The 57,671-nt window shown below is 45.3% G+C and carries 37 protein-coding genes and 2 pseudogenes (2 of these 39 cut by a window edge); 35 read left to right on the plus strand and 4 right to left on the minus strand.

All coding sequences use genetic code 11. The features are described 5' to 3' along the window. The 14 genes and pseudogenes from BM200_RS02780 to BM200_RS02845 all read left to right on the plus strand — a co-directional run. Window positions 1-339, plus strand: the 3' end of a protein-coding gene (locus tag BM200_RS02780) for a S8 family serine peptidase (RefSeq protein ID WP_091181087.1). It extends 3,357 nt beyond the left edge of the window; the window shows 339 of its 3,696 coding nt (coding positions 3,358-3,696); its start codon lies beyond the left edge, outside the window; its stop codon occupies window positions 337-339. A gap of 53 nt (window positions 340-392) precedes the next feature. Further along, window positions 393-5,594, plus strand: a complete 5,202-nt coding sequence (locus BM200_RS02785; protein WP_091181090.1) for a S8 family serine peptidase — start codon at window positions 393-395, stop codon at window positions 5,592-5,594. Between the two features lie 115 nt (window positions 5,595-5,709). Further along, window positions 5,710-9,438 (plus strand): S8 family serine peptidase, encoded by a 3,729-nt coding sequence (locus tag BM200_RS02790; RefSeq protein ID WP_139230743.1) that lies wholly within the window; start codon window positions 5,710-5,712, stop codon window positions 9,436-9,438. Window positions 9,439-9,633: 195 nt separating this feature from the next. Further along, window positions 9,634-9,759 (plus strand): annotated as a pseudogene (locus tag BM200_RS02795) (AAA family ATPase); the annotation flags it as partial. Window positions 9,760-9,916: 157 nt separating this feature from the next. Beyond that, window positions 9,917-10,411, plus strand: coding sequence for a hypothetical protein (locus tag BM200_RS02800; protein ID WP_091181095.1), 495 nt, complete (start codon window positions 9,917-9,919; stop codon window positions 10,409-10,411). 474 nt (window positions 10,412-10,885) lie between these two features. Beyond that, window positions 10,886-12,790 carry an Ig-like domain-containing protein gene (locus BM200_RS02805; RefSeq protein ID WP_091181097.1) on the plus strand — a complete coding sequence of 635 codons (1,905 nt, stop codon included), beginning with the start codon at window positions 10,886-10,888 and terminating at the stop codon, window positions 12,788-12,790. Window positions 12,791-13,268: 478 nt separating this feature from the next. Further along, window positions 13,269-13,778: a DinB family protein gene (locus BM200_RS02810; RefSeq protein ID WP_091181100.1), complete on the plus strand. Its 510-nt coding sequence runs from the start codon at window positions 13,269-13,271 to the stop codon at window positions 13,776-13,778. Between the two features lie 213 nt (window positions 13,779-13,991). Beyond that, window positions 13,992-14,279, plus strand: coding sequence for an immunity 8 family protein (locus BM200_RS02815; RefSeq protein ID WP_245772864.1), 288 nt, complete (start codon window positions 13,992-13,994; stop codon window positions 14,277-14,279). A gap of 95 nt (window positions 14,280-14,374) precedes the next feature. Beyond that, window positions 14,375-14,644 (plus strand): annotated as a pseudogene (locus BM200_RS02820) (IS110 family RNA-guided transposase); the annotation flags it as partial. A gap of 644 nt (window positions 14,645-15,288) precedes the next feature. Then, window positions 15,289-17,022 (plus strand): extracellular solute-binding protein, encoded by a 1,734-nt coding sequence (locus BM200_RS02825; protein ID WP_245772866.1) that lies wholly within the window; start codon window positions 15,289-15,291, stop codon window positions 17,020-17,022. A 109-nt stretch (window positions 17,023-17,131) separates the two neighbouring features. Continuing rightward, window positions 17,132-17,992, plus strand: a complete 861-nt coding sequence (locus tag BM200_RS02830) for an ABC transporter permease (protein ID WP_217649558.1) — start codon at window positions 17,132-17,134, stop codon at window positions 17,990-17,992. A 5-nt stretch (window positions 17,993-17,997) separates the two neighbouring features. Further along, window positions 17,998-18,882 (plus strand): carbohydrate ABC transporter permease, encoded by an 885-nt coding sequence (locus BM200_RS02835; RefSeq protein WP_091181105.1) that lies wholly within the window; start codon window positions 17,998-18,000, stop codon window positions 18,880-18,882. A 101-nt stretch (window positions 18,883-18,983) separates the two neighbouring features. Beyond that, window positions 18,984-20,693: a sensor histidine kinase gene (locus BM200_RS02840; protein WP_175532711.1), complete on the plus strand. Its 1,710-nt coding sequence runs from the start codon at window positions 18,984-18,986 to the stop codon at window positions 20,691-20,693. Window positions 20,694-20,695: 2 nt separating this feature from the next. Then, window positions 20,696-22,393, plus strand: coding sequence for a response regulator transcription factor (locus BM200_RS02845; RefSeq protein WP_091181109.1), 1,698 nt, complete (start codon window positions 20,696-20,698; stop codon window positions 22,391-22,393). A 98-nt stretch (window positions 22,394-22,491) separates the two neighbouring features. On the opposite strand, the gene BM200_RS02850 is transcribed toward BM200_RS02845, so the two are convergent. Further along, window positions 22,492-22,644: a hypothetical protein gene (locus BM200_RS02850; protein ID WP_175532712.1), complete on the minus strand. Its 153-nt coding sequence runs from the start codon at window positions 22,642-22,644 to the stop codon at window positions 22,492-22,494. A 501-nt stretch (window positions 22,645-23,145) separates the two neighbouring features. On the opposite strand from BM200_RS02850, the gene BM200_RS02855 reads away from it, so the two are divergent. Beyond that, entirely contained in the window at window positions 23,146-23,433 is a 288-nt protein-coding gene (locus tag BM200_RS02855; protein ID WP_091181111.1) for a hypothetical protein, read from the plus strand. Between the two features lie 752 nt (window positions 23,434-24,185). Then, the gene (locus BM200_RS02860; protein WP_091181114.1) at window positions 24,186-24,902 is read left to right on the plus strand and encodes a 3-ketoacyl-ACP reductase; all 717 of its coding nucleotides are present in this window, start codon (window positions 24,186-24,188) and stop codon (window positions 24,900-24,902) included. 322 nt (window positions 24,903-25,224) lie between these two features. Here BM200_RS02860 and BM200_RS02865 read toward each other — a convergent pair whose 3' ends face one another. Continuing rightward, the gene (locus tag BM200_RS02865; RefSeq protein WP_091181116.1) at window positions 25,225-25,782 is read right to left on the minus strand and encodes a TetR/AcrR family transcriptional regulator; all 558 of its coding nucleotides are present in this window, start codon (window positions 25,780-25,782) and stop codon (window positions 25,225-25,227) included. 174 nt (window positions 25,783-25,956) lie between these two features. On the opposite strand from BM200_RS02865, the gene BM200_RS02870 reads away from it, so the two are divergent. The 10 genes from BM200_RS02870 to BM200_RS02915 all read left to right on the plus strand — a co-directional run bounded on the left by BM200_RS02870 (window position 25,957) and on the right by BM200_RS02915 (window position 38,154). Next, a complete protein-coding gene (locus tag BM200_RS02870; RefSeq protein WP_217649551.1) occupies window positions 25,957-26,757 on the plus strand; it encodes an SDR family NAD(P)-dependent oxidoreductase in 801 nt (266 codons plus the stop codon). A 347-nt stretch (window positions 26,758-27,104) separates the two neighbouring features. Then, the gene (gene bioA / locus BM200_RS02875) at window positions 27,105-28,457 is read left to right on the plus strand and encodes an adenosylmethionine--8-amino-7-oxononanoate transaminase (protein ID WP_091181121.1); all 1,353 of its coding nucleotides are present in this window, start codon (window positions 27,105-27,107) and stop codon (window positions 28,455-28,457) included. Window positions 28,458-28,462: 5 nt separating this feature from the next. After that, on the plus strand, window positions 28,463-29,206 hold the full coding sequence (gene bioD / locus BM200_RS02880; protein ID WP_091181123.1) for a dethiobiotin synthase: 744 nt from the start codon (window positions 28,463-28,465) through the stop codon (window positions 29,204-29,206). Window positions 29,207-29,211: 5 nt separating this feature from the next. Continuing rightward, window positions 29,212-30,210, plus strand: coding sequence for a biotin synthase BioB (bioB, locus tag BM200_RS02885; protein WP_091181126.1), 999 nt, complete (start codon window positions 29,212-29,214; stop codon window positions 30,208-30,210). A 12-nt stretch (window positions 30,211-30,222) separates the two neighbouring features. Next, on the plus strand, window positions 30,223-31,398 hold the full coding sequence (gene bioF / locus BM200_RS02890) for an 8-amino-7-oxononanoate synthase (protein WP_091181128.1): 1,176 nt from the start codon (window positions 30,223-30,225) through the stop codon (window positions 31,396-31,398). Further along, entirely contained in the window at window positions 31,395-32,144 is a 750-nt protein-coding gene (locus BM200_RS02895; RefSeq protein ID WP_091181131.1) for an alpha/beta hydrolase, read from the plus strand. The genes bioF and BM200_RS02895 overlap by 4 nt, the downstream gene beginning before the upstream one ends. Then, window positions 32,107-32,937, plus strand: coding sequence for a malonyl-ACP O-methyltransferase BioC (gene bioC / locus BM200_RS02900; RefSeq protein ID WP_091181133.1), 831 nt, complete (start codon window positions 32,107-32,109; stop codon window positions 32,935-32,937). Before BM200_RS02895 ends, bioC begins: the two co-directional genes overlap by 38 nt. Window positions 32,938-33,227: 290 nt before the next feature. Beyond that, window positions 33,228-34,337, plus strand: coding sequence for a DUF4432 family protein (locus tag BM200_RS02905; RefSeq protein WP_139230744.1), 1,110 nt, complete (start codon window positions 33,228-33,230; stop codon window positions 34,335-34,337). Between the two features lie 72 nt (window positions 34,338-34,409). Then, entirely contained in the window at window positions 34,410-35,456 is a 1,047-nt protein-coding gene (locus tag BM200_RS02910; protein ID WP_091181138.1) for a LacI family DNA-binding transcriptional regulator, read from the plus strand. Between the two features lie 265 nt (window positions 35,457-35,721). Then, a complete protein-coding gene (locus BM200_RS02915) occupies window positions 35,722-38,154 on the plus strand; it encodes a hypothetical protein (RefSeq protein ID WP_091181141.1) in 2,433 nt (810 codons plus the stop codon). 59 nt (window positions 38,155-38,213) lie between these two features. Here BM200_RS02915 and BM200_RS02920 read toward each other — a convergent pair whose 3' ends face one another. Continuing rightward, window positions 38,214-39,113: a helix-turn-helix transcriptional regulator gene (locus BM200_RS02920; RefSeq protein ID WP_091181143.1), complete on the minus strand. Its 900-nt coding sequence runs from the start codon at window positions 39,111-39,113 to the stop codon at window positions 38,214-38,216. A gap of 449 nt (window positions 39,114-39,562) precedes the next feature. On the opposite strand from BM200_RS02920, the gene BM200_RS02925 reads away from it, so the two are divergent. The 7 genes from BM200_RS02925 to BM200_RS02955 all read left to right on the plus strand — a co-directional run bounded on the left by BM200_RS02925 (window position 39,563) and on the right by BM200_RS02955 (window position 54,550). Next, entirely contained in the window at window positions 39,563-45,376 is a 5,814-nt protein-coding gene (locus BM200_RS02925; protein WP_175532713.1) for a DUF5695 domain-containing protein, read from the plus strand. Between the two features lie 605 nt (window positions 45,377-45,981). Then, window positions 45,982-47,733, plus strand: coding sequence for a ribosomal protection-like ABC-F family protein (abc-f, locus tag BM200_RS02930; RefSeq protein WP_091181148.1), 1,752 nt, complete (start codon window positions 45,982-45,984; stop codon window positions 47,731-47,733). Window positions 47,734-48,234: 501 nt separating this feature from the next. After that, window positions 48,235-49,650, plus strand: coding sequence for an ABC transporter substrate-binding protein (locus BM200_RS02935; RefSeq protein ID WP_091181151.1), 1,416 nt, complete (start codon window positions 48,235-48,237; stop codon window positions 49,648-49,650). A gap of 72 nt (window positions 49,651-49,722) precedes the next feature. Then, window positions 49,723-50,646: a carbohydrate ABC transporter permease gene (locus tag BM200_RS02940; RefSeq protein WP_091181152.1), complete on the plus strand. Its 924-nt coding sequence runs from the start codon at window positions 49,723-49,725 to the stop codon at window positions 50,644-50,646. After that, entirely contained in the window at window positions 50,643-51,515 is an 873-nt protein-coding gene (locus tag BM200_RS02945) for a carbohydrate ABC transporter permease (protein WP_091181155.1), read from the plus strand. The genes BM200_RS02940 and BM200_RS02945 overlap by 4 nt, the downstream gene beginning before the upstream one ends. Window positions 51,516-51,905: 390 nt before the next feature. Then, on the plus strand, window positions 51,906-53,405 hold the full coding sequence (locus BM200_RS02950; protein WP_245772867.1) for a CehA/McbA family metallohydrolase domain-containing protein: 1,500 nt from the start codon (window positions 51,906-51,908) through the stop codon (window positions 53,403-53,405). An 86-nt stretch (window positions 53,406-53,491) separates the two neighbouring features. Then, window positions 53,492-54,550 (plus strand): HupE/UreJ family protein, encoded by a 1,059-nt coding sequence (locus tag BM200_RS02955; protein ID WP_245772868.1) that lies wholly within the window; start codon window positions 53,492-53,494, stop codon window positions 54,548-54,550. 64 nt (window positions 54,551-54,614) lie between these two features. Here the strand turns inward: BM200_RS02955 and rbsK are convergent, their stop codons facing one another. Next, window positions 54,615-55,577 (minus strand): ribokinase, encoded by a 963-nt coding sequence (gene rbsK, locus BM200_RS02960; RefSeq protein WP_091181164.1) that lies wholly within the window; start codon window positions 55,575-55,577, stop codon window positions 54,615-54,617. Window positions 55,578-55,759: 182 nt separating this feature from the next. On the opposite strand from rbsK, the gene BM200_RS02965 reads away from it, so the two are divergent. Further along, window positions 55,760-57,145 (plus strand): ADP-ribosylglycohydrolase family protein, encoded by a 1,386-nt coding sequence (locus BM200_RS02965; RefSeq protein ID WP_091181166.1) that lies wholly within the window; start codon window positions 55,760-55,762, stop codon window positions 57,143-57,145. A gap of 116 nt (window positions 57,146-57,261) precedes the next feature. Continuing rightward, window positions 57,262-57,671, plus strand: the 5' portion of a protein-coding gene (locus BM200_RS02970) for an AraC family transcriptional regulator (RefSeq protein WP_091181168.1). It continues 442 nt past the right edge of the window; only the first 410 of its 852 coding nucleotides appear in the window; it begins with the start codon at window positions 57,262-57,264; its stop codon lies beyond the right edge, outside the window.

Below are 57,671 nucleotides of genomic sequence, written 5' to 3' on the forward strand. Positions count from 1 at the left end.
ACGATGAATAGCCAATATTCGGATAGAAGTGCCGCCTATACCAACCTTGCAGGAAACTATGCGGAGCTTTATTTCGACGGAACGAAGGTGAAAGTGTTGGCGACTGCTGGGCCTAATAGAGGGAAAATTGATGTTTATATGGATGGGAATCTAGTAACGGGCGAGCCAATTGATCTGTATAGAGAAACCTATCAATTTCAAGTTCCTATCTTTGAATCTGCAGATTTGTCCGTCGGAAGTCATACCATCAAAGTCGTGAATGCAGGGGAGAAGAACGAGCAATCTTCCGGAAATTATGTATCTATTGATGCCTTCCTTGTAACTAGTGTTCTGAAATAAATGGTAGAGAGAATTGCGGACATCATTATCCTTTTGGAAATGGGGAATACAACTTGAAGAAATTATATGTGAAGAAGATCGTCTCATTCTCAGCGGCCTTGCTTCTGGCGTTTCAAGGTTCGGCTTACAGCTCAGCTGCGGTTACTGTCAGTACAATTCAACCCGATGCCATATTAAAGTCAATTCAGGAGAGGATCTCTGGAGCAACAAAAGGCACGGACTCCGAAGCAACAACAGACGTATATGTCTCTCCTGAGATCGATACCGATTCGTCTGACAAGGTAAGGGTAATCGTTCAGTTGAGCGGTTCTCCTGTATCGGTAGGGAAATACAACCTCCGCCTGCAAAAGAAATCTTTAACTGCACAAACGATCCAGTCGCTGGAAAAGGCTGTTAACACGGAGCAATCAGCCTTCTTAAGCAAAGCTAGCTCTGAGGGTGTAAGCCTGAAGGTGAATCGCAAGTATAACACGGTCATGAATGGCTTCGAAGTGACGGTTCCCGCTAATCAAATTGCGGAATTGGCGAAGATGCCTGGAGTGAAGGGTATCTATGAGAACAAGATGTATTATCCGCTTGAGACCGCTGTCGCTGATGCGCCGGAAACGACGGATAGTGGAGATGAACTCTTTGATATCAACCCGCTGGAACAGCTTGGTGTACCTGAGGCATGGGCGCAAGGCTTAACCGGCGAGGGGATGAAAGTCGGGGTTCTCGATACAGGGGTGGATTATCTCCACCCGGATTTAAAGGATGCTTATGCTGGAGGCTATGACGTCTTCCATGATGACGCAGACCCTTACGAAGATTTGCCCAGTGAGTCTGAACATTATGAAGGCTCCTACCACGGAACGCATGTATCGGGTACGATTGTCGGAAGAGCCGTGAACGATACTGAAATTCCAGTTCAGAAAGGGGTCGCTTACGAAGCAGAGTTGTATTCGTATAAGGTTTTGGGAAAAACACTGCAAGTTGACGGTTCATGGCAAGACAGCGGCAGCTCCGCAATAATCATTGCCGGTATTGAGCGAGCCGTTAAAGATGGAATGGATGTTATCAATATGTCACTGGGATCGGATATGGATAAAGATCCCTATACGGCTGAATCGATTGCGGTGAATAATGCGACACTTGCTGGAGTTGTTGTTGTTGTAGCTAATGGCAATGCGGGGGATTCCGGGCCGTATTATTATTCGATGGGGTCGCCTGCTAGTGCGCCTTTCTCCTTTTCTGTAGCGGCTTCAAACAGCAAGTACAGCAAATACGCAACTACCTTCACAAGCAGTTTTAAATCACAGACCATGGTCCCTGTGACTACAACAATCGAAGACAATGATCCGTCGATTGCGTGGGGGTCTAACTGGAGTCAGGTGGACGACCCCCAATACACTGACGGTCATGCCCATGTTGCTAGCAGCGGGGGACCGACAGTTACTTACTCATTTGAGGGAACAGGCGTGAAGTTGCTGGCTTCCAAAACGCCGAACAGCGGACAATTGATGGTTCTAGTGGATAATGGTGAGAGTTATGTCGCTCCTTCAATAGATTTATATAGCGAAACACAAGAGAATCAGGTAAATGTGTTGGAAGTGACCAACTTGACGAATGGTCCTCACACGCTTTCGATTATGAAAACAGGGCAAAACCCCGATTCGACGGGTACCGACTCAATCATTGACCAGATTCAGGTGACAAGCCTCGTGCCTGCGTCTTCAACCGAACCGGAAACCGAGCCAGAGACCAAGCCGGATCCGGAAATCGTGCCGGAAGCGACTACTACGATCGAAGATAATGATCCATCGATTGCGTGGGGGTTTAACTGGAGTCAGTTAGATGATCCCCAATACACCGCCGGTCATGCCCATGTTGCTAGCAGCGGGGGACCGACAGTTACTTACTCATTTGAGGGAACAGGCGTGAAGTTGCTGGCTTCCAAAACGCCGAGCAGCGGACAATTGATGATTCTAGTGGATAATGGTGAGAGTTATGTCGCTCCTTCAATAGATTTATATAGCGAAACGCAAGAGAATCAGGTAACGGTGTTGGAAGTGACTAACTTGAAGGATGGTCCACACACGCTTTCGATTATGAAAACAGGGCAAAACCCTGCTTCGACGGGCACTGACTCGATCATTGATCAGATTCAGGTGACAGGTCCCGTGGCAAATACGTTAGAACCAGTAGACACGACAGATACGGTACAATCGATAGACAAAGTAGACTCGGCAGAGGAATTTGACGAATATTCGATTGACTTGGTTTCTTGGAAGAATGGTGAAGCAAATTTCGAAGAGATGTTTGGTGCGGCTCCTGTCGAAGCTGTATACGTGGGGCTGGGCGATGAGTCTGATTATAATAATGTCGATGTTGAAGGTAAAATCGCCCTTGTTTCACGCGGATATATTGATTTAGTTAGTAAAATTGATAATGCCAAAGAGCATGGAGCGAAAGCCATCATTATGTTTAACGGCATCAATAAGGCCGTTGACGGTGTGGATGTCCCTGATCTATCTGAATCCATTGACGGGAGAGACGGTCCGATAGGCGATGTGCTTGCAGTAGGAGCAACTCCTAATGGCTTGCCGACATTCGATATGGCAGGTTTGGAAGGACGAGCTCTCGCAAGACAAATACTGGTTCATTCAGGGGAACATCTATACTTTACATTCAATGAGTCTTTTAATGAAGTGATTGACAACGGAGATCATATTGCTTCGTTTAGCTCCCGAGGACCTGTGTCGGATGAGAACTACACCATTAAGCCGGATATCAGCGCACCTGGTGTCAATATTTATTCGACTTGGCCTGTCTATGGGAATACTAATCCGGATGCCAATTACGATGAAGCCTACAATCGAATTAGCGGAACGAGTATGGCTGCTCCGCATATTGCCGGTCTTGCAGTGCTCTTGAAGCAATTGCATCCGGATTGGACGCCATTCGATATTCGCGCCGCATTGGCTAATACGTCAGATTTGTTGAGTGATAAGGAAGGCATGTTGTACGATGTCTATTCACAAGGCGCGGGACGTGCGGACTTGGCGAATGCCATCAAGACGCCGGCGTTGCTGAAGGCGATGGATGACACGACGATTTACGATGAGAAAATGAACCTGAAAACATTGGCAAGCCAAGCGGTCAGTCTCAGCTTCGGGACCTTGGAGGCAGGAGCGGATGCTATCTCCAAGCCATTACGATTGGAAAATAAATCGTCCGATTCTGTAACCTATACGGCCAAAGTGGAGATGCATTCGTTAGTAACGTCAGATCCGAACGATCCGATTATTACGCCTGATACGAGTAATGTTGAAGTTACGCTGGGGAATGTGGATGAGACGGGTCAAATTACCGCAGCCGCAAAAGGCGTGTACGACTTTACATTGTCTGCAAAGGCTATAGCAAACGCAACTCACGGCGTGTATGAGGGAGAGGTTATTCTAGAAAGCGAGGAGTTCCCGGCGCTGCATCTGCCATTTGTCATTCATATAGGCGATGATGTGGACGACAACGACTTTCCAATTAAGAATGTTCAATTGTCGGACCTAAAGCTTTCTCCTCTATACAATCCAGTCGATCTATCCTTCACATTAAATGTGGAAAATATTAATTACATCGTAGTATATGTAACGAATTCGGATGGATATATACTTGGAACGATTGGAACGATGTATGCGGAGGATTTAAGTTATCTTCCTGTTGGTAACATCTTGTTTGAACAGATCGATGGAACTTATCTCACATCCAGTAGTTTACCGGACCTTGATGGAAATCCGGATACAGAGATTTTGCAAGATGGGAAGTATTCTCTTCTTATTGCCGGTCTGCATCTGGATGAGAATGGGAGGGAAGTAGAAAAGGATACTCAGGTTGTTTTCGAAAACTTAGTAGTCGATCATTCCTACAACTCTGGCAAGCCGGTCGATCCGGTTGATCCGGTTGACCCTGTCGATCCAGTTGACCCTGGCAACCCAGGCGGAGGCGGAGGCGGCTCCGGCGAAGTAATAATTGATACACCTGCTACTGAAACAACCAACAATCTGGAAGTGCTGGAATCTGTTGTCAAGAAAGGACAGTCAGAGGTATCTGTAAAAGGTAAATCAGAAATAGTGGGAACAAAACTCGCGGTATCGGTGCAGGACGATGATTGGAAGAAAGCGCTGGATACGGCGAAGCAATCAAAATCTGCGCTCATCATCGGCGTGTCTTCCGAAACCAAGGAAGCTCAGTTGACGCTAACCAAAGAGCAATTGGCGGAGCTGAAGGGTATGCCGGACGACAGCTCAATTATTCTCTCGTGGAATAATGCGACCGTATCATTGCCGCTATCGGCATTGAAGCAAGTGCCGGCAGGAAGCGATCTTGTCGTGACGATCAACGAAGCAGTAGACAGCAAGCCGGCATTTACGGAGGAGCATGCAGATGCCGCTCTGCTGGGAACTCCATATGAAATCACAGTGGAAATCAAGGCAAACGGCCAATCAAAGCCGTTCGAGGTATCTCCTGATCAGGCTGTACAATTCGCATTCCTGCTCAATAACGGAGTAGATGCGAATTCGGTCGGCGTACTGTATACAGAAGGAGCTAAAGCGTATCCGGCTCCGGCGAAATTTACAGCGACCAAGGACGGCAATACGGTTGTTACGGTTACGCGTTCCGGATTCGGAACCTATGTTGCAGCGAATCGGGATGTTACGTTTAGCGACATTGACACTTCTTGGGCGAAAACCCAGATTCAATTACTTGCGAACAAATTCATCCTGAATGGAACGTCAGAGTCCACGTTCTCGCCGAAAAGCAACGTGACCCGCGCGCAATTTGCAACCATGTTGGTTAATGCATTGGGCTTGTCCAAGCAAGCTGCGGATGCCCCATTCGGCGATGTGAGCAAAGGCGATTGGTTTGCGGAAGATGTAGCAACAGCATATGCAGCAGGACTTATTACAGGATCGAATGGCGAGTTCAGACCTAATGACGAAATCAGCCGCCAAGAGCTGGCAGTGATGCTCGTTAGAGCACTTGAACTCCGTAATAATCTAGGAGCGGCAGACAACGCAGCTGGCAAGTTGTATGGGGATGCCGAACAATTCGGAGGCTTCGCCCAAGCAAGCATTGAAGCCGTAACGAAGGCGGGATTGATGAACGGTTCTGAAGTAAACGGCGAGTTCTATTTCCGCCCGAACGATTCAACGACTCGGGCAGAAGCAGCAAAGGTTCTGCTGGAATTGCTTGCCTCCGCCAATCTGATTAATAAGTAACATGTCTGATTGAGCAGCCGAAGGTCGGTATGGAGCTGAGACTACAAGCTCGAGTGGATACCGGCCTTAGGCGGCTTACAAGCATCCATTTTGGGTTACAGAAGGAGCGAAAAACTTGAATAGAAAACGAGGAAGAAATTCGTTGGTTGCGATTCTTTCTATATCATTACTGCTCAGTCTGTTTGCCGCTCAACTAACTGCTCACGCAGAGTCAAGAAAAAGTCAATGGCCGGCAGAACAACGAGCAGAGGATCAATCGCAATCGATCACTCCGGAGGATGGAAATGAGCCTACAGCAGAACAGAAACAATACGAGCAACCGTCAGAAACGGCATTCCGTAAAGAGGATAGTGAATCTGTTGCAGATAGCGAGCAACGGATTATCGTTAAATATATAAACGGGGCAAGCATAGAACAGATTCGATCGAAGCTTGCTGCAGCACAATCGTTGGAACAATCGTGGGAATTGACCAACTCCGGTCTGGGAGTGATGAAGATCTCTCCAACAGCGGATTTGGAAAAGGCAATTGCAGCTTTAAAGCAAGATCCAAACGTGCTTTATGCAGAGCCGGATTACAAGGTTCAAATCGCCTCTCTTCCGAACGATCCAAGATTTAGCGAACAATGGGGATTGCATAACGAAGGACAACCGGCTGTCATTGATGGAGATATAAAATTGTATGGAACCGTTGATACGGATATCAATGCGCCAGAGGCGTGGGAGATTACCCAGGGAAGCGATAACGTTCTCGTTGCCGTCCTTGATACCGGGATTGATATTTCCCACCCCGATTTGACAAGTAGTATTTGGCTGAACAAAGGGGAAACGCCAAATAATGGAATCGACGATGATCGCAATGGTTTTGTTGACGATGTGCACGGATGGGATTTTTACAATAAGGATAACTCGCTTTTTGATGCAGGGGACGGTGACATTCATGGCACACAAGTCGCGGGAATCCTTGCCGCATCCGCAAATAATGGTATTGGGATTGCAGGAACGGCGCCGAATGTAAAGGTTTTGCCGTTGAAAGTGATCGGACCCGATGGAACAGGATATATTTCGGATATCATTAAGGCGATTCAATATGCGGAGCAAGTGGGAGCACAAGTTGCCAATCTTAGCTGGGTTACCCCAATACCAAGCTTGGCGTTGGAAGAGGCCATTGAAGGATCTTCCCTGTTGTTTGTTGCGGCAGCCGGCAACGATTTACAAAATGGCACGTCCAACGAAGTTCGAGACTTAGATGTTAGTCCGGTATATCCGGCTGCTTATGACAGCGATAATATTCTTTCCATTGCAGCAATAAGTTTTGATAATGCGCTGGCTTGGTTTTCAAATTACGGAAAAAACACCGTAGACGTGGCTGCACCAGGTTCGAATATACTAAGTACGGTTCCTGCTCGGAATATTGGGTTAGGAGCGCAGATCAATAATGGCACGTATAAGGCTATTGTAAATAACATCGGTTTCGAATTTATTAACGATGATCTTAAAAGGCTTGAGTCATTCAAGAAAGCACTTCAGTATCTAAAGCCATCGAGCGGCTTAAGTCCTAAGATTCTTCTTGTGCAGGATGACGAGAGCGAAATGCCAGACAGAATCAATTCCTTGCTAACTTATCAAACATTGCTTGATTCTACCGGATCTACGTATGAAACTTTGACATTGCTTCCTGGAGAAGACGGCCCTTCACTTGATACGTTAAAATCGTATGATGTTGTGATCTGGTTTACTGGCAACGCAACGGGAGCCATTATTGAGGATGGGACTAAAATTTATCAATCAACAAATTTATCCGAAACCGATCAGCAAAATCTGACGGGCTATTTAAACGGTGGGGGCAATCTGCTTTTAAGCGGACCGATGGCGTTAGGCGGAATAATAAACTCTTCGTTTATGAATGATATGTTACATTTGGAATTCGTAAGGGCAGAAAATAGTGATGATGAATCTTGGATTGCAGCTAGTGGAGTGCCCGGGTCCTTATATGACGGGCAAGCGTACGATCTGATGGATACGGGTATATATGCGGATTTTGAATCCAATGACCCTTCGATCACAGTCATGAACCTGGAAATTCCTACGGTTGATTATGCTCACAGTGGGGGTACCTCTTTTGCTGCTCCATTCGCCTCTGGAGCTGCTGCCTTACTCTTCAGTCAAGATCCTGGGGAAAATGCTGAAGATGTGAAAGAAAGAATCATCCTTGGAGGTAAACCATTTAATGCTTTAGCAGATAAAACCGTTACCGGTAAAATGGTGGATGCTTATAAAGCGTTAAACACGAATGATATTCCGGGTAAACCTATCCATGGGGCAAGCGTTAAAGGTATCCTGGATTCGGCAAAAGATAAGCGGGATAATGTATACTACGTTTATCTGCGTGCAGGCGAAACATTGGATGTCTCGCTAACCGGAAATGCAGGAACGGATTTCGATTTATACCTTTATGATTCAACGGCTGCCTCGGTTTCGGCGGTTGCAGGAATGGTCACTTCTTCAGAGAAGATTAACAGCTCGACGGAAACCATTTCCTATGAGGCAACTGAAGCGGGCTACTATTATATTGATGTTTATGCTTTTGCAGGCGCAGGCAATTATACACTCATCAAAACCCAAAATTATCGGGACAAGGAAGCAGGTACTTACGAGGATTCGAACGCTGCACTTATCTATACCGGCGCTTGGTCAGTGGGATCTAAACCGGAGTATTCAGGCGGAACAGCGAAACAACTGAACGAGGCAGGTCACGTTGAATTTTCGTTCACAGGCAACCAGATTGAATGGATTGCCTTTAAGGACAGTGACCAGGGAATTGCCGATGTATATATCGACGGCAAGAAAGAAGCTTCGCCTTCTTTATACAACAGCACCTTCTTGCCCAAGCAATCCGTCTTCAAGCAAACGATGCCGTATGGCGTCCATACGATCCGAATTGAATGGACAGGCAATCGGGATGGGAAATCGTACGCCGCTTCCGTGAATGTAGATTCCTTCATTGTAACCGATGCTCCTGAGACGTTCACAGTAACCATGCAAGAAAACGATCTAGGAGCTATATACTACGGGGACTGGAGAACATATGAATCGGCCGGTTATTCCGGAGGACTCGCAGTGATGTCAGGCAGTAAGGGGGATTACGTCGACATCTCGTTTACAGGAACCCGATTGCAGCTGCTAGCTCAGTTGTCTCCATATACTGGCGGCGAAGCAACGATTACCATAGATCATCAGCCAGGGACAGCCCAAACAATCAGCTATAAGGGAGAGCAAAAGAATCAAGTTCCCGTCTATGATTCAGGCGAGCTGTCGAATGGTCTGCATGTGCTTCGGATTGTCAATACGAGTCCTGAACTTTATTCTTCGATCTCTGTCGATGCACTGATTGTGACCAAGGCAACGAAAGAAGAAGCGATGCTAGAACCGGTAACCATTATTCAGGAATATTATCCTGGCGTTGTTTTTGAAGGGGTATGGAATACTTCAATTAGCAGGAAATATTCCGGTGTGAGTGCCAAATATACAAACGTATCAGGCAACTATGTGGAATATACATTTGAGAACAACAAGATCAAGGTGTTAGGTGAAATGGGGCCGAATCGAGGCAAAGTAAATATTTATATCGACGGACAACTCGTAACAGACGCGCCAATCGATCTATATAGCAGCAAATATAAATACAGAACTGCCATTTTTGAATCGGACATTCTGGAGTTCGGCAAGCATACGATCAAAGTGGTGAACGCCGGGGAGAAGAATGGGCAATCTTCGGGTACCTACACTTCTATTGATGCGTTCCTTGTGGTAGGCGCTTCTGACGATGGATTTAGTACAGAATAACCGCCGGACGGTCGATAAAAGAATAAAAGCACAGCTGGTAGAAAAAACCGATCGTACGGCTCCTATCGTTTAGGGGCTGGTGATCGCCTCTAGCTTACAATCTTGGGACGCTGTTGCGTGATTCGCAGCAACGTCCTTTTTTCTTGACAATGAACTCCCAGTATTCAAGGCTGAAGCAGCTATGACAGCGGTTCCGAGCTGCAGGCGATCCTAGGGATGTATGTCGGACAAAGCGAACATAACCTGCATGATGTGTTCCAGAAAGCAAGGGAAAACAAACCATGCGTCATCTTTATTGATGAGCTGGATGCCATGGGCGGAACCTAACGGGGACGTTAGTTCCATAACAAACACCCGTGATCAGGCTGCCGATAATAAGGCAGCCCTTACTTATCAATCGGCAGAATGATTCAATGCCAGAAATGGAATTCTAATGTAAAACTCAAACACAAGTTAGTATTCCTTGGAAGGTGAGTAAATGATGAAGTCGAATAAGTATGGCAGATTCCTTTATTTTGTTTCGTTGTTAGCTCTTTTTACCGATCTTATTTCACCACTGGAGATTAATGCGAAGCAAATGCAACCACCTGATCAAATTGTTGAAAACGAGTATTTAGAAAAAAGAATAAATCCAATAGGCCAGATCTATAAGGCAAATTCCCATTTAGCTAAAACAAAGTTTAAAACAGAAAATAACATCATTAAGATGACAAGGATGGAAAAAGGCTCTAAAGTGCTGTCTACTACTTTAATGACATATGCACAATATTGTCGTAAGGAATTAAGAGGAGAGAACCCTGGCACTATTATTGAAAATGAACGTATGGTTTGGATGATAAAGGTTGATTTTCCTAAAGGTATTAAGACACGGGGTGGAAACTTCTCAAAGGCTGTGCAAGTTACTGTTTTTGATGCTGAAACGGGTAATCTTCTTACAGTGTCAACGATTGGGATTGAGGATACGAGGAATTAAATCTCATTGACGAGCTGCACAATGTTAATTTATGGGAGCCGTATATAGATTGGAACATTCAACTACCATGAAAGAACGAACTAACTTTAATGCTCTGTGATTAATCCATATCGACAGACAATTGTCGGACGACAAGAATATCTATACAACGGAAGTCGCATAAACTGCGGCTTTTTTATTTTCTGTATAGAAGGTCTTGTCATGAGCTCATGACAAGACCTTCTATACAAAGCCGTATTAGGACAAGAACTTGTATACAGACCTGTTCCTCGAATACACGATTTATCAAGCTCCAACGGGAGCTTTGTTTTTTGGTTAATTGGAACCAGAAGGAAATGTAGACTGAAAAAAAAGTGCATCGTATTCTCCACTTAATCAGGCGAATGTACTCATAGCTCTTTTTAAACCTCCTGTGATACATTATGGGCGTCATATAACGTTGCGGCGATCTTTCGCAAAGGAGGGGAAACTTTTATGAAATTATGGCGAAACAAGGCGTGGCTTTCCCTATGTCTCACGGCAAGTTTAATGCTTCCAGCGATGACTTACGCGGATGCGGGTGCTCCTCCAGCCAACCTGATTGAGGTCTACCAGACCGACGGGCAACTGCTCGATTTCAACGCGGAGAAGGCACTGGTCTACAAGGAGCAAAGTCAGAAGGTGCTGATTGAACAATTGGATGGGAGCGCATCATTAGAGATTGCAACAGGTATTACAACGAAGCCGGATAAGGCAGCGCTTACGGAGGAGGGGGCTATTTTTCACCTGTCGGGAGTGAATGGGGAATCGAAGGAATATCGAAACGGTACGCTTCAGAGCCTGCAAGCTTATTATTGGACTGTCAACGGTCCTTATGTAGCCTATTATGACAGCTCTGGAACAAACGGTTCACTTGATGAGCCAGGGACGAACGGACTGCGCTTACGCCACGGCAATACGGTGGAGACAATTGTTAACCCGATCAATCATTATTCTCCGCTTGGTGAGGCTGAGATTCTGGATGATGGTACTGTTCTATATTCCTATGTGGAGCAATTGTTCAGTTATAAGGATGGTATAAGCACCGCCTTGACGGAAGCGCCAGAATATCCAAGCGAGATGGAGATAGATAACAATAACATAGAGGCCGAAGGCCATTCAATTCTCTATCTTAACTACAATCCTGAACCTGTCATTTTATTAATAACCGATACGGAATCCATTCCGTTATCCGGCCCTTATTTAGATATCGTAAGTTCCTATGCGAATGTTCTTCACCAGCAGAATCTTGCTACCGTAGGGGGATGGGCAGCATTTCCGCGATTAGATGAAGAACAGCAAGTAACGCTGTGGCTGCGCTCGCCTGCAGGGGAAGAGGAGAAGATTGGTTCGGGCAGAGCTGGGTATAAACTTCAGGCGCTGTCCCCTTCGGGAGATGTGGTCTATAGTCTAACGGAGGCAGGTTCAACCCATTACTACCTTAACCGCGCTGATGCGGCGGGAGGAGCTAGGGCCGAAGTGGAAGTTCCATCAGGCGGGGCGAGATGGCTGAATAACAGCTGGTGGTTCTGGTCGGATTCTAGCGTGTCCAAGCTGTCCGAGGGAGAACCTTCAATAGTATCACTGACAGCCTCCCCTGCAGAGCTGAACCTGCTGGTTGGCGAGGAGCAGCAGCTTGATATAACTGCGGAAAATACCGGTGGTCAGACGAAGGCGGTAACGGAAGACAGCGGGTATGTATCATCAGATCCTGCGGTTGCAACGGTAATTCCGGGCGGACTCGTGAAGGGCATTGCAGCAGGGAGCGCCCAGATTACCGCGTCCTTTGGAGGGAAGCAAGTGACGGTAGCTGTAATAGTAGCGAATGCTGCTCCTACAGTAGAGCTCTTGTACTTCACCCCAAGTGAGCTTCATACCGAGATCGGCGTGAAGAAGACTTTCCAGCTGTATGCGGAATATAGTGACGGAACGGAGAAGAATGTCACTGCCGAAGCTATTCTAACCTCTTCCAACTCTTCTGTTGCAGCCCTGACTTCGGCATCGAATGAGGTTATAGGAATTTCAATGGGCTCGGCGGTTATCAACGCTTCCTTTGAGGGAGCAGCAGCTGCGCTGGCGGTGAACGTAGCGGTTCCCGGGGGTTACGTGAAGAAGCTATACACCTTCGGCAATAAATGGAAGCTATCGGTAGGGGATTCGCGAGACATGCTGGTATATGCGGAATACAGCGACGGAGACTGGGAAGATGTCTCGAATCGGGCTGACTATAGCTCCTCTAACCCTGCCGTTGCAAGCGTAGATACTGATGGGGAAGTACGGGCGTTGTCCCCAGGTGTTGCCTACGTAACGATTACGTTCAATGGTGTTCAGAAGCTCGTTAAGATTAAAGTGTTGGTCTAGTTAGATACTATTGGGATTTAGGCAAGTGGTAAAGCCATCATTCAAAAGAATGATGGCTTTTTATATAGTGTGTGTTATACACCATATATATAAAGAAGCGCATTATTATCTTCTTCTATTGTCGGACCACAACTACATCTATACAATCAAAGTCGCATAAACAGCGGCTTTTTTATTAATATAGAAGTTCTTGTCTTCAGCTCAAGACAAGAACTTCTATACAAAGCCGTATAAGGAAAAGAACTTCTATATAGCCCCGTGATCCCCGAAAAATACACGATTTATTAAGCTAACGGGTAGTTTAGCGTGGCGGCCATCCAACTAAGTGGTTGCCTTCTCTCAATTGTTGGAAGGAAAGTTCTATTCTTTCGCGAATTCATTTGACATGCCGAAGATACGAATTTCGCAAAAAAAATCACGGTAGAGCTTTGGAAAGAGCATTTTAGTTTTCTATATCTTCATAGAAAGGTGATTACGCATGAACCAAAGACCGTCTGAAGAAGAATACGCCGGGGGCGCCGGCGAGTATATCCGGTTGGTGCCGGAAGGCAACATCATCGACATTCTGCTCGCCCAGGAAAAGCAAATGACCGAGCTGCTGGCATCGTTGACCGAAAGCCAGAGCACCTATCGGTATGCGGAAGGAAAATGGACTCTGAAAGAAGTCGTGGGCCACATCGCAGACAGTGAACGCGTCATGACCTACCGCCTGCTCCGATTTGCAAGAGGGGATCAGACGCCTCTGCCCGGTTTTGACCAGGAATTGTTCATTCCTCCTTTCGAAAGCTGGACAACCGCGCAATTGGCCGAAGACTACCGGGCCGTACGGCAATCGACGATCACACTGTTGCGCGGGTTGCCGACGGAGGCGTGGTCCCGCAAGGGCACAGCCAACAGCGTAAGCATTACGGCGCGCGCCCTCGCTTACGGCATCGCAGGACACGAGCTTCATCACATGGGGGTCATCCGAAATCGTTACTTGAGTTAGTCATCCTTACTTTATGGCACCCTTCCCGCCCCGTTCATAGACTGATATGAAGAGAGGACAAGACGGATTGAAAAAAACAGCAGCGATTGGTTGCTGACTGGTGTTTTGTCTAAAAATGAATAGCAAATAATAATCTCAAATAAGAAAAAGTCATTGAACTGATCGGGAAACGATAGCACAACACTGCTACATATTTGTACGTCGGAGGATTTAATGAAATTATTGAATTGGAAATTTGATGATGACCCAAACGGTTCCTCAGAGGAGTGGAATTGGGTAGAGGTCACGATGACTTTTGAGGATGGAAGCGAACGATGGAGTATTTTATATACGCCAGAAAGGCTAAAAAACAACCTCTCCCGAAATGATTTAGATCCACCAGGCTTGTTTATCCAACATATGATAATTGTAAGAAGCTACGATGAAGTCGATATTGAAAGAACATTACGATATTTGGAAAACGAAAATGAATTGTTTTCTGCATCAAAGCCATTGAGCTAAACAATCCTGTAGAGCTTAAGAAATGAGCTTTGTAAAAAAAGGAGCTCCTCGGTATGATGGGTTTGTCGAGAACACATCAGGGAGGAGCTCTTACTATGAAGTTTAAGGAAATAGACGCACAAAATCAACGGGTTGAACAAACTACTACCTCGCATCTTGTAATAGGGATCGATATGGCGAAAGACATACACGTCGCACAAACGACGAAGAGAAATAAAGAAAACCGGGATAATAGCCCGTCAAAGAATGGCCCAAAAGATGCACCGACCATCGCAGATTCCGTCAGCCGAGGTTTCTACTACGAGTACACACATCAGTCACATGAGTTCCAGCGCTTGAAGACCTTGATGAGTGATCGAGAATTTTGAGTGACGAATAGTGTACGGCTGCAGTCTAGACTTACATCAAAGACTGCTGCTGAGTTTAAAATGACGAAGATGCCATTTACGTATATATTTTTGATTCGACAAAGGCTGTGAAAGAAGCGATAAAGAAACAAAATTATTCAATAAATGGAATAACAACGTTCAATAATTATGTGAAAAACAATGCCTTGGTTGTTTATTTTTCAACTATTACTTATTCTGCACGGGGTCTTATTGCATTTTTGGATAGTTGAACAAGCCTCGCAGAAGCGGGCTTAACCAAGGAATAAGACTCTGCAAGGCCTCACAGGGTCTTATTTGTTCTATTTACCTATGTATGCATGTGGAAACGCTAGACTACTAGCGCCTACCCCATCTTTCGAAACCAGGCATGGTAAGTGGAGGAACGTGGCAGGGATATGCATGAGATAGGGAGCGTATTATTCGCACACTTGAAACGGGCATGCGTGCGTTAGACGAAATGGTAAAAAAATGATAACGATCTAAAAAAGTGAAAGCATAGGTTAATGGCAAGGAGTAAAGAGATGATAATGAAGTAACAAATTGAAGATATACGATTAGTAAAAAATAAAATAGAATTTTAAATGTGTTTAGTATTCACACTATATGAGAGGGGTTTTAAGGTGAAGAATAATCAACCGTCTTCAAAAGCAATACTTCTTCTGATATCGCTGATGCTTACAACTGGCTTTATTTCAGCATGCAGTTCCAATTCACCCGAGAAACAAACGAATACTCCAACTCAAAGTCCTGCAAACAACAGTAGTACGGGCAACAATGAACCGAAGGAAGCGGTTTCCGGAGATGCTGATCCGTTCGGCAAGTATGAAACGCCGCTTACGATTCGCTTTACTCGTGATGTTGACAATGACACGCAAGATAATATCATACCTAAAACTCCTGGAGAAACGATTGAAAACAACAGATGGTTGAAAGCGTTTTCCGAGAAGCTGGGCATTAATGTTGTGTATGACTGGACAGTTAGCACCGGTGATGCTTATACCCAAAAAATGAACGTTACGCTTACGTCTGGCGACTTGCCAGATATGCTTCGTGTAACGCCTGCGCAAATGAAGCAGCTAGCCGAAGCGGATTTAATCGAGGATTTAACGCCATATTGGGAGCAGTATGCATCGGATGATCTAAAGGAGCTATATGCTGAACAAGGACCAGCGGTGCTTAATTCTGCCGAAGTTAATGGAAAGATTATGGGGATCGGCAAGGCAGACGTTTACGGTGACGGTGTTTACTTATGGATTCGTAAGGATTGGTTAGACAAATTAAACCTTCCTGAGCCAACTTCCTTGCAGGATGTATTGAAAATATCGGAAGCGTTTACAACCCAGGATCCGGACGGGAACAAGGTAAATGACACGTATGGCTTAGCCTTAACAAAGGATTTGTACGGCGGTGCCATGGGCTTGGAAGGATTTTTTGCGGGCTACCATGCGTATCCGAATATGTGGATTGATGACGGCTCGGGAAATTTAGTTTGGGGTAGTACGCTCCCTGAAGTTAAGGAATCCTTGAAAGCGCTGTCTGAGATGTATAAGGCTGGTCAGCTGGATAAAGAGTTCGGTGTTAAAGATGGTGGTAAAGTAGCTGAAAGTATTGCCGCTGGTAAAATTGGCATCGATTTTGGCGCACAATGGAATCCCATGTATCCGTTAATCAGCAATTATCAAAATGATCCAAATGCGAACTGGGTAGGTTATTCCCTTGTTTCGGTAGACGGTAAACCAGCCCTTTCTCCGCAAAGATTCCAAGCCGACAGCTATTGGGTAGTAAGAAAGGGATTCTCTAATCCCGAGGGGCTTATCAAAATGTTCAATTTGCATGTGGAGCTTAACTGGGGCAAAACAGGAGATTTTGACTACTATTACATGCCGGCAGCCAATGATAGTGTAGGGGTGTGGAAGTACTCCCCTGTACAGCCGGCGTCAGCATTTAAAAACATTCGAGCTTTCCAGGAAATCGAAGAGGCTAGAAAAAATAATAGTTTTGACAGCTTAACGGGTGAAGCATTAGCGATTTATCGCAATATTAAGGCATTCGAAGAAGGGGATGCTTCTCAATGGGGCTGGCCTAAGATCTACGGAGCAGAAGGGGTTTACAGGCATGGTGTCAATTATATGGATAATGAACGATTCATGTATGAGAAGTTTGCCGGTCCTCCGACAGAAACGATGGCTGAAAGAAAATCTACATTAGAGGCCTTGGAAAAAGAAACATTCGTCAAAATTATTATGGGTGCAGCGCCTTTGGATGATTTTGATAAATTCGTGGACAACTGGTATAAAGTTGGTGGAACAGACATCACGAAGGAAGTCAATGAGTGGTATGCCACAACCAAATAACACGTTATGGAAAGCAAGGAGCATCCTTGCTTTCCATTTTCTTAATCCATAGGAGAAGGTGATTGAACTGAATATCAAAAAGTTAAAGAGAGAATTGCCGTTAAATCTCATGATTTTACCGGGCTTTATATTCATCATCTTATTTAGTTATGTTCCTATGGCTGGCATTATTATAGCGTTTCAGCGCTTTATTCCAGCTAAAAGGCTCTTTGGCGACCAACAATGGGTTGGTTTTAAGAACTTTAAATATGTGATGAGCCTGCCTAATTTCGACAATATTTTGTGGAATACGTTTTATATTGCTTCTTTAAAGGTCATATTGGGCTTGGTTGTTCCCATCGTAATTGCTTTGCTGTTAAACGAAATGAAGCATGTCCTATTGAAACGCAGCATTCAAACCGCGATCTACTTGCCGCACTTCCTCTCATGGGTCGTATTAGGCGGCATCTTTATCGATATCCTGTCACCTACAAACGGACTTGTTAATACCCTTTTAAATAAGCTTGGCTTGAATTCTATCTTCTTTTTGGGTGACAATAAGTGGTTCCCGTATACGATGATCCTAACCGATACGTGGAAGGATTTTGGTTATGGAACGATTATTTATCTTGCGGCGCTAACCGGGATTAACCCGAATCTGTACGAGGCGGCTCAAATGGATGGAGCGAACCGTTGGAAGCAGACGATACACATTAGTTTACCCGGCATTCAGATGGTCATCGTATTATTGATGGTCTTGAGCTTAGGGAATCTTCTGAACGCGGGCTTTGATCAAATCTTTAATATGTACAGCCCGATGGTCTATGAGAGTGGAGATATACTGGATACGTTTGTCTATCGGATAGGACTATTAGATGCGCAGTTTGGTGTAGCTACGGCAGTTGGTCTGTTTAAATCCGTCATTGCGTTGATACTTGTTTCAACATCCTATTATTTTGCTTATAAATTTGCGGATTATCGAATCTTTTAGGAGGTATGGGAGTGCGAATCAAAAAAAGGCTGGATTGGTTTATAATGATGAACAATATTTTTCTCATTTTGGTTGCCGCGGTTTGCGTGCTTCCGATGATTCATATTTTAGCGATATCCTTATCATCAAGTGCGATTGCAGCTACCGGTACGGTAACCTTTTGGCCGAAAGAGTTTTCCTTAACCTCTTATGAATTTGTTGCGCAGCGCAAAGCATTCTGGGACTCCATGCTTATCTCCTTGCAGCGCATCGCTCTTGGCGGAGCAATTAATGTATTGTTAGCCACGACGATTGCCTACCCATTATCCAAGGAAAAGAAAGACTTTAGTCTGCGAGCCTTCTACGCATGGGCTTTTTTCATTACGATGATTTTTGGTGCCGGTTTAATCCCAACCTACATGCTGGTGAAGGAATTAGGGCTTATCGATTCGGTTTGGGCATTAATTTTACCTGGCGCTGTACCTGTATTTAGTGTCATCGTCCTTTTGAATTTCTTTAGACAAACGCCAAAGGAATTAAGTGAATCTGCATTTATGGATGGAGCTGGACATTGGAGAACATTATGGAGCATTTATATTCCGATATCCATGCCGGCTATTGCCACGATTTTATTGTTTTCATTGGTCGGTCATTGGAATAGCTGGTTTGATGGGCTGATTTATATGAATAACCCAAGTAATTATCCGCTGCAAAGCTATATGCAAACGGTTGTAGTGCAAAAATCATTTACGACATTAACGCCTGAAGAGGCGAAAGTAATGGCCAAAATTTCCGATAAAACATTAAAGTCCGCACAAATCTTTTTAGGTGCTCTGCCCATTATTTGCGCGTATCCTTTTTTACAGAAATATTTTGTAAAGGGTATGGTTCTAGGCAGTGTTAAGGGCTGATGGCGATCAGCCGTCCAAGAGGCCGCTAGCGATAAAACAAATAGTCATGTTTTGTGCTATGATTTTTTGTTAATATGTAGGAAAAGAAAAAAAAGGAGGGGGTGGCAATTAAATCTAGCATTTTTGTTAGATTAATGGCTACATTTTTAGCCGCAATCTTGGTCATTGTCGCTTTAGGTATTTATATGTACAACTGGAGCTTAAAGACGGTTAAAGATGAGATTTACAAATCAACGACGGCTCAGGTCACCTTTTATTTAGAGGGGCTGGAGGCAGAAATTGATCGAATAAAAATATTGCAATATGATGTTTTAAATGACGAGGATTTAAATAAGCTTGCGATACGATATACGATTATGGACGATTACGAAAAGATGGAGAGTATGAGAAAGCTGCATCATCGCCTGGTATCCATACAAAATAGTAATGCTTATATTTCAAATGTTAGCGCTCATATCTACCCTATACAAAAGACCATTTCCTCCAAGAAATCAGTGGGCGCTTTGAATAGGGACAAATTTGAAGCATTAAGAATTCCGGAAGGGATGAAGGGCGCCCAATTATTAATGTATAATGGGAACCTTCATCTCAGTACATTTCTATCGGGCAACATGGGGTTAAGCCCTTTGTTTATGATCGAAATCGAATTAAATACGGAAGTATTCCGGGAAGCATTAAAGCAGTTCGATACTTATCCCGACAGTCGGTCGATTTTGCTGGATCTAACAAACGGGTTAACGATATATAGCGACGAGGATCACATGTTCGACGATGTCGTTCATTCGTTCGCAAGAAATGAAAGCGAATTCAAAGTTGGCGAAGTGGTTAGTCATGGCGACACGTTCATTATCGCGGAGAAATCCGAATACTTAAATATGGTGCTGTTTCGATTCATACCTAAAGATGCTGTACTGGTTCCGACAAAAGGATTTTACGTGTGGCTATGGGTGTTTACAGGCGTAGTACTCATCCTTGTCACGTTTATCTATGCTTACACCTACCAGTTAATTCAACGTCCGATGAAGGAGCTTGTGAAATCGTTCCGCAGTGTTGAGAAGGGTAATTTCAATGTCAAAGTGGAAGTGAATCACAACAATGAATTTGATTACTTAAACAAGGGCTTTAATTCCATGGTTCAAAACGTCTCGAATCTCATTGATCAAGTGTATAAACACAAAATTCTTGAACAAAAAGCCGAGTTAAAGCATCTTCAATCTCAAATCAGCCCCCACTTCTTATACAATAGCTTTTTCTTAATGAACATGATGGCGAAAGTAAAGGATGAGAATTTGATTCCTTTCACCAAGCTATTAGGGGAGTATTTTCAGTTTATTACGAAAAATGATTCCGACTTTATTTCTTTGTATGAGGAAATTGAGCATGCACGAACCTATGCTGATATTCAGTTAATGCGTTATCCAAGCAAGCTGACGATTGAATTTGAAGACTGTCCGCCTTCCTTTAAGGAAATCAGCGTCCCTAGATTAATCGTGCAGCCAATTATCGAAAATGCTTTTAAATATGCGGTAGAGCATTCAAAAGGTCCCGTCACCATTCGGGTTTATTTTCAAACGATAGATGATAAGCTATCGATTTTTGTCGAGGATAATGGAAAGCAATTAACCGATGAAAAATTGCTAGATCTAGAAAAACAATTCATGGAAGCACACAGCAGCGAATCGTCTGGGCTGAACAATATTCATCGAAGATTGCAACTGATCTATGGAGAGGAGCATGGGCTGCAGGTAGCAAGAAGTGAACTGGGCGGATTATTAGTCAGATTGCAAATTAATGCTAAGCTGAGGGAGTAGCCATGTTAAGACTTTTGATTGTAGATAACGAGGAAATTATAGTTAATCATTTATTTGAGGTATTTAGAGGGATGGACCACTTATCGCTTGATGTGTATAAGGCATATAGCGGTGAAGAAGCGATAGAGTGGCTGCATCGCACCCGTATGGATATTGTGTTAACGGATATCGATATGCCTAATATTAACGGGCTGCAACTGATGGATGAAATATTTAAGCAGTGGCCGCAATGCAAAATCATCTTTTTAACGGGTCACAGCGAGTTTAGCTATATCTATAAAGCGATCCAGCATCCCGATGTAAGCTATATTCTGAAACTGGAAGATATTGAAAAGGTCATACAAGCTGTTGAGGAGACGGTGTTCAAAATCCGTAAGGAAATTAAAACCGGTGATCTCATCAGAGAAGCCAAAGAGAAAATTCACATAGCATTGGAACTGTTTCAGGAAGGTTATCTGCTTAACTTATTAAAGGGGAGCTCCATGGTAAAGGCAACGAAGGAGCAATTTGACCAGCTTTCTCTGCCCATTACGGATGAAGCCCCGGTTATCCTTGTTGTAGGTAAATTAGATGATCTATCACTCCAAGACAATAACTATTTAGAGAAAATACAGCAAATTTACTCTGTTCGACAAATGATAAAGCGATATCTTACCTCAAATTTGAAATGCGTTATCATTTTAGACGATCATTTCAGATTTACGATACTGATACAACCAAAGGAAAATGTAAGTCCGGCAACGGAGGATTATGTTCATACTTTGCACTATATAAAGGGAATGCTTGAGTCCGTCCAGCAAAGCTGTCAGGATAAGCTCAATCATTCTATCAGCTTTGCCGTTGGCAGTAAGCCGGCGACATGGAACGATATCTCGCAACAATATCATGCCTTGCATTCCCTTTTGAATTACCGAATTGGAACAGAGAATACGGTATTATTAGTAGATAATGAAGTGCCCTCTACTGTTGAAGCGGAGAATAAAGCGGAATGCTCTAGTGATGAGGAATTTGAAGCAGAGCAAAAATTACTGTCACTTACAACTACAAATTTGTTTACTTTCATAGAGCAATATTTAGAATCGGGGTTAAAGGATAAGTATTTTGAAGAGCTGGAGCAAGTTTTGCAGCCTTTAAGCTTGATAAAAAATAAAAATAATTTGGTTGCCCAGCAAGTGTATTGCTCTATTTCGATGTGCTTGCTGTCGTATATGAATCGTTGGGGATTGCGTGACAAGGTTATCAGCAAAATAGGTGAAATCCGGTTTGTTAATACGGTTAATTTTTGTAGTTGGGGCGATGCTGTTACTTATATAAGAAAGCTTTCCGTATGTGTTTTTGAACTTCAAAAGCTAGAGCAAAAAAGAAGGGCTGATAATGTAATCTCGTTTATTCAAAATTTTATAATTTCACATCTCGGTGAGGATTTGTCTCTTGTTAGATTATCTGAGCAAGTGTATTTAAACCCATCTTATTTATCAAGAATATTTAAGCAAGAAACGAAAAAAAACTTAACGGAATTCATTGATGCAGCCAGAATTCAAAGAGCCAAAGAATTGTTAGTGAATGAAAACATTAAAATACATGAGATTGCCAGACAAGTAGGTTATGAATCAGCTACCTCCTTTACAAGGTTCTTCAAAAGCTCAACAGGCTGCTCACCGCAAGAATATAGAGATTCATACGTGATGAGGGTTAAGTGAGCTAATCCGCCATATCTATGCTACAAGCAAAAAGGCTTCCTTCACCAATGCACAGGTGAAGAGAAGCCTTTATTGAAAGTATGTTCAGAATCGAGCGGTTATTTCCGCGTTCTGTGCTCGAATTCCTCGCGAATCCGTGCGAGAAGCGCCGGATCGGCAACCACGTCATAAGCGGTAGCCGCCAGCGTCTTGGCGACAAAAATCATCCGCTCGAGCACGCGCTCCGTCATTGCCGCGTCACGGAATTCCACGGTATGAAGCAGGAAACGCAGATATTGGAGGATTTTTAATGAAGAATATTCGAATCACACTTACAGTCATCTTGTCTCTCACAATCCTGACAGGTTGGAAGTCACCGCCAAAACAATTCTACAGGTCGAAGATGTTGTATCAATGCAGGTTGTTAGGAACTTCCCAGGATCACCGGATTCTCCAATGTGTGAAATGACTAATGAACAAGAGAGAAAAATTATTATTAATTTAATCGATAGAATAAACTCTTCAAAACCTGTCCATGGCTCAGCAGAATTAAATATCCGACAGTAATTAAAATTATTTTGAATGATGGAAAGACAATAAGAATTTCGCAAGCTTATAATTGGTTACATATAAAAAATGTCGATGGAAGTGGATTTTCGTCAAGTTCCGGTATTAAAGATGAAATAGCTATTAGGTCTACAATGGTTAGAAAAGGAAGGTAATGACGTTTGTAATTAATTAGACAAACAGGCAGTTTAGATCGGAGTGCAGTTATGAGAAGAACTGGAATAAGTATAGTGATAGCAATTTGTTTAACATTCTTAAATCCATTGCTACCTCAATTAAACGCTAAGATGTCTGTTATCTCTCCAGAAGATATGATTGGGAAATCTTTTTACATAGTGGTTGGTATTATTAAGAACCGGGATTATACCGAACAACACAGAGAGGTTACAATCTTAATTGATACTGTTTTAAAAGGAGAAATAGATCAGAACCAAATTGTCCCGAGATTTGTCCATATGCATATGCTTATGTTTTTTGGAGGCAATCTATTTTAAAGAAATCCAATTTCTATCGTGACAATATCAGGGCAGATGATTTAGAAATAGACGAGATTACCACATTAAATGGAACACATTTGCAATTCACAACCAAGCTGATTATTGCCGAAATAATAGTCGTGATGATTTTTATCTCAATCTACCACCTATGGAATACAAGTCTTGTAAATTATTTTTACAAGTTATGCTGCAACAGATTGAAAGGGAAATACCACATAGAGGTACGGATAAAGAATTATTCAGGCGATTTGCTTCTTACTTGAAATTTAATAACATTAGGAAATTAATTATTGATGATATACAAATAACCCCCGATCATCGGATCGGGGGTTATTTTTTTATGTCTTGGACGAGGTTAATTGCGCTTATACATTTTGTGCATAAATATACAGTAAGGCATTTGCGGATATTCTCATTAATTAAGAAATTTCGCTCTTTCGGAACACGGTTGTACTTTCAAGCTTTTTCCTCAGTGTTTTCTCAATATTTATGGCGTCACACAGAGGAGGTGTTGTGGTGGCGGCACAGCACACACACCAAATAATACCTCAACTATGGAGAGGACAATGACCAGTTGCCGTTTTCTATTGCGACTATTCACACAACAAGGTAAGAGCTGAAGCAGCATGTATGTATTATTAGTGTACTAAACAACAACACGACGAACATCGATTCTAGTCTGATTCTTGTTTGTGCTAAAACATTGTTGTATCATGCTATACATATCGAGATTAAAGGAGTGAAAAAATATGCAGTCAGTAGTAGGGAAAGTAGCATTAATTACTGGAGCGGGACGCGGCATCGGGCGTGCAACGGCCATTGCGTTTGCGCAAGAGGGCATTCACGTCGGTCTTGTGGGACGTTCGCTTGAAAACTTGCAGAAGGTAGCGGAAGAACTCAAGCCGTATGGTGTGAAGATAGCCATTTCAACAGCCGACGTGGCGGATATTGCTTCCATTACTGCGGCGGTCGAGTCCATTCGGGGGGAACTGGGTGGAATTGACATTCTCGTCAACAATGCCGGAATTAGCAAATTCGGCGGCTTTATGGAGTTAACGCCCGAAGAATGGACGAATATTATCGACGTCAACGTTAAGGGCGTGTATTACACCACCCGCGCGGTATTGCCGGAAATGATGGAGCGCAACTCGGGCGATATTATTAATATTGCGTCCACGGCTGGTCAAAGAGGGGCTCCTCTCACGAGCGCGTATACCGCATCCAAAGCCGCTGTTATCGGGTTAAGCGAGTCCTTAATGCTTGAGGTTAGAAAGAAAAACATTCGAGTAACGACGTTGACTCCAAGCACGGTCGCAACCGATATGGCATTGGAACTCAAGCTGACGGACGGCAACCCTGAGAAGGTCATGCAGCCGGAAGACTTGGCGGACTTAATCGTCGCACAGTTGAAACTTCATTCTCGAGTTGTATTAAAGCATGCCGGACTTTGGTCGACGAACCCGTAATCGTCCTCTAAAAGTGAACAGAAAGTGCAATTTTAAAATGATCTTGCGAGAAAAACGCACGGTCATTTTTTTATTCCAACATTATTGTCTAGATCAGAGCAACGTCTCGTTCAAGCTGTGCAACACCGCCAGTTGCACTATCTCCATCGGCAATGTAATACAGCACACAGGGGCAGAGCAAACTAAAGAAGTTAGGGGATTAATGGTGCTTAAAATAAAATCGGGGACAAAATTTGCGTTGTTGACTGTCGCTAGTTTGCTAAATGACTAACATCATGCTAATAACGGAAAGACCTCTGAGTATACATCAGAGGTCTTTCCGTTATTGATCCAATTCAAGATTCCGATCTAACAATATTCCCAGCTGTTTGGCCACAACATCGACCGGTTCCTTCAATTCTTCGGTAAACCACGATTCGACGAGCCCCACGATGGCTGTTCCAAGAAAATGAATCAATACTTCCTTGTTTAACCCTTCATTTACCCCTCTCGATACGTTTACGCAGTGCATTAATCGTTCATTTACATACTCAAGAAACCGGGTGCGATAGGAATTCACTTCTTTGCTTTTCAGCATCGTTGAAAAAAAATCGTAATTGCGCTCGAAATAATCGAACCAAATGAGACTTCCATCTGCAAAGCTCATACCGGATGCGGATTCGCAAATGTTTCTCAGTTCGTTAATATGTTCCATCACGATCTGATCCAACAGATCGAATTTATCTAAGTAATGAAGATAAATGGTTCTTCGGCCAACGTTTGCCTTGTCGGAAATATCCTGCATCGTAATTTGGTCAAACTTTTTTTTCGACATTAACGCAAGAAGTGCGGTTTTTATGGCTTCCTGCGACTTAAGTTTTCTTCTATCGACTTTAGACACCCTAACCTCCGCTATCAAATCGCACAATATCAAATGGTTTGTGCACTAATGCACCAAGCAGCCTCGTTTGGCCATTGAAGAGACTTTGTTAACGTATATAATAACACACAGATGTACAACAATACATCGATATGTAGGGCACTAGATGACTCACAATATTGGGGAGGAGTTCCGATGGATCTTAAACTAAATGGGAAAATAGCGATCGTTACGGGTGCAAGCACGGGGATCGGCTTCGCCTGTTCGAAAGCGTTGTATGAAGAAGGGGTATCCTTAGTTATGGTGGCGAGAGATCAAGATCGTCTACAACAAGCTTCGGATACGATACGTTCAGGCTATTCTAAGGAAGAAGCAGCTCGTATTGTACTCGTAGCGGGCGACATGATGGAATCAGAAACCGTACGGCAAGCGGTAAATGCGGCAATCGAGCATTTTGGCCGTATCGATATATTAATTAATAATGCGGGGAACGCAAGCTTCGGGCCGTTTTTTGAACTTTCCGATGAAGCTTTTCTGGATGCGTGGCAATTAAAACTTCTCGGCTACATGAGGATGGTAAAGGAAACGGCGCCTCATATGATTAAGCAGAGGGATGGGCGCATCATTAATATCGTCGGCAAGGCAGGTCGGACGCCGACGCCCGGCTATCTGCCCGGCAGCACTGCGAACGCGGCTATATTGAATTTCACGAGAGGCATATCCAGCGAATTGGCCGCATCGAACGTCAGAATCAACTCCATTTCGCCAGGAGCAACGGAAACGGATCGCGTGATCAGGTACACGAAGGGACTCGCGGAACAGAAGGGGACCAACGTCGAATCGCAAAGGTCCAGCATGAGCGCAACGATTCCAATCGGACACATGGTGAGTCCGGACGAAATCGCGGCCATGGCCTTGCTGCTTGTGTCTGACCGAGTGCCTTCCGTCACAGGCACGGAAATCATTATTGACGGTGGAGAAACGCCTGGCGTATAGCGTTGAAATGACCCGAAAAAGGAGTTTTTAACTGAACAAGAGTGGAATGCTGCATTTCACTTACTGGTAGAAGTCAAACTATACCTGATCAAAGTTATTCTGTAAAAAATAACACCTGCAAAGAAGCTGCCGGCATTATCGGCGGCTTTATTACGTTAAAGGCAGGTTAGTTTATTAATTGCAATTTAATTTTTAACCCTTTGGAAATGGAGACATAGGGTATTTTTTGTTTATCTCATGGTCTTTTTCTTTACAGTAGGTAGTCTGTCTGCTATCATGACTAATTGTTAACCGGTTCATATAATTCTTGGTTAACAATTAAATTGAATAACGGACGGTGATTATTTCTGAGATCAAACTTCGAACAACTTGCATCCCTGAATAAGGAACACTTATGGCATCCTTTTACTCAGATGAAAGACTACATACATTCCGATCCTCTTATCATCGAACGAGGAGAAGGAATTAAACTTTATGACATCCAAGGACGCGCATATTACGACGGATTCTCGTCCGTGTGGCTCAACGTACACGGTCATAACGTGCCGGAACTTAATAAGGCGATCACGGATCAATTAGGACGAGTCGCCCATTCAACTCTTCTGGGAATGGCTAACGTACCGGCTATCGAGCTTGCGGAGAAGTTGACTTTGATCGCACCTAAAGGATTAAACAAGGTTTTTTACTCCGATTCGGGAGCAACCGGAGTCGAGATCGCAATCAAAATGGCTTTTCAATATTGGCATAACCAAGGGGCACGGGAAAAAAAGACGTTTATTACGATGAAACAAGCGTATCACGGAGATACAATCGGGGCGGTAAGCGTCGGCGCGATTCCTCTCTATCACGAAGTATTCCGCCCCATGCTATTCCCTTCACACGTCATTCCGTACCCTTATGCGTATCGCCATGAAGGCGATGAGACGAAGGCAATGGAAGCAACGATATCCGCGCTTCGTCATTTACTCGAGACCCGCGGAGAGGAAATTGCCGCTCTCATCGTGGAGCCGATCGTGCAAGGGGCCGGCGGCATCGTCGTCATGCCGCCAGGCTGTTTGCGAGAGATGGCTGATCTATGCCGCAAGCATGATGTGCTCTTGATCGCCGACGAGGTAGCGACCGGTTTCGGTCGGACCGGCGCGATGTTCGCTTGCGATCTCGAAGCTGTTAGTCCGGATTTGATGGTGATCGGGAAAGGCCTTACAGGAGGTTATTTGCCTGTGGCGGCGACACTTGCAACGGATGACGTATACAACGCATTTTATGCCGATTACGAAGAACAGAAAACCTTTTTCCATGGCCATTCCTTCACGGGAAACCCGCTTGGATGCGCCGTTGCTTTGGCTAGCCTGAAGTTGTTCGAAGATCGCAGCCTGATTGAAGGAGTAAGAATGAAAGCCTCGTTCGTCGAGCAGAAGCTAAGAGCGCTTCAAGATCGCCCGTACGTCGGAGAAATAAGGCAGAAGGGGCTGATGATCGGTATTGAACTCGTCCGAGATAAGGTAACGCGTCAACCCTACGATTGGGAAGAGCGGATCGGCGTTCGCGCGACTCTGCGAGCCAGAGAGCTCGGGATGCTTACGAGACCGCTCGGCAACGTGATGGTCTTTATTCCTCCACTTGTCAGTACGGAAACCGAGCTGGATGCTATGACGGATATTTTGGCGGAATCGATTATTAGCGTCACCGAAGGCGGTTGAGTGACATGAATGAAGCGATTGCTGAAACGTCCATACGCGGTTTATTCGTGACAGGTACGGACACCGGAGTTGGGAAAACAATATTGACTGCCGCCATTGCCGCCGTGCTTCGTGCCGAAGGGGTGAACGTCGGCGTATGGAAGCCGGTTCAATCCGGTGCTTCGACCGGCAGCGGAATGACGGATGCCGAGAGACTGCTGCAACTCACGGGAATACGGGAACGACCCGAAGCCGTAGCGCCTTTTACGTTCGAAGCTCCGTTAACGCCGGTGCTCGCTGCCAAGCAATCCGGGGTAACGCTGTCGCTAAAGGAGCTTATTTCCGCCGGTGCACCGCTCGTTGATCGTTACCAAGCGCTGATCGTCGAAGGCGCCGGCGGCGTCGCGGTACCATTGACCGATGACGCTCTCATGGCCGACTTCATTTCGGAGCTTCGTTTGCCTGCTTTGATCGTGGCTCGCTCCGGCCTTGGCACGATTAACCACACGCTTCTGACGGCTTCCTATCTCAAGCAGCTGGGAGTCCCTCTCATTGGTGTCATCATGAACGACTGTACGGAGCCAGATGACGATCCGAGTATTGCCGCGAACGCGGAGCTCATCGAAAGCTATGGCGGACTTAAGGTCCTTGGCCGGTTTCCCCTTCTATCTGCCGATGCGAATACTGAAACGTTAGTACATATCATTCGAGAAACGATAGAGCTCGCGCCTATTAGAGATGCAATTATACTTCAATCCTTGGGAGGATAAACAAAATGGAAACCATTATTGCAGGTATGCAGTGGCAGTCTCTTGCCGAGAAAGCGTTGAGCGGGGAATGCCTGACTTTAGAGGAAGGTCTCGCCGTGCTCGAAGCGGACAATGACGAAGTGCTGCTGATCATGAATGCCGCGTTTGCGGTGAGAAAGCATTTCTACGGCAAAAAAGTGAAGCTGAACATGATCATTAACGCCAAAAGCGGTCTTTGCCCCGAGGACTGCGGCTATTGTTCGCAATCGATTGTTTCGACGGCGCCGGTCGCCAAATACACCCTGCTCGATAAAGAAACGCTACTTGCCGGCGCGCGCGAAGCGATGGCCCGCAAGGCCGGAACCTATTGCATCGTAGCGGCCGGAAAAGGACCGACGGACAAAGAGCTTAATCAAGTGGTAGACGCGGTAAGAGAAATTCGCGAAACGATGCCGCTTAAAATTTGCGCATGCCTGGGCATTCTCAAGGGTGATCAAGCCGAACGTCTTGCCGAAGCCGGCGTTCATCGTTATAACCACAATTTGAATACCAGCAAAGCCAACTACCCCTCCATCACGACGACTCACACCTATGATCAACGCGTTGAAACCGTAGAGAGGGTAAAGATGCACGGTATGTCTCCTTGTTCCGGCGTTATTATCGGTATGGGAGAGACCGATCAAGAAATCGTCGAAATGGCTTATGCACTCCGCGAGCTAGATGCGGATTCGATACCGATCAATTTCCTGAACGCGATACCTGGAACGCCTTTGGAGCATGCTAGCCGCACCCCGGCGATGAAGGCATTAAAGGTATTAGCCTTATTTAGATTCATTTGTCCGTCCAAAGAAATCCGCGTGGCAGGCGGCCGAGAAGTCAACCTCCGTTCGCTGCAGTCCTTGTCTTTATACGCCGCCAATTCTTTGTTCGTAGGCGATTATTTAACGACTGCAGGCCAAGAAGTATCCGCCGATCACCAGACCATCGAAGATTTGGGATTCGAAATCGAATTGAACGCCCTGTAAGGCGGTGACATCATGGAATGGATGGAAAAAGAACTCAAAACGTTGGCTGAAGCATCGTTGGAACGCTCCTTGCGCGAACACGGTACCGTCTCCGGACTTCCTGGTTACACGAAGCGCGGCGGACGAACGCTGCTCAATCTTTCCTCCAATAACTATCTGGGACTCGCCGAACATCCTGCTATCATCGAAGCGATGAGGGAAACTCTGTTATCCGAGGGAGTCGGGGCCGGCGCTTCGCGACTCGTAACGGGAAACAGATCGCCTTACGTCCAGTTGGAGCAATCGCTGGCCGATTGGCAGGGCTGCGAGGCTGCCCTGGTTATCGCCAACGGCTATATGGCCAATACCGGCGTAATCGGCGCTCTTGTTCGCCGAGGAGATGTCGTATTCAGCGATCGGTTGAACCATGCAAGCATCGTGGACGGAGTCGTGCTGAGTCGAGCGGAGAATGTCCGTTACCGTCATAACGACATGGATCATTTGAGATCCTTGTTAAACAAGTACCGCGATCATCGGCGAAAGCTGATCGTTACGGATGCCGTCTTTTCCATGGACGGCGACCAAGCGTGCTTGCGCGAACTCGTTGCTCTCAAACGAGAGTACGGAGCGATGCTTATGGTGGACGAGGCACACAGCGGAGGGATTTACGGGAGGCGCGGCGAGGGATTGTGCCATGAACTCGGACTGCAGGATGAAGTCGATATTCATATGGGAACGTTCAGTAAATCGTTCGGCGTTTACGGAGCCTATATTTGCGGCAGCCGCTCATTGATTCGGTGGTTAGTGAATAAAGCTAGGCCGCTTATTTATTCGACGGCTTTACCGCCTGCTCTCGTGGCCGGTATTTCAAAAGCGTTAGAGGTAGTCATTGCGGATCACTGGCGTCGAGAAAGATTGTCCGAGGCAAGCAGGTCATTTCGCTCTTCGCTTCGTGCCGCCGGCTTCATTATTGGCGCTGGCGACTCACCTATCGTACCGTTGATCGTGGGTGATAATGAAACCGTATTGCGATTTAGCGGCGCGCTTGAAGAGAATGGGCTCGCAGCGGTTGCGATTCGTCCGCCGACCGTTCCCGACGGTACGGCTCGCATTCGCTTTTCGTTATCGGCCGTACATTCCGTTAAAGAGCTGATCGATGCCGCCGACTGTATCCGCACAACCGGTATTCAAATGGGGGTGCTGCGATGAACGCATCGGATAACATCGGAACTGTCCTATGGCTGACCGGATGGAGCATGCCGGACTCGGTTTTCGATAAACTTCGCGCGTCATTGCCGGATTTTCAACATGCAACCGTTGACTATAGCGAAGCCGATACTCCGGAAAAAATGCTGCTTCTGACTGAAACGGCGGCAAGAAAAATGCAGCCCCCCTTATTGATAGGAGGTTGGTCGCTCGGCGGTTTATTGGCGCTAAGACTCGCAGTCAAAGGGCTGGCTGACGGTCTTTTGTTATTTGCAGCACCTGCTCGATTTACCCGTCCCAAAGAGGAGTCGGATCTCGGTTGGGCGGATGCGTATGTGAGACAGATGATCGCCGGACTTTCGATAGACCGAGAGACGGTTGAAACTAAATTCCGACGAATGTTGTTTACGGAAGCAGAACGCGAGGCGGGAATAGACAGGAAACTTCCTCCTTCCTGCGTATGGACGGTCCCGGCTTTAATCGCAGGTCTTCAAATTTTGCGAAGCGAGGAGGTCTTATCTCAACTGAACCATGTCCGTTGCCCGGTTTTACTCGTTCATGGTACGGAAGATAAAATTTGTCCTTATAGCGCCGCATTGGAGCTTGCCTCATTCGTGCCTCAAGCTATGCTTCATACCATACCCTTTTGCGGCCATGCGCCGTTCTTGGGAAGGGAAGAGGAGATTGCAGAACGATTCAGGAGATGGTGGCATGATCAATCGGACAACAGCAATTCAACGTCAATTTAACCGTAGTGCAGACGGCTCGTATGATGTTCACGCCGATGTGCAGCGCATGATGGCAGTCCAGCTTGCTAAGTCACTCATAGAGAGGCTTGGTAAGAGAAATACAGACGGACTAAAACTGCTGGAAGTCGGCTGCGGCACGGGTGCTTTGACCGAAATGTTGGCGAATCAATGGCCCCGTGCTTCCATTACTGCGCTAGATATTGCACCTGCAATGATTAAAGCAGCCAAACAACGCAATATAGCTAGTCAATCGGCTGATTTACGCTTTATACAAGCCGATGTGGAGACGTGGGCCTCCGGAGTCTCGTCGGATTCCTTTGACCTCATCGTTTCCAGCGCCTGCTTTCAGTGGCTAAGTCACCCGAGGCAAACATTAAACCACCTTAGACAGATCCTTAGACCGGGAGGCTTGCTCGTGTTCACGACCTTCGGGCCGGAAACGTTTCGCGAGCTCCATCAAGCTTTTGAAGTAGTGTATTTGGCGAACGGAATGAAGCCGCAGCGGCACGGACTATCGTTTCTATCGGCTTCTCAATGGAATAACGTTCTTTTGGAAGCCGGGTTTTCTAACATCCACTGTCAGCAGGAGACTCAAATGGAAACATACGCAACGCCAAGAGCATTCCTTCAATCCGTAAAAGCGATGGGAGCGAGTACGTCTGAAGCGAACAAGATCGATGGACTAAGCGCTCGACGCCTATTTGCCAACATGTATAAGGAATACGAGGAAAGGTATAGTACTCAGGGGGGCGTCGTTTCTACTTACGAACTTCTACTCATCGAAGCAGAATAATGCGAAGCGCGGGTGCATGCAATCTAACGGGGGAACGTTAGTAAACTGCAACAGTTTAAAACCTTCTATTTGAAGCAACTAGAATGAATTGCTTCAATAGGAGGTTTTGTTATGATTATTAGCTAACGGATACAAATCTGATAAGACGAATGGATATTGCAACGCTTCAGTGGGTATTAAAAAATAGGGTTGAATTTAATTCGGATCTAGCGTTTAATAATAGCTAAGTCAAATGTTAAACGTTTAGATAATCAACCACCGACTGTGCGAGAGGAGTCCTTAAATTGAAGATGAATAAGTGGTTGTTAGTAGAAAAACATAATCAGATCATTAAATTACCTAATAGTGGTAATATTAGTACACGCTTAATTAAAGATAAAAATGGGTCGTTACTTACTGTCATTGACATATCGAATGGCAGAATGCATTTTACAGTCCTCCCTGAAAGAGGGTTAGACATTGGAGAACTTTACTTGGGGGCACAAAAGATGAGTTGGGAGAGAAGTCAGGAATATTTATTGCATCCATCCAATGTGGATCTTAATGAATCGAATGGAACAGGCTGGATGAAAGGCTTTTATGGAGCTGTAGCTTCAATCGGTCCAGAATTATTCGGGACACCTGGTGAAGGTTTCACTTTGCATGGCTCGGGATCATACTCAATTACTGCACCAGAAAGCATTCAAGTTACTTGGGATGATCAATCCTTAATGATTGCAGGAAAAGTCCCGGTGATTAACCGGCACGGAGAGTTGTTATTCGAAAAATTAATTCAAATGAGTACAGAATGGGGGAGTTCGGTCATTTTACGGGAAGAAACGGTAGAAAATACAAGCGGTTATAGACAGGTGCTGGATGACGGCTATCATATCCAATTGTCGGGCTCGTTTATGCATCAGGGAGGCAGATATGTTCTGCCAGCTAGTCAGCATGAACTATTAATAAGGGATTCGGCTCCGCTCGAGGAAGATCCGTTTCATATTCCTTCAAATAAGGAAGCCTACCCTATGAGATGTTATCAATACGTCCCTAGACCGGTAGACGGTTTATATCAATTCGATAAAGTTATCCCCTATTTGAGTAAAATGAATTTAAGCAGAGGGTTAACAGGCGAAATGATTGTAGATACGGAAAAGACTTATGCAGGATATGTCATTAGGCCGCTGTTCGATTTTCCTAGATCACTAATAGCTAAACAGATCGATAGCAGCTTTATGTTTGCCATCGAACCATGCAGAACTCGGCCGAATCGAATGTCGCAGAAAATAACGGATGGAGAGGCAAACTATTTGCAAGAGGGAGAAACGACAGCTTCTTGCTGCCTAATTGGTCTATCTGATTCTACAATGGAGATTGAAAATTTAGAGAACATGATCTTATCTGCGGTTACCTTAAAGTGAACGGCTTGAATGTTAGTTGGGTTAATGATATAACAATAGAATAATGTGAAACGTTTAAAAAGGGTGAAGATCATGGAAAAGATCGGGATTAAAGAGATTGCATTGCGTGCGAACGTATCCACGGCAACGGTTTCCTATGTATTAAATGGCACCCGCAATGTAAGGCCCAAGACGAAAGAGAGAGTCTTGAAAGTAATCGAAGAGCTTAATTACAGGCCAAATGATATAGCAAAAAGTCTGAAGAGCAAAAGAACGAATACGATCGGGGTTATTGCGGAAGACGTAACCGTCTTTAATGTACCTGAAATTATTGATGGAATAAATGAATATGCGGAGAAGAATGATATGCATATTCTGTTAACCAATCTCCGGCTGCAAAAAAGAGTGGGTTATGATTACGCGAATACCGATCATTATCAAAAGCATGCGCAAGATGCCGTATCAAACCTCTTATCCAAACAAGTAGAGGGAATCATTTATATTGGTATACATCCCCGCGACTTAACGGGGTTGATTAATACTTACAATAAGCCCATTGTCTATACCTATTGCTATGCCCAAAACGAGTGTTCTATCCAATATAATGATGAACAGGCTTCCTATGATGCGATTGAATATCTGGTCAGCAAGGGACATTCTCGCATTGCGATTATAAGTGGTTTAATGGATTCGATCCCTTCCAGGCTGCGTTTTAACGGTTATTATAAAGCATTGACCGAATTTCAGTTGCCTTTTGATCCACAGTTTATTAAAGTAGGCGACTGGGGTCTAAATTCGGGTTATCATCTAGCAGCTGAGCTTTTGAAGTTACAGGAGCCGCCTACGGCCATTCTTATTATGAATGATTTGATGGCGGCGGGTGCATTGCGAGCTGCATCTGAACAAGGGATGGTTGTTCCAACGGATCTTTCCATTGTAGGGTTTGATAACCGAGAGTTCAGCGCTTATTTGAGTCCCGGGATTACGACAATGGATTTACCGTTACATGATATGGGCATATTGGCTATGAAGGCTCTTTATAATAGGATCAGCGGAACAAATGAGAAAACGGAGGAAACTCCTTTATGTAAATTAATTGAGCGGGAATCCGTAGCTGGGCCGAGGGCAGCCCTTAAATAATAAATTTGGTAAGAGACTGCAACATTCTAACAAAGCGGTCTCTTTTTTTGTTGCAAAAAGGTAAATCGATTAACCTGAAAATAAGAATGAATTAGATACGTGATTTTTTGTATATAACTACGGTCTCTATAGAGAAAAGGGGGTAGAAGTACTCATTTATCTACGTATTTGGTAAGAGACATAAAATGCTTGCTGGGACTTATCGTGCTATGATAATATTGATTTATAATTTAAACGTTTAGATTACGACACTAGGAGTGAGAACTTGAAACTGCTTCGTAATGATACTTTTGAAGTGCATTTATCTTCACAAGGTACAGTGGAGTCTTTATTTCTGACAGATGATCGAGTAAGGATGAACTGGGTAATTGATGCACAATATGTAAAGGATGCTGGCTACGAAGGTCAGGATAAACGTTTCGGACAGTGGAGTGCTGTCATTGATGATCAATTGATTGAAAGCGTTAACTTACAACCGCCACAGATTAATCTAGTGGATGATAAATCCGCTGCCGTTGCTTTTTTGCATGATAAATTTAAAGTGGAGTATGAATATCTGCTAAATAATAATGGGGAATTGCAATGGAACGTTCGTTGTTCAAATATAACTAATTATTCGATAAGAGTGAATGGATTTCATAGTTGGTTTTCTCTTGCCTATATTATGTTCCGGGATCAAGATGTCTTGAGAAACATGAAGCATTCTTGTGCGGTATTTCCTCATTTAGGCGGGGATTTCTCCAAATTCGCAGCTATGCGCAGAAGCAATGAGGCACCGCATCTTGCGATCTATAGCACTGGCGATCGTGTTACGGCTTTTGGGACGTATTGCAGTTATGTCAATCGTTTTTTGGAACAGGTATCCCCTTCGCTGGATGGAATGCTCTATCACCGATTGTCGTTTGTTGAGGACGGAAGTTCTATGGGCCAGTCTGCAGATAATGATTGGATTTATGGCGGTGACTACTCCTCTATTACACTTGAACCTTCAGAAGAAAGAAATTGGTCATTTGTTTTTACCCCCTTTAAAGACCAAGAGGAGTTTTATGCAAAAGCGCAAAAGTATGGACATCCACATTGGAACTATTCGCATGTTACGACTACTGACGGAAATTTTTTTGCTGAAGTGAGTCTGCCCGAAGAGGAAGCTTTACTTTCAGTGAAAATAGTAACTGTAGTGGACGAAGCAGGTACCATTAAGGAAACCGACATTACGAATGAATTTAAGTTTGTTTCTAATTTAAAATCTAAACGTTTACGTATTGAGATGCCAATGAAGTCGGCTGGCGAGATTAAGTTAGAGGCTACACTGGGTAATGGAAAATGCGATGTACTGGTTGGAAATGTGATTGAACCCATTCATAACTTGCTGGAGAAAAGAGCAGCTTGGTTATGTAAACATAGTTTTAACGCTGCTCAAGAATCCACTCGTCCCTATGCCTTTATGCCATTATCAAACCAAGGGGAATCCCTTGGTAAATTATCATTTATTTTGATGAAAAATCTATTATCTCTCCCTGAGCCGGCACAAGTTAGAAAAGTGGAGATGTCTGCGTTCCTGGATTTGAAACAGCATTGGTTTGAGGATGGAGATTTTATGTTTCCCAAACCACTATACGGTTCCTTCTACCGTATTTATGATTTCGATTATGTTGGTCACGTGTATTATTTATTGTCCAGATTTGACAAGTCCTTATTGTCCTATGCAAATCCTGAAACGTATTTAACTTGGGCTGCTCAAGTCATGTGCATGAGGCTCGATCCGGATTGTCATCAAAAGAAACGTGAGAAAGAGGAAACCCAACTTGTTGGCGTGTTTATTCTTTATATTGCTGACTTGCTAGAGGATCTGAAAAAAAGCGAGTTAAACTTTTGGCATGATAAACTACACAAGTTATGGTTGCAATTTGTGGAGGGGCTGCAACGAGGCTCACAAGGATATCAAGGAGCTGTGACGGAGCATTTCTATGATAATGCCGGGTTTGGACCTACGTGTGAAGCGCTATGCCTGGCTCATTTAACGGATGAAGCTGAATTGTATGCCCCGCTGATTATTGCGAATATTGGATTTAGCAACGACTATAGAGCTAATGCTCCGGATCGTTGGTGGGAAGCTTTATCTTTTATGACGCATTCGTTATGGGGAGGATTAGTGGCCGGAGCTGCGCGATCATCTTATGAAACACTTGGAGACACGAGATTACTGGAAGCTGGCTATCGAGCAACGATGGCCGTGTTTAATTGTTATGATTGGAATGTGTATTCGACAACCCGTAAACTAAAACCTGGTGAGGCAGCCTCTACGTATAGCATTGCAGCTCCTAACTTGAATATGCCTGAGCTTTCCAGAAACCGCTTTGGACAATCGATTTTTAAAAAGTCGAGTGATCCCCTATTCAGTAGTCTTTTTTCTAACATTGAAGGTGACGACTGGGATATGGGGGAAGAACTTGTTGCTTATATGCTAGGGTTTGGAACGACAACCTACCTATATACAGACGGCGATGGGGAAATAAGATGCGTAAATGGTTTTATTGAGCAAGCAGAGAAGGGCTGGATAATTACGAGTTATGCGGCATATCCAACCAGATATGTGATGCTGGAAAAAGGACTCACGTTCGTTTCTAAAGCAGGAGAAATGGTTAAGAGTATACTATTTATAGATGGTCAATTTAAAAGTACAGAAATTAAAATTTAATTCTAGAAATAAAAAGAACGGAAACTGGAGATGGCCAGCTTCCGTTCTTTTTATTTATTTTAAATGATTTCAGGCTTCCGGAATTCCTTTTTTCGAAAGCCAGCCGGTGAAGTTCCTTGTTTATTAGTGAAGACGGAGGAGAAATAGGCAGGATTGCCAAAGCCGACTTCATCTGCAATGCGAGCGATGGACCAGTCCGTTTGAAGGAGCAGCTTTTTCGCTTGTTCAATTCGATACTGCAGCAAGTAATCAATAGGGGTTAAGCCATAGACTTTTAACATGCATTTGGCTAAATAGTTAGGATGGTAATTAAATTGTGCCTTTAGTACGGGGTTCGTGATCTTGGAGGTATAGTTCTGACGAATAAACAATTCGATTTTTTCGGCTAGATGGATGGCCGTTGAATTTGTTGCTATCGCTGAGTCATGATTAATATTTTGCATAAAAGTCTGAAATGCCGTTTGCTTCCGCCAATTACGAAGCGAACGCGGATCATTATCCAGGGAATAAAATTCAGTCAGATCATTCATTGATTTACTAGACAGCTTTAATTTTTTTGGAATAAAGATCGAACTTAATTCGCAGTGATGGAGATAGGCTTTCTGTTTATGTTTTTCAAATAACGCCATTTGGTTCTCAAGGCAATCATTTATGCTTTTCATTTCATCCCAGGCACCAAACGTTTGAAAATGAATCCAGGTAATTTCGGTCTCCTCTTCACAGATAGTCGTGCCATAGTGATACGCGTCGGGTCTTAAAATAATCGCTTCATCTTTATGGATGATCCACTCTTTATTATTTTCACCAATGAATAGCTTTCCCTTGGTCACTATAATAATATCGAATACATTAATAGAATAACGACTTACATGTCGTTCCCCCGGCAAGAAAATATGTTTCCCGCTGTCTATAAAATAAGGAATAGGTGGAGTGACAAAGTGCATGATTAACTCGGACATAGGAGATCCCTCACTTTGATCCATAATGATGACGCTTTCATTTATATAATAAGTAGTTTCCGGTACTAATTTCAAGATCATTGCATGGTGAAATATCATAAGGCTGCAGATAATTTAAACGTTTTACTTAAATGGGGTCCTAAATAGTGGAAATTCGTAATAGTCAAGCCAATTAGAAACTTTTGGTATTAAAATATCACACTTCTCTCTAATTTTCAAACACGAAAAGGAAGGTTGAAATCTCATAATTATAGGTTGGAATATTGGTTTTTCATTATAAACCATGGGTGATACAATTAAGTAAGCGCTTTCCGATGATGGATATAGAGGAAGGAGTAGGGATTATGGGTTGAAGCACGGAAAGTGATTGCCATACGACTCTAAATCTAAACGTTTAAGAAGAAGCAGTCAACAGGATGAATACTACGAAATGTAAACAGGAGGTTAAGATGAAAACGACTACTAAAAAGTTGATGTCACTGGCTGCTGCATTTACGTTGTTTTTCGAAGTGCTGCCCTTGGGGATTAACGCGGTGCCTTCGGCAGCCGCAGCAACGAATAGTATCTCCAATGCTAGTCTTTCTGCCAAGGTTGGTGATTTAGGGCAGATTGAAGAATTATTTATTCAAAATAACCCGACAAACAAAAGCGGAAAACCTATTAATTTTGTTTTGCCCAACAATACGTCGCCGCAAAACGACGTCCAGCACCAATGGATGGGCGAAATGCTGTTTTCTTACCGTACCGGTGACAGCGAGCAATTTCCCAATGACAGGGTTGGCTTTGTAGAAGTTGATACAAACAAAACATTGGCGGCTGGTGGATCAACAAAGTTTACGAACATCAATGCTGCCAATCCATATTTTACGAAGGAGGCTTCATTGGACGGCAAGAAAGTGGAAGTCAACTTTATCGGACAGGATCTTGATTCCGCAGCTGCTCGGGTGATGAAAGGCTTTGACGTGAAGTCCGTATTTGATATGGATACCGAAGATGGTTCGATGCTATGGGAAATTACGGTGAAAAATAAAAGCAGCAAATATATGGAATTCGGTGATATCGGCTTGCCGATGCCTTGGAATAACAAATATCAGTCTGTTTCGGATACCTATGACAACCGCGTTACTGTACATAATTTTGCCGGTGCCGACAGCGGGTATTCCTATGCCATCCGCACGAGCGGCGAAGGGAATTTTATGATGTTTGCCCCAGTGCCTGAAAGCGGCGCACGCATTGAATATGTTGATTATTGGCTGGGTGACGCGGGAGAACTGCGTAACGGTAGTCTTTACTCGAACTGGGTCGGGGATAGCGGCGGCTGGTTCCCGGGGTTGAATGTTCTGTATATCCATTCCAAGGATATACAGAAAACCGGCCGAGGATATTTTACCGATGCCAGCAGCCTAGTCTTGGCTCCAGATGAGCAAAAAACATACAAGTTTAAATTTTCAGCGGTGCGCGCAGGCGACAATAGTCCGCAAGAGAATGCTCAAAGCCCAAATAATGCTTCTACTTCCATGGAAGACCGTGAGGCTAATCTTCGCTCCACCTTGTACAAAGCAGGCATGATTGACGCCGTTGCGTTGCCCGGCTTTCAGGCTGCGATCAATATGCCCGTCAAGCTGGATCTGCATTACGACGACAGCCTCATCGACGTACAGTCCGTAGACATTCAGTCTGTTCATGAGAATGATCCGTTTGATGCAGCGCATATCCCGGATATCAAGGCCGGCCAGACCAGGGACAAAATGGTCAACAATTCCCGCGGCGGACGCGGACTTCCTGACGGGAACCCGGGATATGAAGAATCCGTAGAGTTTGTTGAGACCAAGGTTATTAACGGTGAACAGCATCATATCTATTCACTTAAGTTTGGAAATATCGGCAATAACAGCGTTCGCGTGAATTATAAGCTGAAGGCCGGTACGGAACAAATGGATAAGTTTACGCAGCTTGAATTTAATATTCTTGCCGAGCTTGATCAAACATCGCAAGCTCACTCCGAATTTATGGTAGATAAAACGCAGGATAAAGACCCGAATAGCCCTACCTACGGCATCTACCGCGACTGGTATCTTACAACCGGCCTTGACACCACGACCAGCCATTGGGGAGATGACTGGAGTCACGACAACATCAACTTCATGACGATGAAAAATTACCTCGATCCAAATCCCGATGAAATTCGATCCATTGAAAACTACCTGATCGATTTTATGTGGGAAACTTACATGAAGAATACGCAGAATAGCTTTACGGTTGCGAACTACCTTAAAGACTCGGGTGCTTACACGAATTCAGAAAAACCTTACGTACGGACATTTTCCGAAATTATGGAGTCCACCGGCTATTTCAACATGTACCGGATCCAAAAAGCCTATCCGAATTTGGTAGAGTATCGCGAAACGCCGCAATACTATCTGGAAAAGGCCTACGGCATCTACTATAACCGAGTCTCCAGCGGAGCAGTCGGCTTCTATGGCGAACAGCAGATCCCTGATATGATCGAGGCTCTTAAAGAAGAGGGAATGCTGACGGAATATGAGAACCTGAAAAGGAAGTTCGCCCAAACCAAAGGCCGGAACGTGACAAACGCGGCTTATCCTTACGGGTCGGAATTTGAGTACGACAATACCGGCGAAGAAGGGGCTTATGCTGCTGCCAAGGCGCTGCGCACCTACTATCCTGAAGACGCGCGGGCGGACGCAGCCTTGAAAAGCATGGGAATGGCGGACTTGAAGACTCGCGCAATGAGGGGGATTCAGCCTACCTGGTACTATTATTCCGTACCGGTATTCCGTGCCGGCGAGGGCTGGTGGAATTTCCAATATACCGCGTCCTTGGCGGGATCCATCATGGATGACTGGCTCCGCTATGAGGAAGACGGAAGATCCGGAGATCAGGCTGCTATCGCACAACAGCGAAACTATGCGGCGAAGATTTCAAACTTCAACGCGGTCAATATGGGGCAGATTTCGGCACAGTCTATAGGCGGCATCTCTTGGAGATATAATGCCCAGAAGGGCGGAACGGGTACCAAAAACGTAAACGATGGCGGTACGCGCGTCATGAACAACGGCTGGCAGGACTTTTCCGGCGAATCAGAAGAAGGACTCTATGGCTCGCTATTGCGTATCAGTTCCGATATCGTCACCGATCCTGTATTTGGGCTTTTCGGGTATGGAGCTTCCGTCACTGACGAAGGCGGCACTTACCAGATCACGCCAAAGGACGGTTTTGGCAAGCGTATCAATCTAATCGACGAAAAAATATACCTGGTCTCGGAAAGCGATAAAATGGAAAGCGCGTCGATTCAAAAAGACGGCAAGGCCTTTCAATTGCAACTCTCGAATCTTGCTAGAAGCGAGCATGCTTCAAAGATTACTTTCGATGGGGCAGGAGTAGAGAATGGCTATTATACTATTAAGCTGGATCATCAAGATGCGGGGCAGTTCTATGTGCAGAACAATAAAGGTACGGCTATGTTCCAAATGAGCAATGCTCCAACTGCTGAATTGACCATTGAAAAAGCAGATTCGGGTGATAATCAAGCCCCGAAGGTTACTGCAGAGTTGGCAACGCAAAACCCACAAGCGATGATTCCATTCGTGATGAATGGAATGGTCACCGATGACGGCGCACCAAATGGCGCGTTGACCTACCAATGGGAAGTTGTCAGCACTCCGGAAGGCGGCAAGCTGAGCTTTACCAATCCGAAATCGACAACCACACGGGCAAACGGTACCAAAGAAGGCTCCTATACGGTCAGACTCACCGCTAAAGACGGGCAAGAGAGCGGTTCTAACGAACTGACCTTCACGCTCGCCGCTCCGCCGGAGAAACAGCCTCCAGTCATTGGCGAAGTAACTGCGGTCCAGGATGCTTCGAATAGCAGCATTCTCGTATTATCCGGCAAGGCGACCCCGGATCCGGTGTACAGCGCGGTATTTGAACCCGTATGGACATATGGATGGACGGTTAAGCAAAAGCCGAATGGCGCAGCGGATGTTACTTTTGTTGGTGGCGACAAAGCCAATGCCTATGCCCGCATAAGCAAGGCAGGCACTTATGTGTTTACCTTTACAGCGGCTGATGAAGGCAAGACATCCAGCAAGGATGTAACGATTAATATCTCAAAAGACACCGATGGCTCATACAAGGCACTCAGCGTTGTGACGCAAATAAACACAGCCCCGACTCTTCCTGTACAGATGGATGTTCTGTTTGATGACGGATACAGGCAAAGCGTGATCAAGTGGAATGACGTTGATCCAGCCAGCTATGCGAAAGAAGGTGAATTCGTAGTCGAGGGGAATATCGTGGACAGCGAATTGAAGGTGCATGCCACTGTATATGTCGTGAAAGCACCACCTCAAAACAACGCGCTGACTGCGAGACCTTCAGCCAGTTTCTCCGGTAGTGACGGATATCCCGAGGCGATGAATAACGGTAACGAGCCAAAAAACTCATCGGATTTCTCAGCATCTAGAGGCGCCGCTAACAGCGCATGGCACAACTGGGGAAGAGAAGGAGAACCGGCATGGGTCATGTATCAATGGGATGAACCATTCCTTGCCTCTTCGATGGATGTTTATGTCTTCCGAGACGGCGGCGGGAATTTCCAACCCACGGATATGAAGCTTCAGCTTCGCGATGCGGATGGAAATTGGTACACGCCAAGAGGAGTGTCAGGACTTGGAAATGCATTGAATAAATACAACACGACCACCTTTGAGCCTGCCTATATTACAGGTGCTCGTATTGACATGAAACCTGTCACCGTCGGGATCGGTATTCTGGAATGGAAGGTAAATGGATATACGGGAGGGGCAGACAAGTCGCGGCTGGCACAGGTTCTTAACTTTGCAAATTCATTAAAAGCCGCGAACTTCATTGATCAAGGTCTTGAGCCGATTGCCGCTGCGAAGGCGAACGCTTCCGCTGTGATGAGCAACAAGGAAGCTTCAGAAGAGGACGTTGCTCAGGCCATTGAAAAGCTGCTGACAGACCTGCGGCTCTTGAGTCCGCGCGATAAGAATATGGCGTTTGCAGCTAGTATTTCAGCCAGCTTCACTTCGTCATGGGAGAGTCTTCCAGCGGTTAATGACGGGTTGAAAACTTCTACAAGCAACCCGCATTGGGGTTCGTGGGGAAATACAAGCTCTGAGGAATGGGTGCAATATGATTGGCCGCAGGGCGCAACCATCCAAAGCTCAAATCTGATGTTGTGGACGGATAATGGCGGCATAGAGGCGCCTACAAAGTACGTGTATTCCTACATTCCGCTGAATAGCACAATGAATGAATGGGTAACGGCAGGAACCATTACCACGGGCATCACAGCTCTTACTACTCCGGTGGGTTCCTCAAATTTATATGATTTTGACCCGGCTCTGGAGGTTAAATCTCTGCGTGTTACGATGACAAAGAAAGCCCGAAATGGGAATGGCGTTGGGTTATGGGAATGGGAAGTTTTCCAAGGGGTGGCCCAGGATGACCAGACGCCGCCTGTTACGGCCGCGTCTATCAATCCCGAAGCACCAGACGGCAGCAATGGCTGGTATACGTCGGATGTAACGATGACTTTGAACGCACACGATGATCTCTCGAATGTGGAAAAAACGGAGTACAGACTGGACGCCGGAAACACGTGGATGGTTTATATGGCGCCGATCACATTCCATCAGGACGGCAAGTATACGGTGAATTACCGCTCAACGGATAAGGCTGGCAATGTGGAAGCGGTCAAGTCGATCGATTTCAACCTGGATCAGTCTGCGCCAACCATATCGGTAACTGGCGTGGTGAACGGCACGTATAACGATTCCATGGATATTACACCGCTCCTTACACTGGATGATAACTTGTCCGGAGTTGACGGAAGCAAGACGAAGGTTACGTTAAGTACGAATGGCGTTCAGCAACCTGTGGAGCACGGAGCGAACCTTCCGCTGTATACACTGCCGCTTGGAACTCACACGTTGATCGTATCTGCAAGCGATTTGGCAGGGAATACGAGCAGTCAGACAATCGAATTCCAGATTACGACAAGCATCCAATCCATAAACGATCTAGTATCACGCTTCAAAACGATGGGATGGATTGATAATGAAGGTATAGCCAATAGCCTCCTAAGCAAGCTGAATGCGAACAATTTGTCGGCTTTCGTGAATCAAGTGGAGGCGCAAAGCGGCAAGCATATTACAAGTGAAGCGGCGAATTATCTGATTCGCGACGCTCAAAATTTGCTGTTGTCTCAATAAAACAAGCATTCGTGCATATTACATCCAAAGCCGGTATTAGACTAAATTATTATGTCTATGCCGGCTTTTCCTTAAAGACTTCGTAATTCGCGGCTTTGTTATGTTATGGGATAATGTTATTGTCCAATCAGAATGGCATGAACTTTAACCCATTCCCGAGGTGCAAGCGTGATGTTGTCATGCTATAATGAGTTATCTTGAAGGTTGTAGGAGGTATCCAATTAGACATCATGTGGATCTAATTTCCTGTCGATCATGATTTTCGAAAATGACGATAAGTGATGAGAGCTCAGCGTATGCGCGGAGCGGATTAGGTTACGTGTGTCTATTGGAGACGACTCCTGCCACCTTGATCGATGCCTTTTTGTTGGCGTCTATTTTGGGTGTTTTCACGCTATTCCTATTTCCGCATATCCTTAGCCGCAGGCGCGTCCTGCGGTTTTTTTGAATTCTAAGCGTTTATAAGCTGTGCTAATAAACATGGCTTAGAATTCATCGGATTGAAACGCGCCTCGCCACCAGGGACGGCGGTAGCCGTTTCACCTTGTCATTCGACAATCATAGCCCATGTCAGTTGTTCAACTAAACTAGAAGTGGTGATTGGAATGACATTATTAACATTACGCGGAATTAAAAAAAGCTTCGGCGACACGAATGTGCTCGTGAAAGTTGACGCTGATCTGGCAAGCCGAGAGCGCGTCGGCTTGGTTGGGATGAACGGTGCAGGCAAAACAACGCTGGCCAATCTGATCTTCGGTACGATTCAGCCTGACGAAGGCAAGCTCACATTCCACCAGGATCAACTGCGCATCGGTTATTTGCTGCAGTCGACCTCGTATACCGTTAGTACCTTCAGCAAGATGATGGCTCAGTCAGATGAGTCGCGTGAAACGGAGCAGTTTCTGCAGACTGCGAGTCATCTCGGCTTGCACAAGGTGAAGGAGTGGGACGGAGCGCGTTTATCAGGATTGAGCGGCGGAGAGAAGACGAAGCTGGCTATCGCTCATATTTTGTCGTCGAAGCCGGACATTTTGCTGCTCGATGAACCGACGAATCATTTGGATTTTGACGGCGTCGATTACCTCGTTCAAGAGCTTCAACAGTATAGTGGCACGACAATCGTGATTTCGCATGACCGTTATTTTCTCGATCGAACGGTGAACCGGATTATAGAACTGCAAGATGGCGTGTCGACGTCTTTTCCGGGCAATTACACATTCTATCGGGAGGAGAAATCCCGTCGCTTCCAGAGCCAACTGCATCAGTATGAAGAACAGCAGAAATATGAGCAGAAGATTGAAGCGGAAATCAAACGGCTGAAGAATTGGTCAACAAAAGCGCATCGCGAAGCAGGCAAGGTTGGGAAAATGGCGGAAATGCGTACAGGCGTGAAGGAATTCTACCGCAGCAAAGCCAAAAGCATGGATAAGCAAATCAAATCCCGCATTCACCGTCTGGAAAAGATTGATCTTGAAGGCGTGAAGAAGCCGGGTGAGGAAGCAAAGGTAACCTTTAGCTGGGATCAGCCGGACAAACGCGGCCGACGAATTGTAGAGGCGCAGCGGATTGGCAAGTCATATGGCGGGCGCTCCTTGTTTAAGGACAGCTCCTTCTATTTGCAACGCGGGGAGAAAATCGGCTTGCTTGGACCTAACGGCTGCGGGAAAACGACGCTTATTCAAATGCTGTTAGGCCAAAAAAAGGTCAACTCCGGTCAGCTATGGATTAGTCCGACTGCCAAAGTCGCGTATTTAACGCAGGATGTATCCGATCTCGATCAACAGCGAACTGTCCTAGAACTGCTGCAGGAGAGCCATGAAGTCCGCAGCGATGTTGGGAAAGCGCGAACGATGCTGGCCAATATGGGCTTCGATGCCTCTATGCTGCAGAAGCCGATTGCTCAACTAAGTCTTGGCGAACGTACTCGGATCAAGCTTTCGCAGCTTATGATGCGCGAGCAGGATTTGCTCGTCCTAGATGAGCCGACCAATCATCTCGATTTGGCAAGCCGCGAGCAGCTTGAAGAAACGTTGTCGGATTATTGCGGAACGCTGATTGTGGTCTCGCATGACAGATATCTGATGGATAAGATCTGCACGAAGCTTCTTGTTTTTCAGGGCGGCGGTATTAAGCGGATCGAATCCGGCTACGAAGCGTTTCGCGAGCGGACGCAAAGTATACATGTTGCGAGCGAGTTGAACGAGCAGCAGTTGGAAGAGGAGAAGCTGGTTATCGCGAACCGATTGGCGGTTGTGCTTGGGGAATTAAGCTTGATGAAGTCTACCGACATCCGGTATGCGGAGCTGGACGAAGAGTATAAGCAGCTGCTCGCTCGGAAGAAGTGGCTGAGTACATGAGAAAATAGCGCAAATACGATCCGGATGCTCATATGAAGAACAGTGGCCCGAAAGATAGACACTTAAAAAAGTGCATGTCTTTCGGGCTTTGTGTTTTACTGAGGTGACTCTGCCACTGGCAAGAAGGTATAGATTTCAAGTAGGATTCATTTACTAGATTTTATGCAAATGGTTGAAAAAGTATAAAAATTGGAATAAGATATCCTTAGATTTACTTATTCCTGACGAAATTAGAATTTTGCTAAACGTTTAACTTGGAACCAAAGATAATTTAAGAAGCTGAGTAAAGTAAAACCGAGCCAATTGTACTCCATGCCTTTCGAGTGGTTGAAATATTTAAAAAACAGGTTGAAATAATCGGTTTCGCTCAGTAATTAAAAATGGCACAATATACATGGGCTTGATGTTAAACGTTTAACTCGGAAGCATGAGAACTTAAAACGTTCGAGTCAAACGGTTAGACATATACATTAAAGCAAATTTTGAAGGGAGATCGGGGTCATGAAAACAGGAAGGAAACTTGGGGTAGGTCTTGTCACGGCTGCATTGGCAATGAGTGTCGTAGGTTGCGGAAACAACGGAAACGGAAACAACGCGTCAAACACAGCATCACCCGGAACAGATGCTACCAAAGCACCTGCAACGTCATCTTCCAAGACTGAAAAGGTTAAAATTATCTACTCGATGTGGGGAAGTGCGGAAGAAGGGAGTACCACACAAGCGGTGGCGGATAAATTTAATGCATCCCAAGACAGAATTGAAGTGGAAGTGCAAGCGATTCCATGGGAAAGCTACATGACAAAATTGAATACGCTTGCAACGGCAGATCAGCTGCCCGATACAGGCATGTTAAAAGAGGATGGCGTCATCCAATGGTCCTCTCAAGGCATGCTTAATGATGTAAGTTCTATGTATGAAGGAAGCGACAGCAAGCCGCTTGATAGCCTGGCTTACAAATATCAAGGCAAAACCGTTGCCTATGCTGCTGCAAATGAAATCCTCCTACTCTATTATAACAAAGACATGTTCGACAAAGCGAACGTTCCTTATCCTCCTTCCTCGCTCGATCAAGCATGGACATGGGACGAATTCGTAGAAACAGCCAAAAAATTGACGAACGATAAAAAAGGCAAACATCCTGGTGAGGAAGGCTTCGATTCACAAAGCATCGTTCAATACGGGGCATCCGTGGAGAATCTCCCGTGGCAGCTGGAAACTTGGGCCATCGGTAATGGCGGAGGTTTTTATTCCAATGACGGTACAGAGGTTAGGATTGGAGAAGACGCCAGCATCGAAGGAATCCAGAAAGTGGCTGATCTGTACTTGAAAGATCATGTTGCTCCTTTGTCCGTCGGACAGACCGATGATGGCATTCAACGCACCATTATTGCAGGTACGGTCGCTATGGCAACGAATGGTGCATGGAATGTGGGAACCAGCTTAAATACGGCGAAAGAGGCCGGGCTGAACTATGGCGTAGCTGTACTGCCTTACATGAAGGATAAAGTTACCCTTAATACAGGCGGTGCCAATGTTGTATTCTCTCAATCCAAGCATCCGGAAGAAGCAATGGAATGGCTGAAATGGTACAATTCCGAAGAAAATAACTGGGCACTCATCTCATCGGGCATTTGGATGCCAACGCTGGAGAAGTGGTATAAGGATGAAACGCTAACCCGCAAATGGGTCGAAAATCCAAACTTCCCATCGTACGACGAATACAAGTCTGCCGTAGTCGATTATGCGCAATCTGCTGCTGCAAGACCTGCTTCGTGGTTCTATACGAATAATACGACGGACTTTAACACCTTGCTAGGATCAGTGCTGGGGGATGTATGGACGGGTAAAACGACTGCTAAGGACGCCATCTCCAAAAATCTCGATGCATTGAAAGCCGCACATACAGGCAATCAATAAAAAAGACAGAAGGATGACCGCCATGAACACGCAAGCGGCAGTCATCCTTTAAACATGAGGGGGGAGCGAGAAATGGAAGCTATTAATAAACCGCAAAAGCGCCGTTCCCGTATTTATTCAAGCGAGGCACGCGTAGCTTATATTTGTTTGATTCCAGCCTTCCTGGGATTAATCTTTCTGACGTACTTGCCCCTTTTTGGAGTACTAGGCATCAGTTTGACAAATTGGACTGGCTTGAAAAGCCCCGAATTCATCGGTTTTGATAATTATATCAAGCTATTTACCACGGATCCTTATATTAAAGATTCCATTATCGCGACGATTTATTTTGCGGTTATATCGGTAATCGGCAGTATGATCTATTCCCTATTTATTGCGATGCTGCTGAACCGTAAAATTCCTGCAAGAGGTTTTTTCAGAGCTGTATTCTATGTGCCGTATGTTTTACCTGCTGCAGCGATTTACGTAGGATGGTCTTGGCTTTATGAAGGGAATTTTGGTTTTTTCAACTATCTTCTCTCCGAACTTGGGCTTAAAAAAATTCTCTTTATCGCCGATTCCAGCTATGTCGTTCCTTCGCTATCGTTAATCTCGGTTTGGCTGGCAGGCAATTTGATCGTTATCTTTTTGGCTGGACTTCAAAACGTTCCCATTGTTTATCATGAAGCAGCTGAAATGGATGGCGCGAACGGCTGGCAGCGTTTCCGCCATATTACCTTACCGTGCATGACACCGATTATCTTCTACAACCTGTTGATGAGTTTGATCGCAAACCTTCAAGTCGTTACACCAGCACTTTCTTTAACGAATGGTGGTCCAAGCAATTCCTCCCGATTCATGACTTATCTCATGTATGATCAGGCATTTGTAAATTACAAAATAGGCTATGCCTGCGCAACTACTTTCATTATATTCGTTATTCTTGCGGCCTTTACTGCCGTATTGTTTAAGACGTCGGGCAAATGGATTTATAACGAAGGAGGCGACGACAAATGAGTGTAGCAGCATACGGGGGCAGACTTAGGAGCAAAAAACGCAGGGACCGGATGATAAACATTTTAACTTTTGTCGTCGTTATTGTATTTACCATTCTGGCACTCTTTCCAATATGGTGGATTTTCCGTACGTCTCTCATGACCAATGCCGAGATCTATAAATATCCGCCGTCTCTATTACCCCCAAATTGGCTGTTTTCCAACTATGAGAAGACACTAGAGATATTTAAATTCTGGAAATACCTGTGGAACACGATGGTCATTATCGTTCCCTCCTGTCTGGCAGGAACATTTACGGCTACCTTGTGTGGATATGCTTTTGCAAGGTTAAGATTTCGGGGCAAAAATTTGATCTGGGCACTTTGCGTAGGTTCAATGCTGTTGCCCGCCATGGTTACGCTCATTCCGCTGTACATCGGCTGGACGCGCGGCCTGGGGATTAATGACAGCTATTGGCCATTGATTCTGCCTTATTTTTGTGGTGGCGGCGCCTTTAATATCTTCTTGATCCGTCAATTCATTATGTCCATTCCAAGAGAACTCGATCAAGCGGCAACGATCGACGGTGCCGGGTACTTCCGCATCTTGTTCAGTATAATCATGCCGGCTATCCGACCCGCAATGATTGTCGTCGCGTTGTTTATCTTCATAGGGTTATGGAACGATTTGCTTCAACAGATGATTTACATTAACTCGAGCGATAAATACACGATTGCACTCGGACTAACCAACTTTAGAGGCCAACTAAAAAGTGATTGGTCGCTTACCATGGCCGCCACATGCTTATCTTTTGCTCCAGGTGTCATCTTCTACTTAATTGGTCAAAGGTATTTCGTTGAGGGTATTACTCTAACCGGATTAAAAAATTGAGCGAGAGGAAAACCAAGATCAAATGATCAGTTATTCCACTGCAAAAGAGCAAGGCTGTGAGTTTGAAATGTCGGAAGCAATTCGTTAATTCGGATATTATGATCACGGAAGCAGGGAGCCCTTTGAAGGCCCCCTGCTTTTTATGCTATCACAAAAACTGCCGAGCCAAAGCTCTGCTGTGCACGCCGAAGTCTTTTTTAATTGCTCCGTTTTCTTATTATCCATATGAATCCTCAATGCGCAAAAGGCCATCCCGTAACTGAAATGGCCTTTTCCTCATAATCGTGTCAGCAGGAAAAACTTTACATAACCATTACTTATACTTGTTTTCCCGTTAACATACTACATTTATGTTATTAAATGAATCATATACTAAAGGAGTTGATAGTTTTGAAGTTGAAACGTAAAGCGCTCCCAATGCTGGCAGTAACGGCAATGGCAACCGCGGCCGTAGCCGCTCAGGGTCTTACCGGTGGTTTTGGCGTACCGAAAGCAGCAGCCGAAAAAACGGACATGCAGTGGCTTGCGGGCGATCACCACGTGCACAGTGAATGGAGCGTTGGCTGGGATAACACGACAAATCCTCCGACTCCGATCCGTGGGGGAGACGCGATTTACCCGATCGTGAAAAATGCCGCGATGGCAGACTCGTATGGGCTTGACTGGATGGTTTCAACCGACCATGGCGGTCCGAACCACTCCAAAGTCAACCTGGAGCAAGCATACCCTGAGGTGCTGAAAGCCCGTGACGAGAATCCCGATCTAAAGCTGTTCTACGGCATGGAGTTTGATACGCCTGCCGCTGACCATAGTTCTCTCATCATCCCGAAGTCGGATGCCGAGTCGCAGACGCTCTATGATATCGAAAGCAAATTCAATAAGCGCGATCCGTATCCGTCAGATCCGCAGCGCGATACGGAAACTAACATGATCGACGCGCTGAATTATATGAAAAATTTGGACTTGGCACCTGTATTGTTTGCTAATCACCCTGCGCGTTCGGCAAGCGGTGAAACCAAATGGGGGCAAGATACGCCGCAAGAGTTCCGTAACTGGAACGATACGGCTCCGAACGTATCCGTTGGTATGGAAGGAGCGCCTGGACACCAGGCTGGCGCCATCAATCCTGACGGCTCCATCGACCCGAAAGGCGACCGCGGCGGGTACGGCAACTACGCAACGATGGGCGGTTTCGACCAAATGACAGCAAAGGTTGGAGGTCTGTGGGACTCCATGCTGGGTGAAGGCCGTCATTGGTGGATCACCTCCACGTCGGATTCCCACGTGAACTGGCGAGACGGCGGAAGCGACTTCTGGCCAGGCGAATACTCCAAGACGTACGTCAAGGCCCAGGATACGTACAGCAGCATCCTTGACGGTCTGCGTAACGGCCGCATTTTTGTCACCACGGGCGACCTGATCAATCAGCTCGACGTGACGGCGCAAGCCGCAGGCAAGTCCCCTGCACATGCGCAGTCGAATGGCAACCGCGCATCGATTGGCGAAACACTTAAGATTCCTGGCAACGGCAAAGACGTAACGGTTACTATCACGTTCAAAGACCCGAATGCGAAGAACAACCATGGCGACAATCCGAAAGTGAACAGAGTGGATCTGATCATGGGCGAAGTGACGGGTAAAGTGGAAGATCGTTCCACAGCAGCGAACCCAACGACTAAAGTAGTTGCACGTTTCGATGAGAGCAGCTGGCAGCGCGACGGCGAGACGGTTACGGTTACTTACACGCTGAAGAATGTGAACAAAGACAGTTACATTCGGGTTCGCGGTACAAATACCAACGAACTTGAGCCGATTCTTGATCCGAAAGGCGAAAATCCGTGGTCGGATCTGTGGTTCTACTCGAACCCGATCTTCCTGCAGACGAAGTAAGGTTGCGAGGAAGGGGAGCGTCATGCTCCCCTCCTTATTAATGAAGAAGGGTTGTGTCAGAGAACGTGAGATGTACATGGCTTTTCGTGTTGATATTGCTAATGCTTGTCGTTGCGCCTTCGCTTGCCAGCGCCCACACCAATAATAGCGAAGGATTTTCGTTAATTGAAGTGAAGAACACCAGCATTGATTACCAGCTTCAACTGGATGCGGTCGAACTAAGCCATGCCGTTGGGTTTCAGGTAGATGAACAGGCTAGCGCGGTTCCCGAAAAGCTCAAATCCATAATCAGCGAAAATAAGGTTCCGATTGAGGAATATTTGAATACACACATCCTGATGTATGCGGACAGTATGCCTGTTAATGGAACTGTTACTACAATCGGCATAACGAAGATAAACGAAAAGCTCTTTGCGAATCTTTCCATTTCGTATGCTATAAAAAAGGCGCCAGAAAATCTGATTGTCAAATACAATATCATCTTTGAAAGCGACCCGAGTCATGCCAATATGGCGAAAGTAATCATGAATGGGAAGCAGCAGGAATTCATCTTCACCTATGAAGTCAGGGAGCTTAATATCGGTGAAATGAGCGCTTTCACGAAGATTAAGCAGTTCTTCGTGCTTGGCTTAAAACACATCTTTACAGGCTATGACCATATTTTGTTTGTAATCAGCCTGTTGATTGGCGCGATGACGGTCCGTCATATCTTGTCCCTTGTCACCGCCTTTACCATTGCGCATAGCCTGACGCTTGCTCTTGCGACACTCGACATCGTGCAGCTTCCCGGTAAACTTGTGGAGTCGGCGATTGCGCTCAGCATTGTGTACGTGGCGCTTAAGAACATTTTCACCCCTGAATCCAAACATGCTCCTTGGATCGCATTTGCATTTGGACTCATTCACGGATTTGGATTTGCAGGCATTCTATCAGAACTCCATTTAGGCAAAAGCCATTTGGCCGCGGCGCTTGTATCGTTTAATTTGGGGATTGAAGCGGGACAGCTCCTAATCGTTACCCTTGTATTCCCGATTCTTCTCTACCTCAGTAAGAACCTCGTGCGAATTAATAAATGGGTGACGCCGAGCATCTCAACGGCCGTGCTTTTGTTTGGATTTGTGTGGTTTATCGAACGTGCATTCTAGACAATTATTTCAGTTAAGACATACGAATATCACTAAGATTAAAGCCCATAAGTCATTATTATAGCTAAATTGAGGGGAACTCATTATAGCGGCTAACAATTCGGTGATTGGGTGCAGGATTCGAGAGGATGAATGCCTCGATCTCTATTTTGCTTGGAATGCTGTCTTGAGCCCCTGATTTTGCGACAGCTAATGCTGCTGCTGCGGATGCGAATTTTACTCCTTCACTGAGTGTTTGACCACTCATCCATGCCGAAGCGAATGCGCCAATAAAGGTATCGCCGGCAGCAGTGGTATCAACCGCCTGGACAGAATAGGCCTCGAGGTAAGTAATTTGCTTAAATTCATCAACAAATAATAAACCTTTGCTGCCCATCGTCAAGATAACACGGCGAATACCGCTATGCAGAAGTTGATAAACAGCCTGAATGGCATCATTTTCGCTCGAAATAGATACAGCGGTCAATATTTCCGCTTCTGATTCATTGAGAATTAAAGTATGAATAAGCGGGAATAAGTCATTTGGCATAACAAAGGCAGGTGCGGGATTCAGCCAGACCGGAATTCCGTACTCATTCGCTGTTTGGAGGATAGCTCGAGTCACTTCCCATGGGATTTCATTCTGAAGTAAAATCAATCCGGCATCGATCCACATTTGATCAGGGAGATCCTGATCGGACAAGAGTTTATTAGCTCCTGGGGACAGGACAATATAATTCTCTCCCTCGCTGTTTACCGTAATGAAAGCTAGACCCGATCCGCCGTCTTTTGGAAGGACGTAATCTATTCCTACGTCCTTGTCCTGCAAGGAGTGCAGCAAGGTTGCTCTGAAAGCATCCTTGCCGACTGCTCCTACCATTTGGACTCTGGAACAAGCCATGGCTGCAGCTACAGCCTGATTAGCTCCTTTCCCGCCTGGGTGATATTGTGTATGCAGTCCTTCAACCGTTTGACCTGGAAGGGGGAACTGATCAAGCTTGTTTACAATGTCCATATTTATACTGCCTGCCACATAAATAGATTTCATAGTGAAAATCGTTCCTCTCGCTTTATAATTTAATCGCCATTATAAGGCTTGGTTCTTTCTAGTGGTATGCACTTTGATGATTTCACAAGAAATGAGAATGAGTCGCATATTTTGGGAAGAAATTCAGTCCGTTCTCCAATAGACTTGAAGCAAGATATAAATACACTATTGGAGGTAAAAAGATGGCTGGATGGGCTAGTCTTAAAGATTTATTGATCGCGGAAGTGAAGCAGCGAAGCGACGAAGGATGCTTGGTGGATGGGTTCCTGGCACGAATTGAAGCATCCGGTGACAGTCAATCGGAGCTAATGAAGATTTATGAACAATTATGTGCTTTGGAGCCAAAGCATCCAAATAAAGAGGAACCTGATGAATTGGAGGAAATCCGGCGGCTTCGTCCGAACGGTCCCCGCCAATTGGACAAAGAGCTCAGTCATGAACAATGGTCAGATAAGTTCTATGGCGCATGGCTCGGGAGAGCTATTGGCTGTGCGTTAGGAAAACCGCTCGAGTGGCCTAATTTCATGGCGGGCTCGCATGGGAGAGCAGGCTGGGAGAACGTGCACTTATGGTTCAAGGGAGCAGATGCTTGGCCGATTAACGGTTATACCCCGGGCCACTCCACAGCGAAGGATGAATTTGGGATCGAGCTCGCTTCCTGGGGCTCTGCGAGTACAAGAGAACGTATTTCCTACATGGAAACGGATGATGATATTCGTTATACCGTGCTTGGTTTAATGATGCTTGAAAGAAAAGGCCATGATTGGGATTCCTGGGACATAGGCAAGCTTTGGCATGAGGTCTTGTCCTATAATCAGGTTTGTACGGCTGAAACACAGTCCTATCTGAATTTCGCCCAAGTTACGTGTCATTATGGGGAACAAGGCAGGCCGGCCGATTGGAAGCAGAAGAGAAATTGGGTGCGCACTTATTTGAATCCCTATCGTGAATTTATCGGCGCGCAAATTCGCGCAGACGGCTTCGCCTATGGAGCGGCAGGCCAGCCAGAGCTGGCAGCTGATTTCGCATGGCGGGATGCTTCCTTCTCGCATGTTCGTAACGGAATTTATGGTGAAATGTTCGTGGCTGCCATGATCGCGGCCGCGTTTGTGGAATCAGATCCGTTAAGAATTGTAGAGATCGGGCTAAGCGAGATCCCTGCAAACTGCCGTCTGGCACAGGATATTCATAAAGCTGTAGAAATTGCTCGAAGTACAGAAGACCAGCTCGCTTTAGTTGAGCAGATTTGGAATGCCTTTAAGCATTACGATCCCGTGCATACGAATAATAATGCTGCCTTGGTAGCAGCATCCCTCGTATTTGCTAAAGGAGATTTTAATAAGGCTATCTCTACATCGGTGCTGGGAGGGTGGGATACCGATTGCAATGGAGCCACGGTAGGTTCCATCATGGGTGCCTCGCTTGGTGCCAAGCAATTGCCAAGCCATTGGGTTGAACCTCTCCACGATACTTTGTATTCGGCCGTTATTGGCTTTCACCCGATTGCGATTTCGGAGTGTGCGCGAAGAAGTCATAACGTTTATTTGAAATTGAAAGAGCAGCAGTAAACATGCCATTAACGCGATAAGGATTAACGTCCAAATGAGGAGCATTATTCCCCATTCGGGCGTTTTTCAGTTACAATGAATAAAAAGCTGATTCTTATCTTAGGAAGGTATGGCACATGATACTGCATATTACATACGAGGATAATGAACTTCCCATTAATAGTTTCAAATGGACGCCGAGCTTCGAGCTGGAGACTCAGCATCATCATCAAAGCTTTGAGATGGGCTTATGTCTTTCGGGGAGCGGGCAGTTTTATTTTGGGGGCACCGTTTATCCCGTAGTCCCAGGCGATATTTTTGTTGTGAATATACTGGAGAATCATATCGCCCAATCGGATCAGGGCTCACCATGTGAGTTTGTATTCCTTAACTTTGATTCGGGGCTGCTTGCCAAGGAAGAGCCCGAACTTATGGTGCCTTTTCGCTATTATCCGTTTCATTTTCAGAACCGGTTACACGGTAATACCGATAGTATGGAACGTCTGCGGTCGATGATAAAGCAGATTTATGTGGAGAAGGAAGAGCG

The organism is Paenibacillus catalpae, assembly GCF_900112695.1.
In the GTDB taxonomy this organism is placed as follows: Bacteria; Bacillota; Bacilli; order Paenibacillales; family Paenibacillaceae; genus Pristimantibacillus; species Pristimantibacillus catalpae.

Bases quoted from the DNA above. Each gene is read 5' to 3' on its own strand.
- bioD (WP_091181123.1), top strand. From the start codon at position 28,463: ATGAATGAAGCGATTGCTGAAACGTCCATACGCGGTTTATTCGTGACA.
- BM200_RS02800 (WP_091181095.1), top strand. From the start codon at position 9,917: ATGATGAAGTCGAATAAGTATGGCAGATTCCTTTATTTTGTTTCGTTG.
- BM200_RS02870 (WP_217649551.1), top strand. From the start codon at position 25,957: ATGGATCTTAAACTAAATGGGAAAATAGCGATCGTTACGGGTGCAAGC.
- BM200_RS02925 (WP_175532713.1), top strand. From the start codon at position 39,563: ATGAAAACGACTACTAAAAAGTTGATGTCACTGGCTGCTGCATTTACG.
- BM200_RS02910 (WP_091181138.1), top strand. From the start codon at position 34,410: ATGGAAAAGATCGGGATTAAAGAGATTGCATTGCGTGCGAACGTATCC.
- BM200_RS02835 (WP_091181105.1), top strand. From the start codon at position 17,998: ATGGGAGTGCGAATCAAAAAAAGGCTGGATTGGTTTATAATGATGAAC.
- BM200_RS02845 (WP_091181109.1), top strand. From the start codon at position 20,696: ATGTTAAGACTTTTGATTGTAGATAACGAGGAAATTATAGTTAATCAT.
- bioF (WP_091181128.1), top strand. From the start codon at position 30,223: ATGGAATGGATGGAAAAAGAACTCAAAACGTTGGCTGAAGCATCGTTG.
- abc-f (WP_091181148.1), top strand. From the start codon at position 45,982: ATGACATTATTAACATTACGCGGAATTAAAAAAAGCTTCGGCGACACG.
- bioB (WP_091181126.1), top strand. From the start codon at position 29,212: ATGGAAACCATTATTGCAGGTATGCAGTGGCAGTCTCTTGCCGAGAAA.
- BM200_RS02940 (WP_091181152.1), top strand. From the start codon at position 49,723: ATGGAAGCTATTAATAAACCGCAAAAGCGCCGTTCCCGTATTTATTCA.
- BM200_RS02945 (WP_091181155.1), top strand. From the start codon at position 50,643: ATGAGTGTAGCAGCATACGGGGGCAGACTTAGGAGCAAAAAACGCAGG.
- rbsK (WP_091181164.1), bottom strand. From the start codon at position 55,577: ATGAAATCTATTTATGTGGCAGGCAGTATAAATATGGACATTGTAAAC.
- BM200_RS02860 (WP_091181114.1), top strand. From the start codon at position 24,186: ATGCAGTCAGTAGTAGGGAAAGTAGCATTAATTACTGGAGCGGGACGC.
- BM200_RS02815 (WP_245772864.1), top strand. From the start codon at position 13,992: ATGAAATTATTGAATTGGAAATTTGATGATGACCCAAACGGTTCCTCA.
- BM200_RS02805 (WP_091181097.1), top strand. From the start codon at position 10,886: ATGAAATTATGGCGAAACAAGGCGTGGCTTTCCCTATGTCTCACGGCA.
- BM200_RS02895 (WP_091181131.1), top strand. From the start codon at position 31,395: ATGAACGCATCGGATAACATCGGAACTGTCCTATGGCTGACCGGATGG.
- BM200_RS02830 (WP_217649558.1), top strand. From the start codon at position 17,132: ATGATTTTACCGGGCTTTATATTCATCATCTTATTTAGTTATGTTCCT.
- bioC (WP_091181133.1), top strand. From the start codon at position 32,107: ATGATCAATCGGACAACAGCAATTCAACGTCAATTTAACCGTAGTGCA.
- BM200_RS02905 (WP_139230744.1), top strand. From the start codon at position 33,228: ATGAATAAGTGGTTGTTAGTAGAAAAACATAATCAGATCATTAAATTA.
- BM200_RS02920 (WP_091181143.1), bottom strand. From the start codon at position 39,113: ATGTCCGAGTTAATCATGCACTTTGTCACTCCACCTATTCCTTATTTT.
- BM200_RS02935 (WP_091181151.1), top strand. From the start codon at position 48,235: ATGAAAACAGGAAGGAAACTTGGGGTAGGTCTTGTCACGGCTGCATTG.
- BM200_RS02855 (WP_091181111.1), top strand. From the start codon at position 23,146: ATGAGAAGAACTGGAATAAGTATAGTGATAGCAATTTGTTTAACATTC.
- BM200_RS02965 (WP_091181166.1), top strand. From the start codon at position 55,760: ATGGCTGGATGGGCTAGTCTTAAAGATTTATTGATCGCGGAAGTGAAG.
- BM200_RS02810 (WP_091181100.1), top strand. From the start codon at position 13,269: ATGAACCAAAGACCGTCTGAAGAAGAATACGCCGGGGGCGCCGGCGAG.